At 60.2% G+C, this 52,477-nt stretch carries 50 protein-coding genes; 38 read left to right on the top strand and 12 right to left on the bottom strand.

The window, feature by feature from the left end; all coding sequences use genetic code 11:
• From ADK28_RS00555 to ADK28_RS00545, 3 genes are all read left to right on the top strand, one after another.
• The coding region (locus ADK28_RS00555) for an OprD family outer membrane porin (RefSeq protein ID WP_152929582.1) at window positions 1-372 on the top strand (372 nt) is incomplete at its 5' end.
• 46 nt (window positions 373-418) lie between these two features.
• Complete coding sequence (gene chiQ / locus ADK28_RS00550) at window positions 419-745, top strand: ChiQ/YbfN family lipoprotein (protein WP_016928754.1); 327 nt, start codon at window positions 419-421, stop codon at window positions 743-745.
• A 13-nt stretch (window positions 746-758) separates the two neighbouring features.
• Complete coding sequence (locus ADK28_RS00545) at window positions 759-3,416, top strand: beta-N-acetylhexosaminidase (RefSeq protein ID WP_048794603.1); 2,658 nt, start codon at window positions 759-761, stop codon at window positions 3,414-3,416.
• Between the two features lie 251 nt (window positions 3,417-3,667).
• Here ADK28_RS00545 and fur read toward each other — a convergent pair whose 3' ends face one another.
• The 4 genes from fur to ybfF form a co-directional block, all read right to left on the bottom strand.
• The gene (gene fur / locus ADK28_RS00540) at window positions 3,668-4,114 is read right to left on the bottom strand and encodes a ferric iron uptake transcriptional regulator (RefSeq protein WP_004939939.1); all 447 of its coding nucleotides are present in this window, start codon (window positions 4,112-4,114) and stop codon (window positions 3,668-3,670) included.
• A 329-nt stretch (window positions 4,115-4,443) separates the two neighbouring features.
• A complete protein-coding gene (gene fldA, locus ADK28_RS00535) occupies window positions 4,444-4,983 on the bottom strand; it encodes a flavodoxin FldA (protein ID WP_048794602.1) in 540 nt (179 codons plus the stop codon).
• Between the two features lie 255 nt (window positions 4,984-5,238).
• Window positions 5,239-5,526 carry a LexA regulated protein gene (gene ybfE, locus ADK28_RS00530; protein ID WP_004939936.1) on the bottom strand — a complete coding sequence of 96 codons (288 nt, stop codon included), beginning with the start codon at window positions 5,524-5,526 and terminating at the stop codon, window positions 5,239-5,241.
• Between the two features lie 256 nt (window positions 5,527-5,782).
• Window positions 5,783-6,556, bottom strand: coding sequence for an esterase (ybfF, locus tag ADK28_RS00525; RefSeq protein WP_082172225.1), 774 nt, complete (start codon window positions 6,554-6,556; stop codon window positions 5,783-5,785).
• A 224-nt stretch (window positions 6,557-6,780) separates the two neighbouring features.
• Between ybfF and seqA the strand changes: the two genes are divergently transcribed.
• The 4 genes from seqA to ADK28_RS00505 all read left to right on the top strand — a co-directional run bounded on the left by seqA (window position 6,781) and on the right by ADK28_RS00505 (window position 10,176).
• A complete protein-coding gene (seqA, locus tag ADK28_RS00520; RefSeq protein ID WP_033641080.1) occupies window positions 6,781-7,323 on the top strand; it encodes a replication initiation negative regulator SeqA in 543 nt (180 codons plus the stop codon).
• Window positions 7,324-7,400: 77 nt separating this feature from the next.
• A complete protein-coding gene (gene pgm, locus ADK28_RS00515; RefSeq protein ID WP_048794606.1) occupies window positions 7,401-9,044 on the top strand; it encodes a phosphoglucomutase (alpha-D-glucose-1,6-bisphosphate-dependent) in 1,644 nt (547 codons plus the stop codon).
• A gap of 191 nt (window positions 9,045-9,235) precedes the next feature.
• Entirely contained in the window at window positions 9,236-9,877 is a 642-nt protein-coding gene (locus ADK28_RS00510; protein WP_033641079.1) for a PadR family transcriptional regulator, read from the top strand.
• Window positions 9,877-10,176: a DUF3861 domain-containing protein gene (locus tag ADK28_RS00505; RefSeq protein ID WP_004939927.1), complete on the top strand. Its 300-nt coding sequence runs from the start codon at window positions 9,877-9,879 to the stop codon at window positions 10,174-10,176. Before ADK28_RS00510 ends, ADK28_RS00505 begins: the two co-directional genes overlap by 1 nt.
• 27 nt (window positions 10,177-10,203) lie before the next feature.
• On the opposite strand, the gene kdpE is transcribed toward ADK28_RS00505, so the two are convergent.
• The 6 genes from kdpE to ADK28_RS00475 form a co-directional block, all read right to left on the bottom strand.
• On the bottom strand, window positions 10,204-10,893 hold the full coding sequence (gene kdpE, locus ADK28_RS00500; protein WP_033637458.1) for a two-component system response regulator KdpE: 690 nt from the start codon (window positions 10,891-10,893) through the stop codon (window positions 10,204-10,206).
• Window positions 10,894-10,909: 16 nt separating this feature from the next.
• Window positions 10,910-13,606 (bottom strand): two-component system sensor histidine kinase KdpD, encoded by a 2,697-nt coding sequence (gene kdpD, locus ADK28_RS00495; protein ID WP_048794601.1) that lies wholly within the window; start codon window positions 13,604-13,606, stop codon window positions 10,910-10,912.
• A gap of 73 nt (window positions 13,607-13,679) precedes the next feature.
• A complete protein-coding gene (kdpC, locus tag ADK28_RS00490) occupies window positions 13,680-14,249 on the bottom strand; it encodes a potassium-transporting ATPase subunit KdpC (protein ID WP_048794605.1) in 570 nt (189 codons plus the stop codon).
• An 18-nt stretch (window positions 14,250-14,267) separates the two neighbouring features.
• Window positions 14,268-16,337 carry a potassium-transporting ATPase subunit KdpB gene (gene kdpB / locus ADK28_RS00485; protein WP_016928744.1) on the bottom strand — a complete coding sequence of 690 codons (2,070 nt, stop codon included), beginning with the start codon at window positions 16,335-16,337 and terminating at the stop codon, window positions 14,268-14,270.
• A 26-nt stretch (window positions 16,338-16,363) separates the two neighbouring features.
• On the bottom strand, window positions 16,364-18,052 hold the full coding sequence (gene kdpA, locus ADK28_RS00480; protein ID WP_048794600.1) for a potassium-transporting ATPase subunit KdpA: 1,689 nt from the start codon (window positions 18,050-18,052) through the stop codon (window positions 16,364-16,366).
• Window positions 18,052-18,141 (bottom strand): K(+)-transporting ATPase subunit F, encoded by a 90-nt coding sequence (locus ADK28_RS00475; protein ID WP_016928742.1) that lies wholly within the window; start codon window positions 18,139-18,141, stop codon window positions 18,052-18,054. The genes kdpA and ADK28_RS00475 overlap by 1 nt, the downstream gene beginning before the upstream one ends.
• Window positions 18,142-18,582: 441 nt before the next feature.
• Between ADK28_RS00475 and ADK28_RS00470 the strand changes: the two genes are divergently transcribed.
• The 12 genes from ADK28_RS00470 (at window position 18,583) to nei (ending at window position 28,875) form a co-directional block, all read left to right on the top strand.
• Window positions 18,583-18,792: a YbfA family protein gene (locus ADK28_RS00470; RefSeq protein WP_004939916.1), complete on the top strand. Its 210-nt coding sequence runs from the start codon at window positions 18,583-18,585 to the stop codon at window positions 18,790-18,792.
• A gap of 142 nt (window positions 18,793-18,934) precedes the next feature.
• Window positions 18,935-19,891, top strand: coding sequence for a YbgA family protein (locus tag ADK28_RS00465; protein ID WP_016928741.1), 957 nt, complete (start codon window positions 18,935-18,937; stop codon window positions 19,889-19,891).
• Between the two features lie 15 nt (window positions 19,892-19,906).
• On the top strand, window positions 19,907-21,337 hold the full coding sequence (phrB, locus tag ADK28_RS00460) for a deoxyribodipyrimidine photo-lyase (RefSeq protein ID WP_048794599.1): 1,431 nt from the start codon (window positions 19,907-19,909) through the stop codon (window positions 21,335-21,337).
• A 22-nt stretch (window positions 21,338-21,359) separates the two neighbouring features.
• Window positions 21,360-22,340, top strand: a complete 981-nt coding sequence (locus ADK28_RS00455) for an MBL fold metallo-hydrolase (protein WP_033641074.1) — start codon at window positions 21,360-21,362, stop codon at window positions 22,338-22,340.
• A gap of 18 nt (window positions 22,341-22,358) precedes the next feature.
• Window positions 22,359-23,102 carry a type 2 GTP cyclohydrolase I gene (locus ADK28_RS00450; RefSeq protein ID WP_016928738.1) on the top strand — a complete coding sequence of 248 codons (744 nt, stop codon included), beginning with the start codon at window positions 22,359-22,361 and terminating at the stop codon, window positions 23,100-23,102.
• A 159-nt stretch (window positions 23,103-23,261) separates the two neighbouring features.
• Window positions 23,262-23,918, top strand: coding sequence for a 5-oxoprolinase subunit PxpB (pxpB, locus tag ADK28_RS00445; RefSeq protein ID WP_016928737.1), 657 nt, complete (start codon window positions 23,262-23,264; stop codon window positions 23,916-23,918).
• Window positions 23,912-24,844: a 5-oxoprolinase subunit PxpC gene (gene pxpC, locus ADK28_RS00440; protein ID WP_048794598.1), complete on the top strand. Its 933-nt coding sequence runs from the start codon at window positions 23,912-23,914 to the stop codon at window positions 24,842-24,844. The genes pxpB and pxpC overlap by 7 nt, the downstream gene beginning before the upstream one ends.
• Window positions 24,834-25,574 (top strand): 5-oxoprolinase subunit PxpA, encoded by a 741-nt coding sequence (gene pxpA, locus ADK28_RS00435; protein WP_016928735.1) that lies wholly within the window; start codon window positions 24,834-24,836, stop codon window positions 25,572-25,574. Before pxpC ends, pxpA begins: the two co-directional genes overlap by 11 nt.
• A gap of 54 nt (window positions 25,575-25,628) precedes the next feature.
• Entirely contained in the window at window positions 25,629-26,360 is a 732-nt protein-coding gene (locus ADK28_RS00430; protein WP_016928734.1) for a DUF969 domain-containing protein, read from the top strand.
• Window positions 26,357-27,376: a DUF979 domain-containing protein gene (locus ADK28_RS00425; RefSeq protein ID WP_048794597.1), complete on the top strand. Its 1,020-nt coding sequence runs from the start codon at window positions 26,357-26,359 to the stop codon at window positions 27,374-27,376. The genes ADK28_RS00430 and ADK28_RS00425 overlap by 4 nt, the downstream gene beginning before the upstream one ends.
• A gap of 8 nt (window positions 27,377-27,384) precedes the next feature.
• The gene (gene pcp, locus ADK28_RS00420; RefSeq protein ID WP_016928732.1) at window positions 27,385-28,029 is read left to right on the top strand and encodes a pyroglutamyl-peptidase I; all 645 of its coding nucleotides are present in this window, start codon (window positions 27,385-27,387) and stop codon (window positions 28,027-28,029) included.
• Between the two features lie 54 nt (window positions 28,030-28,083).
• Complete coding sequence (gene nei / locus ADK28_RS00415; protein WP_048794596.1) at window positions 28,084-28,875, top strand: endonuclease VIII; 792 nt, start codon at window positions 28,084-28,086, stop codon at window positions 28,873-28,875.
• A 57-nt stretch (window positions 28,876-28,932) separates the two neighbouring features.
• On the opposite strand, the gene ADK28_RS00410 is transcribed toward nei, so the two are convergent.
• Window positions 28,933-30,225 carry a citrate synthase gene (locus ADK28_RS00410; protein WP_016928730.1) on the bottom strand — a complete coding sequence of 431 codons (1,293 nt, stop codon included), beginning with the start codon at window positions 30,223-30,225 and terminating at the stop codon, window positions 28,933-28,935.
• Window positions 30,226-30,953: 728 nt separating this feature from the next.
• Here ADK28_RS00410 and sdhC point away from each other — a divergent pair.
• The 8 genes from sdhC to sucD all read left to right on the top strand — a co-directional run bounded on the left by sdhC (window position 30,954) and on the right by sucD (window position 40,710).
• Window positions 30,954-31,343: a succinate dehydrogenase cytochrome b556 subunit gene (gene sdhC, locus ADK28_RS00405; protein WP_004939893.1), complete on the top strand. Its 390-nt coding sequence runs from the start codon at window positions 30,954-30,956 to the stop codon at window positions 31,341-31,343.
• Window positions 31,337-31,684: a succinate dehydrogenase membrane anchor subunit gene (sdhD, locus tag ADK28_RS00400; protein ID WP_004939891.1), complete on the top strand. Its 348-nt coding sequence runs from the start codon at window positions 31,337-31,339 to the stop codon at window positions 31,682-31,684. Before sdhC ends, sdhD begins: the two co-directional genes overlap by 7 nt.
• A complete protein-coding gene (gene sdhA / locus ADK28_RS00395; RefSeq protein ID WP_015376974.1) occupies window positions 31,685-33,451 on the top strand; it encodes a succinate dehydrogenase flavoprotein subunit in 1,767 nt (588 codons plus the stop codon).
• Window positions 33,452-33,467: 16 nt separating this feature from the next.
• Window positions 33,468-34,184, top strand: coding sequence for a succinate dehydrogenase iron-sulfur subunit (locus tag ADK28_RS00390; protein ID WP_004939885.1), 717 nt, complete (start codon window positions 33,468-33,470; stop codon window positions 34,182-34,184).
• Window positions 34,185-34,459: 275 nt separating this feature from the next.
• A complete protein-coding gene (gene sucA, locus ADK28_RS00385) occupies window positions 34,460-37,267 on the top strand; it encodes a 2-oxoglutarate dehydrogenase E1 component (protein ID WP_025301881.1) in 2,808 nt (935 codons plus the stop codon).
• A 64-nt stretch (window positions 37,268-37,331) separates the two neighbouring features.
• Window positions 37,332-38,549: a 2-oxoglutarate dehydrogenase complex dihydrolipoyllysine-residue succinyltransferase gene (gene odhB / locus ADK28_RS00380; protein WP_015376977.1), complete on the top strand. Its 1,218-nt coding sequence runs from the start codon at window positions 37,332-37,334 to the stop codon at window positions 38,547-38,549.
• A 122-nt stretch (window positions 38,550-38,671) separates the two neighbouring features.
• Complete coding sequence (gene sucC / locus ADK28_RS00375) at window positions 38,672-39,838, top strand: ADP-forming succinate--CoA ligase subunit beta (RefSeq protein WP_015376978.1); 1,167 nt, start codon at window positions 38,672-38,674, stop codon at window positions 39,836-39,838.
• Window positions 39,838-40,710, top strand: a complete 873-nt coding sequence (sucD, locus tag ADK28_RS00370) for a succinate--CoA ligase subunit alpha (RefSeq protein ID WP_004939878.1) — start codon at window positions 39,838-39,840, stop codon at window positions 40,708-40,710. Before sucC ends, sucD begins: the two co-directional genes overlap by 1 nt.
• 72 nt (window positions 40,711-40,782) lie before the next feature.
• Here the strand turns inward: sucD and ADK28_RS00365 are convergent, their stop codons facing one another.
• Entirely contained in the window at window positions 40,783-42,681 is a 1,899-nt protein-coding gene (locus ADK28_RS00365) for a bifunctional metallophosphatase/5'-nucleotidase (RefSeq protein WP_048794595.1), read from the bottom strand.
• Window positions 42,682-43,363: 682 nt separating this feature from the next.
• Between ADK28_RS00365 and cydA the strand changes: the two genes are divergently transcribed.
• The 11 genes from cydA to cpoB all read left to right on the top strand — a co-directional run bounded on the left by cydA (window position 43,364) and on the right by cpoB (window position 52,266).
• A complete protein-coding gene (gene cydA / locus ADK28_RS00360; RefSeq protein WP_033641068.1) occupies window positions 43,364-44,932 on the top strand; it encodes a cytochrome ubiquinol oxidase subunit I in 1,569 nt (522 codons plus the stop codon).
• Between the two features lie 14 nt (window positions 44,933-44,946).
• Window positions 44,947-46,086: a cytochrome d ubiquinol oxidase subunit II gene (gene cydB, locus ADK28_RS00355; protein WP_016928727.1), complete on the top strand. Its 1,140-nt coding sequence runs from the start codon at window positions 44,947-44,949 to the stop codon at window positions 46,084-46,086.
• Between the two features lie 17 nt (window positions 46,087-46,103).
• On the top strand, window positions 46,104-46,217 hold the full coding sequence (cydX, locus tag ADK28_RS29380) for a cytochrome bd-I oxidase subunit CydX (protein WP_004939868.1): 114 nt from the start codon (window positions 46,104-46,106) through the stop codon (window positions 46,215-46,217).
• The gene (gene ybgE, locus ADK28_RS00350; RefSeq protein ID WP_033641067.1) at window positions 46,217-46,513 is read left to right on the top strand and encodes a cyd operon protein YbgE; all 297 of its coding nucleotides are present in this window, start codon (window positions 46,217-46,219) and stop codon (window positions 46,511-46,513) included. Before cydX ends, ybgE begins: the two co-directional genes overlap by 1 nt.
• Before the next feature lie 130 nt (window positions 46,514-46,643).
• The gene (gene ybgC, locus ADK28_RS00345) at window positions 46,644-47,048 is read left to right on the top strand and encodes a tol-pal system-associated acyl-CoA thioesterase (protein ID WP_004939863.1); all 405 of its coding nucleotides are present in this window, start codon (window positions 46,644-46,646) and stop codon (window positions 47,046-47,048) included.
• Window positions 47,045-47,728, top strand: a complete 684-nt coding sequence (gene tolQ / locus ADK28_RS00340) for a Tol-Pal system protein TolQ (protein ID WP_004939862.1) — start codon at window positions 47,045-47,047, stop codon at window positions 47,726-47,728. The genes ybgC and tolQ overlap by 4 nt, the downstream gene beginning before the upstream one ends.
• Before the next feature lie 12 nt (window positions 47,729-47,740).
• Window positions 47,741-48,169 (top strand): colicin uptake protein TolR, encoded by a 429-nt coding sequence (tolR, locus tag ADK28_RS00335; RefSeq protein ID WP_004939859.1) that lies wholly within the window; start codon window positions 47,741-47,743, stop codon window positions 48,167-48,169.
• Between the two features lie 81 nt (window positions 48,170-48,250).
• On the top strand, window positions 48,251-49,477 hold the full coding sequence (gene tolA / locus ADK28_RS00330; RefSeq protein ID WP_033641066.1) for a cell envelope integrity protein TolA: 1,227 nt from the start codon (window positions 48,251-48,253) through the stop codon (window positions 49,475-49,477).
• Between the two features lie 132 nt (window positions 49,478-49,609).
• Window positions 49,610-50,902 carry a Tol-Pal system beta propeller repeat protein TolB gene (tolB, locus tag ADK28_RS00325; protein WP_004939856.1) on the top strand — a complete coding sequence of 431 codons (1,293 nt, stop codon included), beginning with the start codon at window positions 49,610-49,612 and terminating at the stop codon, window positions 50,900-50,902.
• 44 nt (window positions 50,903-50,946) lie between these two features.
• Window positions 50,947-51,462 carry a peptidoglycan-associated lipoprotein Pal gene (gene pal / locus ADK28_RS00320; protein ID WP_004939853.1) on the top strand — a complete coding sequence of 172 codons (516 nt, stop codon included), beginning with the start codon at window positions 50,947-50,949 and terminating at the stop codon, window positions 51,460-51,462.
• Window positions 51,463-51,471: 9 nt separating this feature from the next.
• The gene (gene cpoB / locus ADK28_RS00315; RefSeq protein WP_004939852.1) at window positions 51,472-52,266 is read left to right on the top strand and encodes a cell division protein CpoB; all 795 of its coding nucleotides are present in this window, start codon (window positions 51,472-51,474) and stop codon (window positions 52,264-52,266) included.
• The last annotated feature ends 211 nt before the right edge of the window (window positions 52,267-52,477 follow it).

The following is a 52,477-nucleotide window of genomic DNA, read 5'->3' as shown; positions in this document are numbered from 1 at the left end:
GTGTGGTGGGACAACCGCTCCGACTTTAACGCCAACGGCGAGAAAGCGGTGTACGCCGGCGTGATGTACGACCTCAGCAACTGGAACCTGCCGGGCATGGCGGTCGGCGGCTCCTACGTGTACGCCTGGGACGCCAAGCCGAGCACCAACCCGATCTACGATCAGAGCCAGCGCCTGAAAGAGAGCGCCTGGAGCCTGGACGCGATGTACACCATCCAGGAAGGGCGCGCCAAGGGCACCCTGATCAAGCTGCACTACACCCAGTATGACAACCACACCAACATCCCGAGCTGGGGCGGCGGTTACGGCAACATCTTCCAGGACGAGAAAGACGTCAAGTTCATGGTCATCGCGCCATTCACCATCTTCTGATGCGTTCCCCGGCCTCGCCGCCGGGGGCAGTTAAGGGAATTCAACGATGAAAAAAATCATGCTGATGCTGGCGGCCGCCGCGGCCTTGAGCGCCTGTGCGCAACCCGCCGCGCCGCCGGAAGACGCCAAATTGAAGCAGGCTTACAGCGCCTGCATCAACACCGCCGAAGGTTCGCCGGAGCGTCTGCAGCCCTGCAAGTCGGTGCTGAACGTGCTGAAACAAGAAAAACAGCACCAGCAGTTTGCTGAGCAGGAAACGGTGCGGGTGATGGATTATCAGAACTGCATTATGGCGGTTCACAGCGGTAACGGTCAGGCTTATGACGCCAAGTGCGGCAAGCTGTGGCAAGAAATTCGCGATAACAATAATTAAGAAGGATGAGAAGATGAACGCATTTAAACTGAGCGCGCTTGCCGCCTTGACGGCAACGATGGGATTCCTGGGCGGCATGGGAAACGCCATGGCCGATCAACAGCTGGTGGATCAGCTGAGCCAGCTGAAGCTGAACGTGAAAATGCTGGATAACCGCGCCGGCGAAAACGGCGTGGATTGCGCGGCGCTGGGCGCTGACTGGGCCTCTTGCAACCGGGTGTTGTTCACCCTCAGCAACGACGGCCAGGCGATCGACGGCAAAGACTGGGTCATCTATTTCCACAGCCCGCGGCAGACCTTGCGGGTGGACAACGACCAGTTCAAGATCGCGCATCTGACCGGCGATCTGTACAAGCTGGAGCCGACCGCCAAATTCAGCGGTTTCCCGGCCGGTAAGGCGGTGGAAATCCCGGTGGTCGCCGAATACTGGCAGCTGTTCAGAAACGACTTCCTGCCGCGTTGGTATGCCACCTCCGGCGACGCCAAGCCGAAAATGCTGGCGAATACCGACACCGAAAACCTGGATCAGTTTGTGGCGCCGTTCACCGGCGACCAGTGGAAGCGCACCAAGGACGACAAAAACATTCTGATGACGCCGGCTTCGCGCTTTGTCAGCAATGCCGATCTGCAGACGCTGCCCGCCGGCGCGCTGCGCGGCCAGATCGTGCCGACGCCGATGCAGGTGAAGGTCCACGCACAGGACGCCGACCTGCGCAAAGGGGTGGCGCTGGATCTGAGCACGCTGGTCAAGCCGGCGGCGGACGTCGTCAGCCAGCGTTTCGCGCTGCTGGGCGTGCCGGTTCAGACCAACGGTTACCCGATCAAGACCGATATCCAGCCGGGCAAGTTTAAAGGCGCGATGGCGGTATCGGGCGCCTATGAGCTGAAAATCGGCAAGAAAGAGGCGCGAGTGATCGGCTTCGATCAGGCCGGGGTGTTCTACGGGCTGCAGTCGATCCTGTCGTTAGTGCCGAGCGACGGCAGCGGCAAGATCGCCACGCTGGACGCCAGCGATGCGCCGCGCTTCCCGTATCGCGGCATTTTCCTCGACGTGGCGCGTAACTTCCATAAGAAGGACGCGGTGCTGCGCCTGCTGGATCAGATGGCGGCTTACAAGCTCAACAAATTCCACTTCCACCTGAGCGATGACGAAGGCTGGCGCATCGAGATCCCCGGTTTGCCGGAGTTGACGGAAGTCGGCGGCCAGCGCTGCCACGATCTGAGCGAAACCACCTGCCTGCTGCCGCAGTACGGCCAGGGGCCGGACGTCTACGGCGGCTTCTTCAGCCGTCAGGACTACATCGACATCATCAAATATGCCCAGGCGCGCCAGATTGAGGTGATCCCGGAGATCGACATGCCGGCGCACGCCCGCGCCGCGGTGGTTTCGATGGAAGCGCGCTACAAGAAACTGCATGCCGCCGGCAAAGAGCAGGAGGCCAACGAATTCCGTCTGGTGGATCCGACCGATACCTCCAACACCACCTCCGTGCAGTTCTTTAACCGCCAGAGCTACCTGAACCCGTGCCTGGATTCCTCCCAGCGCTTTGTCGACAAGGTGATTGGCGAGATTGCCCAGATGCATAAAGAAGCCGGGCAGCCGATCAAGACCTGGCACTTTGGCGGCGATGAGGCGAAAAACATCCGCCTGGGCGCCGGCTATACCGACAAGGCGAAACCGGAACCGGGTAAAGGCATCATTGACCAGAGTAATGAAGACAAGCCGTGGGCCAAGTCGCAGGTGTGCCAGACGATGATCAAAGAAGGCAAGGTGGCCGACATGGAGCACCTGCCGAGCTACTTCGGCCAGGAGGTCAGCAAGCTGGTGAAGGCGCACGGCATCGACAGAATGCAGGCCTGGCAGGACGGTCTGAAAGACGCCGAAAGTTCGAAGGCGTTCGCCACCTCGCGCGTGGGCGTCAACTTCTGGGACACCCTGTATTGGGGCGGTTTCGACAGCGTTAACGACTGGGCCAATAAAGGGTATGAAGTGGTGGTCTCCAACCCGGACTACGTCTACATGGACTTCCCTTACGAGGTGAATCCGGACGAGCGCGGTTACTACTGGGGCACCCGCTTCAGCGACGAGCGCAAGGTGTTCAGCTTCGCGCCGGACAACATGCCGCAGAACGCGGAAACCTCGGTCGACCGCGACGGCAACCACTTCAACGCCAAAAGCGACAAGCCGTGGCCGGGCGCCTACGGTCTGTCCGCTCAGCTGTGGAGCGAAACCCAGCGCACCGATCCGCAGATGGAATACATGATCTTCCCGCGCGCGCTGTCGGTGGCGGAACGCGCCTGGCACCGCGCCGGTTGGGAGCAGGACTATCGCGCCGGCCGCGAATACAAAGGCGGGGAAACCCACTTTGTCGATACCCAGGCGCTGGAGAAAGACTGGCTGCGCTTCGCCAATATCCTGGGCCAACGTGAACTGGCCAAGCTGGACAAAGGCGGCGTCGCTTATCGTCTGCCGGTGCCGGGCGCCCGCGTGGCGGGCGGCAAGCTGGAAGCGAATATCGCGTTGCCGGGATTGGGCATCGAGTATTCCACCGACGGCGGCAAGCAGTGGCAGCGCTATGACGCCAAGGCCAAGCCGGCGGTCTCCGGTGACGTGCAGGTGCGTTCGGTCAGCCCGGACGGTAAACGCTACAGCCGCGCCGAGAAGGTCTAGGTCTGGCTCCGGGGCCCGTGGTTCTGGCGGCGGGCCGCATCATAATGAAGGGGGAATGCGTTCGCCCCCGCGCGTGCCGGCGTGGGGCGGATGTTGAAGTGAGAGCAGTACGTGGAGTCGCAGTGCCGCTGCAATTGTGGTATTTCATGACATGATCTTCCCCCGGCTTGTCCGGGGATTTTTTTGCCCGTTGTACGGCAGGCATAAAAAAACCGCCCCAATGTGCGGCGGTTTTTCATAGCCGGTCAGGCTTATTTCTTGTCGTGCAGCGATTCGTCTTCGCGGCAGTCACCGGTTTCACAGTGGCCGTACAGGTACAGACTGTGGTTGGTGAGCTTGATGCCGTGCTGCTTGGCGATATCACGCTGGCGCACTTCGATGGATTCATCACTGAATTCGATCACTTTGCCGCAGTCCAGGCAAATCAGGTGATCGTGGTGATGCTGTTGGGTCAGCTCGAACACGGACTTGCCGCCTTCGAAATTGTGACGTGTCACAATGCCCGCATCGTCAAACTGGTTCAGTACGCGATAAACCGTCGCCAGGCCGATCTCTTCGCCCATATCAATCAGTTTTTTGTACAAATCTTCCGCACTGACGTGATGGCATTCCGGATTTTGCAGTACTTCCAGGATTTTGAGTCGCGGAAGCGTGACTTTTAAGCCGGCCTTCTTCAATGCGATGTTGTTGTCGGTCATGCGAATTCAGTCCTGTTACTATGCTAATCAAGTTGAGGCGTACTCGCCTGTGGCATCGGTCGGCACAAAGAGTTAATGCGTCTCATTATAGAACCGGTTGTACTAAATGGAAACCGCCGGTTGTTAACAAAGATATAATTGCACTATTGCATGTTTTGCATGCAACGCCTTGATGGATGGGATAAACCGATATCTCAGTCTACCGTGACGGGGTGGGAAGTTACAAATCTGTAGCTTCTATCGCAGCAATCCCTGTTGCCGATGACGGCCCTGTCGGCACACTATGCACTTTACAGGGCCTTTGTTCAACCTTTCGCCAGTACCGGCGTTTAGCCGACGATATCGGCCAGGCTCAGCTCTTCGACGATCTGTTTGACCCAGGCGTCCACGCGCTCATTGGTCAGCTCCGGCTGACGGTCTTCGTCGATCGCCAGACCGATGAAGTGGTTGTCGTCCGCCAGGCCTTTGGAAGCTTCGAAGTGGTAGCCTTTGGTCGGCCAGTGGCCCACGATGGCCGCGCCGCGTGGTTCGATGATGTCGCGGATGGTGCCCATCGCGTCACAGAAATATTCCGCGTAGTCTTCCTGGTCGCCGCAGCCGAACAGCGCCACCAGTTTGCCGTTGAAATCGACTTCTTCCAGCGTCGGGAAGAAATCATCCCGGTCACACTGCGCTTCACCGTAGTACCAGGTCGGGATACCCAGCAGCAGGATATCGAACCCTTCCAGGTCTTCTTTGCTGCTTTTGGCGATGTCATGCACTTCTGAGACATCGTCGCCAAACTGTTTCTGAAGAATTTTCTGGATCATTTTGGCAATGTTTTCGGTATTGCCAGTGTCGCTGCCAAAGAAAATGCCTACAGTAGCCATATCGCGTATAACCTTTAAATTCAATTAATTGCATTACTCGGCGCCGGCGCTGCCGCCGATTAAAATGATGCCATGACAAGAGCCTTTCGCCACGGTGGCGGGCGCCGACAGGCGCAGTCTCTTACCGGTAAATGCGTATCATGCCAGAAAGTGGCGCCGGGGTTTTATCGCATTTATGCGATGCCGAAGGATGAAGAAAAGCGTGGTCGATCCGGCGTTGTCCTTAACGCCGCGCCGCGCGTGCGGCCGAAGAGATCAATGTTCCGGCTGTTCTTCCGCCAGTTGCGCCAACAGCATCTGCTCGATGAGTTCGCTGCGGCTGATGTTGCGCTGTTCCGCCAGTTTGTTCAGGGCGTCCACCGCATCCGCGTTGATTTTCAGCTCTACGCGCCGCAATCCGCGCACTTTATCGCGCCGTAACTGATTGCGCTTATTGATTCTAAGCTGTTCATCGCGGGAAAGCGGGTTGGTTTTCGGGCGCCCCGGACGGCGTTCATCTGCGAACAGATCCAGCGTCGTGCGATCCGTTTGTTCTTTTGCCATAGGTAGCGGTACTGCAAGGGAGTTTGCATCAAAAAGCGCTCGCACGCTTCCGGAGGCATCGATTAACACACTTCGGGCCAATAAACCCTAACCCAAATTTACCCCCGAACCGGCGTTCGCGAACGCGCTGGCGCGGCGGCAAAATTATAGCGCGCCATATTACCCCAGCAGATGGAGCGGCGACAATGCCTAACTGCGGGCTAAACGCGCTAAGCCGTTATCTTTAGCGCGTTTTTTCGCCAGATTAACGTATTTTTCAGGCTTCGCCGAGGAAACGGTGGATGGCGCGCAGCACCGCTTCCGGTTTTTCGGCGTGCACCCAATGGCCGGTGCCGGCGACGACGTGCGCGCGGGCCTGCGGGAACTGGCGGGCGATGTCTGCACGGTAGCTGTCCTGTACGTACGGCGACAGGCCGCCGCGAATGAACAGGGTCGGGTGTGGCCAGGCCGGGACTTCCTGCCAGCCGGTGATGTCTTCGTAGCGTTCGATCAGCACCGGCAGGTTGAAGCGCCATTCACCGTTATGGAAGGACTTCAGCAGGAACTGGATCACGCCTTCTTCCTGCAGGTAGTCGCGCATCAACTGGGCGGCCGCCTGGCGCTGGGTGATGTCGGCGGCGCTGACGGCCTTCAGCGCGGCGAAGATCTCGTCATGACGTCGGGTCTGGTAATCCACCGGCGCGACGTCGATGACGATCAGCTTGGCGATGCGCTCGGGCGCGATGGCGGTCAGCGCCATCGCCGCTTTGCCGCCCATCGAGTGGCCGATGACGATCGCTTTCTCCAGCTGCAGTTCGTCGAGCAGCGCCAGCAGATCCTGCGCCATGGCGGGGTAGTTCATGTCGTCGGCGCGCGGGGAGAGGCCATGGTTGCGCAGATCGACCTTGATCACACTGTGCTGTTTATGGAGATCGCGCGCCAGCACGCCCAGGTTGTCGAGATTGCCGAACAGGCCGTGGATCAGCAGCACCGGCAGCGCGTCTGACTCGGCGGCCAGCAGTTGATAATGTAATTTCATGGCGAAGTTCATACTGAGAGAGATTCAGATTAGGGTATCATGATTGAATCGCACGATGAATCATGCGGAATTTTCGCGGCGCGGGCTTGGCAGTGCCGGCTATAGGTATTAGTCTGCATTTGCCGTCCGGAGGCACATTGTTGTGTTCGCCCCAGCGCTTTTAACCTTATAATCCCATGGCTTGAATGCAGGATCTGGCTTCAGGTTCTAAGTAGAAAAAACAGTATTGGATAAAGATGAAAACTATTGAAGTCGACGAAGAGCTTTACCGTTATATTGCCAGCCACACGCAACACATCGGTGAAAGCGCGTCCGATATTTTACGCCGCATGTTGAAATTCACCGCCGGTCAGCCGGTGCGCGCGTTGCCTGCCGCCAGTGCGTCGCCGTCCGTCGAACTGGAAAAAGCGGCGCCGGTTCAGCGCCCGCGCGATCGCGTACGCGCCGTGCGTGAACTGCTGCTGTCGGATGAATACGCCGAGCAGAACAAAGCGGTCAACCGTTTCATGCTGGTGCTGTCCACGCTATACACCCTCGATGCCGCCGGTTTCGCCGCCGCTACCGAGGCGTTGACCGGCCGCACCCGCACCTATTTCGCCGGCGATCAGCAGACCCTGCTGGCCAACGGCACGCACACCAAGCCGAAGCATGTACCGGGCACCCCTTACTGGGTGATCACCAATACCAATACCGGCCGCAAGCGCAGCATGATCGAACACATCATGCAGGCGATGCAGTTCCCGGCGGAACTGATCGAGAAAGTTTGCGGTACCGTCTAATTTAGCGAACAGCCCGTCATGATGGCCGTGCGCGACGTATTTGCCCGGTCACCGACAGGGATGAGGGAGATATGTCGATGGCGAATAATCCACGTGCCGGGCAGCCCGCCCGTCAAAGCGATCTGATCAACGTAGCCCAGCTGACGTCGCAGTACTATGTGCTGCAACCGGAAGCTGGCAATGCCGCACATGCGGTGAAGTTTGGCACTTCCGGCCACCGCGGCAGCGCGCAGCGCCACAGCTTCAACGAGGCGCACATCCTCGCCATCGCTCAGGCGATCGCCGAAGTTCGTCATCAGCAGGGCACCACCGGCCCGTGCTACGTGGGCAAAGACACCCATGCGCTGTCCGAGCCGGCCTTTATTTCCGTGCTGGAAGTGCTGACCGCCAACGGCGTCGATGTGATCGTGCAGGAAAACAACGGCTTCACGCCAACGCCGGCGGTATCGCACGCCATTCTGTGCCACAACCGCCGCGGCGGCGCGCAGGCTGACGGCATCGTCATTACGCCGTCCCACAACCCGCCGGAAGACGGCGGCATCAAATACAACCCGCCGAACGGCGGCCCGGCTGACACCAACCTGACGTCGGTGATCGAAAAGCGCGCCAACGAACTGCTGGCGCAGCAGATGAAAGGCGTTCAGCGCCAGTCGCTGGACAAGGCCTGGAACAGCGGCCACCTGCACGCCAAAGATTTGGTGCAGCCTTATGTCGAAGGGCTGGTTGACGTGGTCGACATGCCGGCCATTCAACGCGCCGGCCTGAAGCTGGGCGTGGATCCGCTCGGCGGCTCCGGCATCGCCTATTGGCAGCGGGTGGCGGAACACTACAAGCTGGATCTGACGCTGGTGAACGACTCCATCGATCAGACCTTCCGCTTCATGCACCTGGACCACGACGGCATCATCCGCATGGATTGCTCGTCCGAGTCGGCGATGGCCGGCCTGCTGGCGCTGCGCGACAAATTCGATCTGGCGTTCGCCAACGATCCGGATTACGACCGCCACGGCATCGTCACGCCGAAAGGCCTGATGAACCCGAACCACTATCTGGCGGTAGCCATCAACTACCTGTTCCAACATCGCCCGCAGTGGGGCGCCGATGTGGCGGTAGGTAAAACGCTGGTGTCCAGCGCGATGATCGACCGCGTGGTGGCTGACCTGGGCCGCAAGCTGGTGGAAGTGCCGGTCGGTTTCAAATGGTTCGTGGACGGCCTGTTCGACGGCAGCCTGGGCTTCGGCGGTGAAGAGAGCGCCGGGGCCTCGTTCCTGCGCTTCAACGGCCAGCCTTGGTCGACCGACAAAGACGGCATCATCATGTGCCTGCTGGCGGCTGAAATCACCGCGGTAACCGGTGAGAACCCGCAGCATCATTATGACGATCTGGCCAAGCGCTTCGGCGCGCCGAGCTACAACCGTATCCAGGCGCCGGCAACCCATGCGCAGAAAGCGGCGCTGTCCAAGCTGTCGCCGGAGATGGTCAAGGCCAGTACGCTGGGCGGGGATCCGATCACCGCACGTCTGACCGCGGCGCCGGGCAACGGCGCGTCGATCGGCGGCCTGAAAGTCATGACCGACAACGGCTGGTTCGCGGCCCGTCCTTCCGGCACCGAAGAGGCTTACAAGATCTACTGCGAGAGCTTCCTCGGGGCGGAACACCGCGAGAAGATTGAGCACGAAGCGGTCGAGATCGTCAGCGAAGTGCTGGCTTCCGCCAAGTAATCGCTTTTCTTGATGGATAAAAAGCGCTGTTTTTACAGCGCTTTTTTTATGTCTGCAATTTAGATATATCTTTTTCACGGCACGCGCTTGCGCATTTAGATATATCGATCTAGATTAGCGTTATCGACGCTGTTTAGATATATCTAAACAACCTCGTATTGATGTTCACTGTTAAAGCGAGGTATCACCCTATGTTTCATCGATTAGGTTTACACCGGCATCACCACCACCCTCATGCGTGCGAAGAGGGGCGCCGTCATCGCGGCGGGCGTCATCACTTCGGCGGCGAAGGCGAAGAGCACGGCCGAGGTGGGCGCGGCGGCCGGGGCGGGCGTCATCGTCTGTTCGAGCACGGCGATCTGCGCCTGGTGTTGCTGGCGCTGGTGGCGCGCAAGCCCAGCCACGGATACGAATTGATCAAGGCGATCGAGGAGGCCTCTTCCGGCCTGTATGTGCCGAGCCCGGGGGTGATTTACCCCACGCTGACGCTGCTGGAAGAACAGGATTTTCTCGAACCGCTCACCACCGGCAACGGCCGAAAAAGCTACCGCATCACCACGGCGGGCGAGGGCGAGCTGCAAAAGCATCAACAGGTGGTTGACGTCATTCTGGCGCGTCTGGCGGGCGCCGGCCGCGAGCATCATCGGCACGGCAACCTGGCGGAAGGTATCTACGACGCCATGAACCGTCTGCGCAGCCTGCTGCGCGGCAACGTGATGCGCGCCGATCTCACGCCGCAGCAGGTGGAGCGCATCAACGCCGCGTTGCTGACCGCCGTGGCGGCGATCGAAAGCGAAATGCACATTCAACCCACGCAGCAGGAGGAGAACTGATGCCCGGCCACCGTTTTAACATTACCGTTGAAGCCCTGAGCGACCGCCAGGGCAACCCCGTCGAGAAGGCACCGCTGAGTTTTGAGGTGACCAATCATGACGATATTCTCGAGATCGTCGAGCGCATTCGGGCGCGTGACGATCTGAACTTCGGCCCCGAGCAGAGCGCGGCCTTCGCCGTGGGGTTGAAACTGTTCTCCGAAGTGATGATCGAAAACCGCAAACACCCGGTGTTCGCTCCGCTGCGCGAGGCGTTTAAGGAATTTATGGTCGGATTGAAGAAGGGCCCGGCGGCGTAAAGGCGCGGCACACCGCGCTCGCCGGGGTTAAGGCATGAAACGGTAGCCGACGCCGGTTTCGGTCAGCAGGTGTTTGGGCCGGGCCGGATCGGCTTCGAGCTTCTGCCGCAGATGGCCCATGTAGATGCGCAGGTAGTGGCTGTGTTCCACGTAGTTCGGCCCCCAGACGTGGCTCAACAGCTGGCGTTGGGTAATCACCTTCCCGGCGTTGGCCAGCAGCTCCGCCAACAGGCGAAACTCGATCGGCGTCAGGTGCAGATCTTCGTCGTTGCGCAGCACCCGGCGATTCACCAGATCGACGGTGATCGCCGAAAAGCTCACCAGCGGGCTTTCCTGTTGGCTGGCGGAGTGGCGGCGCAGCGCGACCCGCACCCGCGCCAACAGTTCACCGATGCCGAACGGTTTGCTGAGATAGTCGTCGGCGCCGGCGTCCAGCGCGGCGATTTTGTCCTCTTCGGCGTTGCGCGCCGACAGTACGATCACCGGAATGGCGCTCCACTGCCGCAGATCGCGGATGTAGCTCAGCCCGTCGCCATCCGGCAACCCCAAATCCAGGATGATCAGATCCGGTTTGCGCGTGCCGGCCTCAATCAGCCCGCGCTGCAGCGTTTCACTTTCAAACACCCGCAGGCCTTCGCTCTCCAGCGCGGTGCGCACGAAGCGGCGGATCTCTTTTTCATCTTCAACAATCAGAATGTTGGTTGGCGTTATGCTCACGTTTCCCCTGCGTTGATTACAGATCGAAGGCGTCGCCGTCGATCTCGGGCGGTTTTTCCAGCGGCAGCACGAAGCGGAAGCTGGCGCCGCCGTTGGCGCCGTTTTCCGCCCAGATGCGGCCATCATGCACTTCAATAATGGCACGACAAATCGCTAACCCCAAGCCGACGCCGGGGATCGCCGACTCTTTATTGCCGCGTGAAAACTTGTCGAAAATCAGCTGCAGCTGATCGGCGGGGATACCGGGGCCGTTATCCCAGACCTCGACTTCCAGCCACTCGGGCAGCGTGCGGGCGCGAATGCCGATGGTGGCCTCGGCGCCGGCGTATTTATTGGCGTTTTCCAACAGGTTGGTGAACACCCGTTCCAGCAGGCTGCCGTCGCAGTTGACCAGGATCTGTTCCGACGGCAGCTCGACCTTGATCGGATGCTGGCTGAGCAGCGGCTCCAGCATGTGCAGCGAGGCGCCGACGATCTCTTCCAGCGACTGCCACTCTTTACGCAGGCTGAAACCGCCGGACTGGATGCGCGCCATATCCAGCAGGTTGTTCACCAGCCGGGTGGTGCTCAGCACCTGCTGGCGGATCTGGCTGGCCTGGGTGGCGTGATTGGAACCTTCGGCCGCCAGGTCCAGCGTGAGAATTTCCGCCTGGCCGAACAGTACCGTCAGCGGGGTGCGCAGATCGTGCGACAGCGCCGCCAGCAACGAGTTGCGCAGCTGTTCGCGTTCGGCGTCCAGCTTGGCTTCTTCGGCGCTGCGCGCCAGGTGCAGCCGCTCCAGCGCACTGGCGATCAGCACCGCGAAGGTTTGCAGCAGCCGCTGCTGTTCCGGCACCATCAGCTGGCGCAGGTTGTTGGGCTCGATCGCCAACAGGCCGAAGGTCTGTTTGGGGGTATTGAGCGGCAGCAGTTGGTAAGGCACGCCGGGCAGGGTGTCGGTGCCGGCGCCGGCCGGCAAGCCTTTGTCGAAACTCCAGCGCGCGATGGCTTCGTCTACCGACAGCAGTCCGCCTTCCTCGCCGATCATTTGCTGCAGCCGGCCGTCTTCCTGCGGCAGCAGCAGCACGGTTTTCGCCTGGAAGCTGCTGGAGAGGAAATGACGGCTGGTGTTGGCGATGTCGGCCACGGTCAGCGCGCGGCTCAGCCCGCGCGACATTTCGTACAGATGGCGCGCCCGCTGCTCGCGATAGCGCGCCACCCGGGCCTGATAACGCACCCCGGCGGTCAGGTTGCCGATGATGATGCCGACGGCGAGCATCACGCCGAAGGTCAACAGATACTGCATATCGCTGACGGCGAACGACCATTCGGGCTGGACGAAGAACAGATCGAAGCTGGCGACGTTGATCACCGCCGCCAGCACCGACGGCCAGCGGCCGAAGAACAGCGCGACGATCGCCACGCCGAGCAGATAGACCATCACCAGGTTGGCCTGATCGAAGCCCGGCAGCAGCCACTGCGAGAGCAGGGTAATCAGCGCGCACAGCGCTATCGCCACCGCGCAGCCGCGCAGCTGCATGCGCCATTTCTCATTGAAGCTGCGGCCGTCGTGCTCCTTGCCCGGCGGGGGCTGCGCGGCGTCGCTGTCCAGCGCCACGATCACCAGATCGAGATCCGGGCCCAGCCGGCCGAGGCGATCGGCGAAGCTGCCGCGCAGTTTCCAGCGCTGCTCGCTGCGGCGGCCGATGATGATTTTGCCGAGGTTATGCTCGCGGGCGTAGCGCAGCACCGCGCGCTCTTCGGACGGATCGGCCAGGGTGGCGGTTTCGGCGCCCAGTTCCTGCGCCAGCCTCAGCGCGCGCAGAATGGCGCGGCGCTGGTTTTCCGGCAGCCGGTGCAGCTTGGGGGTTTCCACGTAGACTGCATGCCAATGGCAGCCGAGCCGCGCCGCCAGCCGGGCGGCGATGCGCACCAGCTTTTCGTTGCCGCTGTTGTGGCCGACGCACAGCAGAATGCTGTCGCGGGTGTGCCACACTTTCTCGCGTCCCTGGGTGTCTCGAAACTCGCGCATCTGGTCATCGACCCGATCGGCGGTGCGGCGCAGCGCCAGCTCGCGCAGGGCGATCAGGTTGCCTTTGCGGAAGAAGTGCTCGATGGCGCGCTCGGCCTGGCCGGGAATATACACTTTGCCTTCGTGCAGCCGTCGGCGCAGATCGTCCGGCGGCAGATCGACCAGCACCACTTCGCTGGCCTCGTCAAACACGTGGTCGGGCACCGTTTCGCGCACCCGCACGCCGGTCACGCCGCCCACCACGTCGTTCAGACTTTCCAGATGTTGCACGTTGACGGTCGTCAGCACGTCGATGCCGGCGTCCAGCAGCTCTTCCACATCCTGCCAGCGTTTGGGGTGGCGCGAACCGTGGGCGTTGCTGTGCGCCAGTTCGTCCATCAGGATCAGCGCCGGGTGGCGCGCCAGCGCGGCGTCGAGATCGAATTCATGCACCAGTCGCCCGCGATGCTGGATGCGTTTTTGCGGCAGCAGCGCCAGGCCGTCGAGCAGGGCGGCGGTCTCGCTGCGGCCGTGGGTTTCCACCACGCCGACCAGCACATCCAGTCCCTGAGCGCGCAAGCGCTGGGCCTCCTGCAGCATGGCGTAGGTTTTGCCCACGCCGGCGCAGGCGCCGAAGAATACCTTCAACCGGCCGCGCGGTTTTTCATTGGCCAGCGCCAGCAGGCTGTCGGGATCGGGACGCTGCTGTTCTTCTTCGACCATGGCAATTCCTTGTGTTACCAAGCAAAAAGGGGTTCGGCACGCCGAACCCTATCACTATGCTGAATACGGCGCGTTACTTCAACGCATCCAGCGCCAGGTTCAGCTTCAACACGTTCACCACCGATTCGCCCATGAAGTTGGGCGTGGCCCGATCGGTGTTGTCTTCGATCAGTTTGGCGATCTGTTCCGGCGGCAGATGACGCGCCGCCGCGACCCGCGCCAGCTGATACCGCGCCGCGGCGATCGAAATCTGCGGATCCAGCCCGCTGCCGGAGGCGGTCAGCAGATCCACCGGGATCGGGCCGCTCATCGCAGGATTGGCCTGGCGCAGCTGCGCTGCGCGCTCGGCGATAGCCTTATCCAGCGCCGGGTTGGTGGCCGCCAGGTTGCTGCCGGCGGAGGCCAGTGGATTATAGGCCGAATCGCCGGTGGCCGACGGGCGGCCCCAGAAATAGTCGGCGCGCGTGAAGTTTTGGCCGATCAGCGCGGAGCCGACCGCCTTGTCGCCCTGGTACAGCAGCGAACCGTTAGCCGAGCCCGAAAACAGCAGCTGCGCCAGCCCGGTGGTCAGCAGCGGATAGGCGATGCCGGTGATCAGCGTCAGCAGGATCACCATCACCAGCGCAGGTCGTAAATACGTCATGTTCATTTCCCTCAATGGTTAACCGGCGACGTGCAGCGCGACCAGGATCAGGTCGATCAGTTTGATGCCGACGAACGGCACCAGCAGGCCGCCGACTCCGTACAGCCACAGGTTGCGGCGCAGCAGGGCCGCGGCGCTCATCGGTTTGTAGCTCACCCCTTTCAGCGCCAGCGGGATCAGGAACACGATCACCAGGGCGTTGAAGATCACCGCCGACATGATGGCGGAGGCCGGGGAGTGCAGGTGCATCACGTTCAGCGCGTTCAGCTGCGGATAGGTGGCCGCGAACGCCGCCGGAATGATGGCGAAGTATTTGGCCACGTCGTTGGCGATGCTGAAGGTGGTCAGCGAGCCGCGCGTCATCAGCATCTGTTTGCCGATATGCACCACTTCGATCAGCTTGGTCGGGTTGGAGTCCAGATCGACCATGTTGCCCGCCTCTTTGGCGGCCTGGGTGCCGGAGTTCATCGCCACCGCCACATCGGCCTGCGCCAGCGCCGGGGCGTCGTTGGTGCCGTCGCCGGTCATCGCCACCAGACGGCCTTCCGCCTGATACTGGCGGATCAGCGCCAGCTTGGCTTCCGGCGTGGCTTCCGACAGGAAATCGTCCACCCCGGCTTCGGCGGCGATCGCCGCCGCGGTCAGTGGGTTATCGCCGGTGATCATCACCGTTTTGATGCCCATCTTGCGCAGCTCATTGAAGCGCTCTTTGATGCCGCCTTTGACGATATCCTTCAGCGCCACCACGCCCAGCACCCGGGCGCCTTCCGCCACCACCAGCGGCGTGCCGCCGGTGCGCGCCACGCTTTCCACCAGATCGTCCACCGCCCGCGGGAAGTGCCCCTGATTGGATTCGACGTGACGGCGAATGGCGTCCACCGCGCCTTTGCGGATCATGCGCTCCTGCACGTTGACGCCGCTCATGCGGGTCTGTGCGGAGAAGGGCACGAAGGTGGCGTTCAGCGCCTGCAGATCGCGCTCGCGCAGGTTAAAGCGCTGTTTGGCCAGCACCACGATGCTGCGGCCTTCCGGCGTTTCGTCCGCCAGCGAGGCCAGCTGCGCGGCGTCCGCCAGCTCTTGCTCTTTCACGCCCGGCGCCGGCAGGAACTCCGACGCCTGGCGGTTGCCCAGCGTGATGGTGCCGGTTTTATCCAGCAGCAGCACGTCCACGTCGCCGGCGGCTTCCACCGCGCGGCCGCTGGTGGCGATCACGTTGGCACCGAGCATGCGGCTCATCCCGGCCACGCCGATGGCGGACAGCAGGCCGCCGATGGTGGTGGGGATCAGGCAAACCAGCAATGCGACCAGCACGGTGATGGTGACCACGCTGCCGCTGCCGGCCGCTTCCACGCTGTATTGCGAGAACGGGAACAGGGTGGCGGTGGCCAACACGAACACGATGGTCAGCGCCACCAGCAGGATGGTCAGCGCGATCTCGTTCGGCGTTTTGCGGCGTTTGGCGCCTTCCACCATGGCGATCATGCGATCGAGGAAGGTTTCCCCCGGGTTGACGCTGCACTGCACCACCAGCCAGTCAGACAGCACGCGGGTGCCGCCGGTGACCGAGGAGAAGTCGCCGCCGGATTCGCGGATCACCGGGGCGGATTCGCCGGTGATGGCGCTTTCATCCACCGAAGCGCCGCCTTCCAGCACCTCGCCGTCGCACGGGATGGTGTCGCCGGCTTCCACCAGCACGATATCGCCTTTGCGCAGGCTTTCGGCGGCCACTTTCTCCGTGGCGCCGTCGCGGCGCGGGCCGGCCAGCTTTTTCGCCCAGCTGGTTTTCTTGGTGCCTTTCAGGCTTTCCGCCTGGGCCTTGCTGCGCCCTTCGGCCAGCGCTTCCGCGAAGTTTGCGAACAGCACGGTGAACCACAGCCACAGGGCGACGCTGCCGGTAAAGGCGGCGGCGCCGTCGGTTTGGCCGGCGAGGATCGCCAGCCAGATGGCGGTGGTCAGCAGGCTGCCGATATACACCACGAACATCACCGGGTTGCGCCATTGAACGCGAGGGTCCAGTTTTTTCACCGCATCGATCAGCGCGGTGCGCACCAGAGCCGGTTCAAACAGCGCGCGTTGTTTGCGAGTCATCTCTTATTCTCTCTCTGTGACGTCGGTTAGTTTGCCAACCAAAGCTGCAAATGCTCGGCCACCGGGCCCAGCGCCAGCGCCGGCACGAAGGTCAGCGCACCCACCAGCAGCACGGTGCCGATCAGCAGGCCGATAAACAGCGGCCCATAGGTCGGCAGGGTGCCGTTGCCCGCCGGCTGACGCTGCTTGGCGCTCAGCGAACCGGCGATCGCCAGCACCGGCAGGATCACCCCGAAGCGGCCGACGAACATGGCGAAGGCCAGCAGCAGGTTGTAGAACGGCGTATTGACGCTCAACCCGGCGAAGGCGCTGCCGTTGTTGTTGGCGGCGGAAGACAGGGCGTACAGCACTTCGCTGAAGCCGTGGGCGCCCGGGTTGAGGATGCCGGCGCGGCCCGCGTCGGTGCCGATGGCCAGCGCACTGCCCAGCAACACCAGCGTCGGCGTGACCAGGATCGCCAGCGCGGTCATCTTCATGTCGTAAACGTCGATCTTCTTGCCCAGGTATTCCGGGGTGCGGCCGATCATCAGACCGGCGATAAACACCGTCAGCAGCACGAACAGCAGCATGCCGTACAGGCCGGAGCCTACGCCGCCGAACACCACTTCACCGATCTGCATCAGCCACATCGGCACCATGCCACCCAGCGCGGTGAAAGAGTCGTGCATGGCGTTAACCGCCCCGCAGGACGCGGCGGTGGTCACCACCGAGAACAGGCTGGTGGCGAGAATGCCAAAGCGCGACTCTTTGCCTTCCATATTGATGTTGCTGTCGGCGCCCAACGCGCTCAGGTGCGGGTTGCCCGCCAGTTCGGCGACCATCACCACTACCACCGCCACCACGAAGATCAGCGCCATCGCCCAGATCAGCGCATGGCCCTGACGGTTTTCACCGGCCAACTGGCCGAAGGAGAAGCACAGCGCGCAGGGGATCAGGAAGATGGCCAGCATTTGTACGAAGTTGGTCAGCACGGTTGGGTTCTCGAACGGGTGCGCCGAGTTGGCGCCGAAGAAGCCGCCGCCGTTGGTGCCGAGCATTTTGATCGCTTCCTGCGAGGCCACCGGCCCCATCGGCAGCGTCTGCTGCGCGCCTTCGAGCGTGGTGACGTGCAGGTAAGGCAGGAAGTTTTGCAGCGTGCCCTGGCTGACGAAGAACAGGGCGATCGGCAGCGCGATCGGCAGCAGCACATACAGCGTGATGCGGAACAGATCGGCCCAGGCGTTGCCGACGGTCTTGCCGGCGCGGCGGGTGAAGGCGCGGATCAGCGCAAAGGCCACGGCGATGCCGGTGGAGGCGGAGACGAAGTTCTGCACCGCCAGCCCGGCCATCTGGCTGAAATAGCTGAGGGCGCTTTCGCCGCTGTAGGCCTGCCAGTTGGTGTTGGTGACGAAGCTGACGGCGGTGTTGAGCGCCAGATCCCAGGAGAGACCCGGGAAGCCTTGCGGGTTGAGCGGCAGCGAGCCTTGCGCCATCAGCAGGGCGAACAGCAGCGCCAGGCCGAGCAGGTTAAACGCCAGGATCGCCAGCGCGTACTGCCACCAATTCATCTCGGTGGGGCGGATGCCGCAGGCGCGCCAGACGCCGGCTTCCACTGCGCGCAGCGCAGGCAGCGGCTCACCTTCGATCAGGCGCGCCATAAAGCCGCCCAGCGGCCGGGCCAGCAGCAGAAGCACCAGCAGGAAACTGGCGATCAGTAAAAAGGCTGAAGCCGCCATCAGAAATCCTCCGCGTTAAACAGGGCGTAGACCAGATAGGCCAACAGCAGCAGAACCAACAGCGCACCACCAATAACGCTGAAACTCACGGGACACCTCCAGAGGTGTTGTTTTTGATAGAGGCAGTGTAGGGAGAGGGGTAGAAAGAAGATGAAAAAATCGCGCGGGCGGGTGTAAAAAAAGTATAAAAATGACTGAAATTTCAGCGGAAATTGGCCATTTCAGGCAGCCTGCTTGCGGCGAGATTGCGCCTGATGTGTGAATAAGCAGGGGCTGAGGCGTGGGATGAAGAACCGAATAATAACCACAATGTAACCCATGTTTAGTTAAAAATTAACTTGATTGTAACAAAATTACGAATCAGCATGGTGATTAGCGATTTTTTGTGCGATTTAGTGGTCGGATGAGTAGTAAACTTTCATCAAGTGCGCTAAAATTTTGTCCAGTTACCAAATTACCGATTGTTCATTTGATACGCCCACGCCGTTTTCCCTGACAAATCAACGGCAGGCGTTTTTAAGGAGGTTCGCATGTCTACGACCTATCACGCTTATTCATTGCATCGGATTCTCCTGCGCCGCAGCGCAGTGGTTATCGCGGGCATTTTGGCCCTGCCGGTGATGCTGTTCCGCAGCGATCGCGGGCGTTTTTACAGCTACCTGCACCGCGTCTGGTCAAAAACCAGCGATAAGCCGGTCTGGCTGCAGCAGGCGGAACTGGCGTCCTGCGATTTCTACTGAGCCACTACTGATTCACGAAAAACCCTCGCCCTGCGGCGGGGGTTTTTTTATGCCTATAGCCGCCCCTATCAAGCGCAAGGTCGTATTCGGCAAGCCATTCTTCTACACTTTCCTCAATCGGCTAACAACGCGGGAGAGCGGTATGAGTGACAAGATCCCTATCGGCATCAGCGCCTGTTTACTGGGCGATGCGGTGCGTTTCGACGGTGGCCACAAGCGGCTGGCCTTTGCGGTGGAACAGTTGGCGCCCTATGTGCGCTTTGAGCCCGTTTGCCCGGAAATGGCGATTGGTCTGCCCACGCCGCGCCCGGCGCTGCGCCTGGTGAAACAGGCGCAGCCGTGGCCGGCGATGCGTTACAGCAACGACGCCGGCGTGGATCTGACTGAGGAGATGCGCAGTTTCTCCTCGCAGCGCGTGGCCGCGTTGCAGCACCTGTGCGGTTATATCGTCTGCGCCAAGTCGCCGAGCTGCGGACTGGAGCGGGTGCGGGTCTACAGCGAGAACGGCAAAGACTCGCGTAAAAACGGCGTCGGGCTGTTTACCGCTGAACTGCTGCGTCAGATGCCGTGGCTGCCGGTGGAAGAAGACGGGCGATTGCAGGATGCGGCATTGCGGGAAAACTTCATTGAACGGGTGTATGCGCTGTATGAGCTGAATATGCTGTGGCGCCAGGGGCTGACCCGCGGCGGGCTGATCGCGTTTCACAGCCGCTACAAGCTTTCACTGTTGGCGCATTCGCAGCCGGCTTATCGCGAGCTGGGGCGCTTCGTCGCCGATATTCACCGCTGGGACTCGCTGGAGGCCTTCGCCGTGGAATACCGCAGCCGCCTGATGGCGCTGTTGGCGCACAAAGCAACGCGGCGCAACCACACCAACGTGCTGATGCACGTGCAGGGCTATTTCCGCCGTCAGCTCAGCGCGGCGCAGCGTCAGGAACTGGCGCACCTGATCGACCGTTATCGGCAGGGCATGCAGCCGCTGCTGGCGCCGATCGCGCTGCTTAAGCATTACATGGCGGAATACCCCGACCGCTATCTGGCGGAACAACGTTATTTCGAACCTTACCCGGAGGCGCTGCGTTTGCGTTACGGCCATTGATTGACAAGGAGTTTTATGACCACGCATCTGGTCTGGTTGCGTAACGATCTGCGTATCACCGACAACAAAGCGCTGCACGCCGCCTGCAGCGATCCCGAAGCCCGGGTGCTGGCGGTGTTTATCGCCACCCCGCAGCAGTGGCGGCAACATGAGATGGCGCCGCGGCAGGCGGCGCTGATCCACGCCAGCCTGCGGGCGGTGCAGCAGGCGTTGGCGCAAAAAGGCATTGCGCTGCATTGCCATGCTGGCACGGACTTTGCCGCGTCGATCGACTGGCTGGCGGACTATTGCGAGCGAGAGCAGGTAGATGCGCTGTTTTACAATCGCCAGTACGAACTGAATGAACGGCGCCGCGATGCGCGGTTGGAACAGCGATTGAGCGACCGGGTGGCGTGCCGCGGTTTCGATGACAGCCTGCTGTTGCCGCCGGGCAGCGTGCAAACCGGCGGCGGCGAGATGTACAAGGTCTATACGCCGTTTCGCAACGCTTTCATTCAGCGCCTGACCGAGTCCGATCTCAGCTGCCTGCCGGCGCCTAAAACCCGTGCCGGTGGCGCGTTGCCTGCGCCTGAGCCGCCGGCGGCGTTCGATTACCCCGCGGCGGAGGTTGGGGATGGCTATCCCGCCGGCGAGGAGGCCGCGCTGCAACGTCTGCGCGCCTTTTGCCGTGAGCAAGTGCAGGATTACCTTCGCCAGCGCGATCTGCCCGCCATCGCCGGCACCAGCAGCCTGTCGCCCTATCTGGCGATTGGCGCGCTGTCGCCGCGCCAGTGCTTCAATCGCCTGCGCGCCGAATGCCCACGGTTGCTGGAAGATCGCGAGAGCGGCGCTTTCGCCTGGCTGAACGAGCTGATTTGGCGCGAGTTCTACCGCCATCTGCTGGTGGCCTATCCCGAGCTGTGCCGCCATCGGCCGTTTATCGCCTGGACGGACAAAGTGCGCTGGTGCGATGACGCGGCGAAGCTGCAGGCCTGGCAGCGGGGCGAGACCGGCTACCCGATCGTCGATGCCGCCATGCGCCAACTGAACGCCACCGGCTGGATGCATAACCGGCTGCGCATGATCAGCGCCAGTTTCCTGGTGAAGGATCTGCTGATCGACTGGCGGGCCGGGGAGCGCTACTTCATGTCGCAACTGCTGGACGGCGATCTGGCGGCCAACAACGGCGGCTGGCAGTGGGCGGCGTCCACCGGCACCGACGCCGCGCCGTATTTCCGCATCTTCAACCCGACGACGCAGGGTGAACGTTTTGATCCACAAGGCACTTTTATCCGTAAATGGTTGCCGGAACTGGCGGATGTGCCCGACAATGACATCCATCATCCTCACCGTTGGGCGGAAAAGCAGCCATGCGTGCTGAATTACCCGCTGCCGATCGTCGATCATAAGCAAGCCCGCCTGGAGACGCTGGCGGCGTTCGAGGCGGCGAAACGGGGAGAGTCTTGAGGCAACTGCAAGGAGCGACGCAATGATGAAAAAGGTGTTGGCCCTGTGCCTGAGCGGCTATTCCGCGCTGGCGATCGCCGGCTTTGACGTGGTGGCGCTGGGCGTCGACGGCGGCGTCAGCGACGGCAACCTGACTTCCTACCTGATCCGCAGCGACAATCAGCCGCAGTATGTGGCGCTGGACGCCGGTTCGCTGCTGCCGGGCATCGCCAAAGGGCTGGAGAAGGGCAGCTTCCCGCAGGTGACCGCCGAGTTGGCCGCGCCTTACACGCCGCAGGGCCATGTGTTCCGGCAGTTGATCGGCAGTTACTTTATCAGCCACGGCCATCTGGACCACGTGGCGGGGCTGATCGTCGGCTCGCCCGAGGACAATAAAAAAACCGTTTACGCCCAGGCGGACACCGTGCTGACCCTGCGTAATCACTACTTTAACTGGAAGGCCTGGCCGAACTTTACCGATGCCGGCAACGGTGCGCGGCTGGGCACCTACCGGCTGCAAACGGTGCGGCCGCAGCAGCGGTTTACCCTCGGGCTGACCGGGTTGACCGGCGTGATGTACCCGCTCAGCCACGATCGCTACCCGTCGTCGATGCTGCTGATTTCCAACGGCAACGAGTTCTTCGCCTACTTCGGCGATACCGGGCCGGATAAGGTGGAGCAGTCGCGCGATCTCGATACCGTCTGGCGCGCGCTGGGGCCGCTTGTCGAGCAGAAAAAGCTCAAAGGCATGATTATCGAAACCTCTTACCCCAACGGAGTGGAGGACAAACATCTGTACGGTCATTTGACGCCGGCCTGGCTGCTGAAGGAGCTGAAGAACCTGACGCAGTACAGCGGCGGCGAAGGCTCGCTGAAGGGGCTGCCGGTGGTCATCAGCCACATCAAGCCCAGCCTGAAGCAGGGCGAAGACGCGCGCGCCGCCATTGCGCAGCAGCTGACGCAGGGCAACGATCTGGGGGTGAAATTCATCCTGATGGCGCAGGGCGACCGGCAGACATTTTGACTATGAAGAGAGAAGAGAATGCGTAACCTCGATCTGGAACAACTGATCAACACGGAACTGAACGCCGCGGCGTTTCAGGACTACGCCCCCAACGGTTTGCAGGTAGAAGGCCGCCCGCACGTGCAGCGCATCGTGACCGGCGTCACCGCCTGTCAGGCGCTGCTGGACGCCGCGGTGGCGCATCAGGCCGACGCGATTATCGTGCACCACGGCTATTTCTGGAAAAACGAGGCGCCGGCGGTGCGCGGCATGAAACGCAATCGCCTGAAAACGCTGCTGACCCACGATATCAATCTGTACGGCTACCACCTGCCGCTGGACGCGCATCCGGTGCTGGGCAACAACGCGCAGCTGGCGCAGGCGCTGGGCATCCGGGTGATTGGCGACGTCGAGCCGCTGGTGCCGCACGGCGAATTTGAGCAGCCGCTGACCGGTGAAGCGCTGCAGCAGCGTATCGAAAGCCGACTGGGGCGCGCGGTGCTGCACTGCGGCGATAACGCGCCTGAACATATTCGCCGGGTGGCCTGGTGCACCGGCGGCGGCCAGGGCTTTATCGACAGCGCGGCGCGCTTTGGCGTCGATGCGTTCATCAGCGGTGAAGTGTCTGAGCAGACCATTCACAGCGCGCGCGAAATGGGCGTACATTTCTTCGCCGCCGGTCACCACGCCACCGAGCGCGGCGGCGTGAAAGCGTTGGGTGAGTGGCTGGCCCAACACCACGGCTTTGATGTGACCTTTATCGATATCCCGAATCCCGCCTGATTTTTCTCTTCCCCGGATCCAGCCCGGCCTGTGCGCCGGCTGAATCCTTTTATCGCGCTATTTCCTTATTTTCCTTATGGTTGCGCTCTATTGACAGCCGGGGCCGCGTCACGCATAACTGGTGTGTTTTTCAGCGCGATAATAATAAGGAGAATAAGGGTGCAACAAGCGCGTTATTACCTGTTGGGTGAAAGAGCGGTAGTGCTTGAACTGTCGCCGCCGGTGACGTTGCCGAGCCAGCAGCGCATCTGGGCGCTGGCGGAAAAGCTGAATCACCATCCCGACGTGCGGGAAGTGGTGCCGGGGATGAACAACCTGACGCTGTTGCTGCATACGCCGCAGGCCGACGCCGAAGCGATGCTGGCGTTGCTGCAGCAGGGCTGGGAAAGCAAAGAGCGCCTGACGCCGGAGTCGCGCCAGGTGGATATTCCGGTGGTCTACGGCGGGGAACAGGGCCCCGACCTGGATGAAGTGGCGCGCCATACCGGCATGACGCCGCAACAGGTGGTGGAATGCCACGCGGCGGCGGCCTATGTGGTCTATTTTCTCGGCTTTCAGCCGGGCTTCTCCTATTTGGGCGGCATGCCGGAACAACTGGCGACGCCGCGCCGCGCTGAACCGCGTCTGGCGGTGGCGGCCGGCTCCGTCGGCATCGGCGGTGGCCAGACCGGCATCTATCCGCTGGTGACGCCCGGCGGCTGGCAGCTGATCGGCCGCACGCCGTTGGCGTTGTTCAATCCGCATGAAATGCCGCCGACGCTGCTGCGTCCGGGCGATAACGTACGCTTTGTGCCGCAGAAGGAGGGCGTATGCTGATTATTCTGCGCGCCGGCATCTATACCACGGTGCAGGATTTGGGCCGCGAGGGATTCCGCCGTCTGGGCATCAGCACCGGCGGAGCGCTGGATCAACCGGCGCTGAAGATCGCCAACCTGCTGGTGGGCAATGCGCCGGAGGCCGCCGGGCTGGAGATCACCCTCGGCCAGTTCAGCGCCGAGTTTACCCGCGCAGGCTGGATCGCCCTGACCGGCGCCGGCTGCGACGCGCAGCTGGACGGCAAGCCGCTGTGGACCGGCTGGCGCTATCCGGTGAAAAAGGGGCAGCGGCTGGCGCTGGGCACGCCGAAACGCGGCATGCGCAGCTACCTGGCGATCTCGGGCGGTATCGCCGTGCCGGAAATGCTGGGCTCGTGCAGCACCGACATGAAAGCCGCCTTTGGCGGCCACGAAGGCCGTAATCTGAAGGACGGCGATCGGCTGCCGCTGGGCAACTCTGCCGCTCAACCGCAACATTCCTGCGGCGTGAAACAGCTGCTGTTCACCAACCGCATCCGCGCGCTGCCGGGGCCGGAGTACGCCGAGTTCAGCGAAGAGGCACAGGACACGTTCTGGCGCACCGCCTGGCAGCTCAGCCCGCAGAGCAACCGCATGGGCTACCGCCTGCACGGCGGCACGCCGCTGGAGCGCGCCACCGACCGCGAGATGCTGTCGCACGGCCTGCTGCCCGGCGTGGTGCAGGTGCCGCACAACGGCCAGCCGATCGTGCTGATGGCCGATGCGCAAACCACCGGCGGTTACCCGCGTATCGCCTGCGTGATCGAAGCCGATCTCTACCACTTGGCGCAGATCCGTCTCGGCGAACCGATCCACTTCGTTCTCTGCTCACTGGCCGAGGCGCAGCGCGCCAAGGCCGAGCAGGATCTCTTCCTTCGACAGATTGCCTGGGGGTTACATGATCGTTGATTTGAACGCCGATCTCGGCGAAGGCTGCGCCAACGACCAGGCGCTGCTGCAATTGGTGAGTTCGGCCAACATCGCCTGCGGCTTCCACGCCGGCGATGCGCAGACCATGCGCCAGTCGGTGCGCTGGGCATTGCAGTACGGCGTGGCGATCGGCGCCCACCCGAGTTTTCCCGATCGAGAGAATTTCGGCCGGACCCGCATGCAGCTGCCGCCGGAAACGGTGTACGCGCAGGTGGTGTATCAGCTCGGGGCGCTGGCGGCCATCGCCCGCGCCGAGGGCGGAGTGATGGTGCACGTTAAGCCGCACGGCATGCTGTACAACCAGGCGGCGGTTGAGCCGGCGCTGGCGGAAGCGATCGCTCGGGCGGTGCAGGCGGTCGATCCGGCGCTGCGGCTGGTGGGGCTGGCCGGCAGCGCGCTGATCCGCGCCGGGGAACAACTTGGCCTGACCACCCGGCAAGAGGTGTTCGCCGATCGCGGCTATCAGGCCGACGGCACGCTGGTGCCGCGCGGTTTGCCGGGGGCGCTGATCGAGGACGACGAACAGGCGCTGGCGCAAACGCTGGAGATGGTGCGCCATCACCGGGTTCGCAGCGTGGATGGCGTCTGGGCCGCCGTTCAGGCGGAAACCGTCTGCCTGCACGGGGACGGCGAGCATGCGCTGGCGTATGCGCGCAAGCTGCGGGACAGTTTTGTTCAGCAGGGCATCCGCGTCAGCGCGGAGCAATAAAGCAAGACACAACATCACAAGCAAAAAACTATTAGAAAATATCGAGGGAAGACTATGGAACAGGCCGTGAATCTCTGGCCACTGATCGGCATCGCCGCCATCGTGGTCGGATTTGTATTGCGTTTCAACCCGGTGCTGGTGGTGATCGCCGCCGGCATCATCACCGGTCTGGCGGCGCTGATGCCGCTGGACGTCATTCTGGAAAAGCTCGGCGAGGGCTTTCTCAACACCCGCAACCTGCCGCTGATCCTGCTGTTGCCGCTGGCGGTGATCGGCCTGCTGGAGCGCCACGGGCTGAAAGAGCGGGCGCAGGCGTGGATCGCCAAGATCAAAAGTGCCACCGCCGGCCGTCTGCTGATCGTGTACCTGTTCGTGCGCGAGATCACCGCGGCGATGGGCCTGACCAGCCTGGGCGGGCATCCGCAGATGGTGCGGCCGCTGCTAGCGCCGATGGCGGAAGGGGCGACGGAAAACCGCTATGGCGAGCTGCCGGAGCGCACCCGCCACCGCCTGCGCGCCATGTCGGCCGCGACCGACAACGTCGGGCTGTTCTTCGGTGAGGATATTTTCGTGGCCTTCGGCGCGATCATCTTCATGCATAACTTTATGCTGGAGTCCGGCGGCATTCAGACCGAGCCGCTGCATATCGCGCTGTGGGGCATTCCGACCGCCATTTTCGCTTTCCTGATCCACGCGTTCCGGCTGTATCGGATGGATAAACAGCTGAGCGCCGAGCTGGCGCAGCTGAATCAGGCGGCGCTGCAGGCGAAGGGGGAGGCGCGATGAACTTCCAGCAACAATATCTCTACTGGCTGGCCGGCGCGGTGCTGCTGATTGTGGCGGTGATGTCCTTCCGCGATCGCGCCAACCCGCGCCGCATCACCACCGGGCTGTTTTGGGGGCTGTACGGCCTGGTATTCCTGGTCGGCGACTGGACTTACCGCCTGCTGGGCGACGTGCTCGGCGAAGGCAGCAACGAGAAACGCATGCTGCATATCATCGTTGGCGGGGTGGTGGTGGTGATGGCTCTGATCGCCGGCTTCGGCGGCGTGCGCCTCGGCAGCTATCATCAGCGAACGCCGCAGGAGCGCGAGGCCAGCGCCAAGCGTTTGGGCAACAAGCTGTTTATCCCCGCACTGGCGATCCCGGTGGTGACGGTGATCGGCGTGCTGCTGTTCAACAACATTCCGGCGTTGCAAAGCGCGGTGTTCGGCAGCGGTAACCACGCGACGCTGATCACCCTGTTCTCGATGACCGTCGGCTGCCTGATTGGCCTGGCGATCGCGGTGAAAATGACCCATGAGAAGGCGTTGCAGCCGGTGCAGGAAGCGCGGCGCCTGCTGGATTCGATCGGCTGGGCGTTCATTCTGCCGCAGATCCTCGCCACGCTGGGGTTGCTGTTTACCGTCGCCGGCGTCGGCACCGCAATCTCGCATTTGACCCAGGAGTATCTGGCGGTCGATAACCGCTTTATCGCCGTGGCGGTCTACGCTATCGGTATGGCGGTGCTGACCATGGTGATGGGCAACGCCTTCGCCGCGTTCCCGATCGTTACCGCCGGCATCGGCATTCCGATCCTGGTGTTGCAGCACGGCGGCAACCCGGCGGTGATGGCGGCGATCGGCATGTTCTCCGGCTATTGCGGCACCCTGATGACGCCGATGGCGGCGAACTTCAACATTGTGCCGGCGGCGCTGCTGGAGTTGCCGGACAAGAATGCGGTGATCAAGGCGCAGGTGCCGACCGGCGTGCTGCTGCTGTTGGTTAACGTGTTCCTGCTGTATTTCCTGATGTTCCTGTAGGAGTAAGGATGCAAAAAGTATTGATCACCGGCTTCGAGCCGTTTGGTGGTGAGCGCCTCAATCCCTCCTGGGAAGTGGTGAAGCAGCTCAACGATATGGAACTGGTCGGCACGCGCATTGTGGCGCGCCAGCTGCCGTGCGTGTTCGGCGCGGCGCTGGAGGCGCTCAACGCGGCGATCGACGAGGTGCAGCCGGTGATGGTGTTGGCTATCGGCCAGGCCGGCGGCCGCACCGATATCACGATTGAACGGGTGGCGATCAACGTCGACGACGCGCGTATCCCCGACAATCAGGGGCAGCAGCCGGTGGACGAACCGATCGTCGCCGGCGGTCCGGCGGCCTATTTCAGCACTTTGCCGATCAAAGCGATGGTGAGTTCGATGCGCGAGGCCGGCATTCCGGCCGCCGTTTCGCAGACTGCCGGCACTTACGTGTGCAACCATGTGATGTATGGGCTGCTGCACCGTTTGAGCGGCCAACGCGAGGTGAAGGGCGGTTTTATCCATATCCCGTATCTGCCTGAGCAGGCGGCGGCGCACCCCGGTGCGCCGAGCATGGCGGCTTCGACGGTGCTGTTTGCGCTGGAGCTGGCCGTTTCCATCGCTTTGCAGGTGGAACACGATCTGAAAGTGGTGGGCGGCGCGACGCATTAATCAAGAACACTCCCGGCGCACCGGGTTGCGCCGGGTCTACGCAAGGAGTGGCCTATGCCGGAAGGACCGGAGATCCGTCGGGCGGCGGACAAACTGGCGGCGGCGGTGATCGATCAGCCGCTGACCGCCGTCGATTTCGCTTTTCCCCAGTTGAAGCACTACAGCCAGCGTTTGCTCGGCGAGCGCATCGTCGCCATCGAGCCGCGCGGCAAGGCGCTGCTGACCCATTTCTCCAACGGGCTGACGATGTACAGCCATAACCAGCTGTATGGCGTGTGGAAAGTGGCGGCGGCGGGGGAGACGCCGGAGACCAAACGCGATCTGCGGGTGCGGCTGGAAACCGCTCGCAGCGCGATATTGCTCTACAGCGCTTCCGACATTACCCTCGGGCCGCGCGAGGAAATAGAACAACACCCGTTTTTGCAACGCATCGGCCCTGACGTGTTGGACATGTCGCTGACAGTGGATGAGGTGCAGGAGCGGTTGCTGACGCCGCGTTTTCGCCGCAGGCAGCTGGGCGGCATGCTGCTCGACCAGGCGTTTCTTGCCGGATTGGGCAACTATCTGCGCGCCGAAATCCTGTGGCAGGCCGAACTGGCGCCGCAGCACAAACCGCAGGATCTGGCGCCAGAGGCGCTGTGGCGCCTGGCGGAGGCATTGCTGGCGGTGCCGCGCCTCTCCTACCAGACGCGCGGGCAGGCGGATGACAACCGTCATCACGGCGCGCTGTTTCGCTTCAAGGTATTTCATAGCAGCGGCGAGCCCTGCGAACGCTGCGGTGGGATGATCGTGCGCACCGATCTGTCGTCGCGGCCGTTTTATTGGTGCCCGGGTTGCCAGAAATAACCAAAAAAAACGCCGCCCGAAGGGGCGGCGCTGTGCGGTTTCAGCCGGGTAAGTGGCTTACTTGTTTTTCAGCTGGGATTTGAAATCGCGTTCGGCATAGCCGGTGTACAGCTGACGCGGACGGGCAATTTTGATGCCTTCGTCGTGCATTTCGTTCCAGTGGGCGATCCAGCCGATGGTGCGCGCGATGGCGAAGATCACGGTGAACATGGAAGAAGGAATGCCCATCGCCTTCAGGATGATGCCGGAGTAGAAGTCGACGTTCGGGTACAGTTTCTTCTCGATGAAGTACGGGTCGTTCAGCGCGATGTGTTCCAGCTCCATCGCCACTTGCAGCAGGTTGTCGTCCTTCTTGTTCAGCTCTTTCAGCACTTCGTGACAGGTTTCGCGCATCACGGTGGCGCGCGGATCGTAGTTCTTGTACACGCGGTGGCCGAAGCCCATCAGGCGGAAGGAATCATTTTTGTCCTTGGCGCGCTTGATGAATTCCGGAATGTGCTCGACGGTCTTGATCTCTTCCAGCATTTTCAGCGCCGCTTCGTTGGCGCCGCCGTGCGCCGGCCCCCACAGGGAGGCGATACCGGCCGCGATGCAGGCGAACGGGTTAGCGCCGGAAGAGCCGGCGGTGCGCACGGTTGAGGTAGAGGCGTTCTGCTCATGGTCGGCGTGCAGGATCAGGATGCGGTCCATGGCGCGTTCCAGCACCGGGTTCACCACGTATTCTTCGCACGGAGTGGCGAACATCATGTGCAGGAAGTTGCCGGCGTAGGACAGATCGTTGCGCGGATAAACGAACGGCTGGCCCAGGGAGTATTTGTAGCACATCGCGGCCACGGTCGGCATTTTGGACAGCAGGCGGAACGCGGTGATTTCACGGTGACGCTCGTTGTTGACGTCCAGCGCATCGTGGTAGAACGCCGCCAGCGCGCCGGTCACGCCGCACAGCACCGCCATCGGGTGCGAGTCGCGGCGGAAGCCACGGAACAGATGGGTGATCTGGTCGTGGATCATGGTGTGACGGGTTACGGTGGTCTTGAAGGTTTCGAACTCTTCCGGCGTTGGGGTCTCGCCGTACAGCAGGATGTAGCACACTTCCAGGTAGGAAGACTCTTTCGCCAGCTGCTCGATAGGGAAGCCGCGGTGCAGCAGCACGCCTTTGTCGCCGTCGATGAAGGTAATCTTGGATTCGCAAGAAGCGGTGGAGGTAAAGCCGGGATCAAATGTGAAATAACCTTTGGAACCCAGGGCGCGGACATCGAGGACATCAGGGCCCAGTGTCGGTGTCAATACGCCCAGTTCGATCGGAGCTTCGCTGTCGTTAATGGTTAGCGTCGCTTTCTTATCAGTCATTTACTGTCTCCTTAGCGCCTTATTTTAAAAACCACTAACAACTGAAATACCTTAAATCTCTGCAGGTTGCCCGCAAAAAATGGTGCGGACGCTAACTCTGTGAGCGACTGCGCAACTGTGCGCGGGTAGGGTACAGAGTGCTGACCAGGCGAACGAGACGGGTGACCAGTTGTTAACGATTCATAGTAATTCGTTATAGTCTGTTAATCTTACCTATGAGCTGTTCGAAGAGATGTGAACCTATCCCAATAATCTGTTTTTATGTGCTTTATTTGCTTTTGACGCCGGCAAACTCGAGCGGGAAACAACGGCTATTGGGATAGGTTCGCCAAATACACTGTTGCATAACTCGAACCCGGGAGGAAGTGTATCTGCTGACCCATAGCGCATCATAGGACCGTTTGTGCCCCTATATGTAATGGAAATGTTGATCTCTTGTCAAATCAGATAATTAATTTTGCACTAATTGTGAAATCCGTGATCTGAATCACTGTTCGGGGGAAATGTTATCAAAGCGGTTGTATGAGAATTGTAATCAGAATGTGATCCTCCTATACTGCCGCCAGGTCTCCGGATTACCCTGAAGTAGGAGCACCCAGCGTTATAAATGCGCGCCGTTTGAGCACAGAGGATGTTGATGTTTGAGCGCGTGACGTGTAAGGGTTTTAGGCTCTTAACGCTGTCTGATCCCCGCCCAGGCCCGGAGGAAGGAAAATAATAAGAGCTGTGTGGGCAAATACGTGAAAAAACAACGACCTGTCAACTTGGATCTGCAAACGATCCGGTTCCCCGTAACTGCGATAGCGTCTATCTTACACCGAGTCTCTGGCGTAATTACCTTCGTTGCCGTGGGTATCCTCCTCTGGCTGCTGGGCCTGTCACTCTCTTCCCAAGAGGGGTTCCTGCAGGCGGCCGCCATCATGAATAGCTTCATCGTCAAATTCATATTCTGGGGCATCCTCACGGCGCTGGCCTATCACATTTGCGGTGGCATCCGTCACTTGTTAATGGATTTTGGCTACATCGAAGAGAGTTTGGCCGCCGGCACCCGTTCCGCCCAGGTGGCGATCGGTCTGACCGTCGTGCTGTCAGTTCTGGCTGGAGTCCTCGTATGGTAAACAACGTTTCTGCATTAGGGCGCAACGGCGTGCACGATTGGCTGCTGCTGCGTGCTTCCGCGATCATCATCACCCTGTACGTCCTGTATATCCTGGGCTTTTTCGTCACGGCTCCGGAACTCACTTATGACATCTGGCGCGGTTTCTTCGCCACTTCCATTACGAAAGTGTTCACTCTGCTGACCTTGCTGTCGATTCTGGTGCACGCCTGGATCGGGCTGTGGCAGGTGCTGACGGACTACGTCAAGCCGCTGGCGGTTCGCCTGGTGTTGCAGCTGGCTGTCGTGGTCGCGTTGCTGGTCTATTTACTGTACGGAACAATCGTAGTGTGGGGTGCTTAAATGAAACTGCCAGTCAGAGAGTTTGATGCCGTCGTAATCGGCGCCGGCGGTGCGGGCATGCGTGCCGCGCTGCAAATTTCCCAAGCGGGCTCGACCTGTGCCCTGCTGTCCAAAGTTTTCCCGACCCGTTCCCATACCGTGTCCGCACAGGGCGGCATTACCGTCGCGCTTGGCAACAGCCACGAGGACAACTGGGAATGGCATATGTACGACACGGTGAAAGGTTCCGACTATATCGGTGACCAGGACGCCATCGAATATATGTGTAAAACCGGCCCGGAAGCGATTCTGGAACTGGAACACATGGGCCTGCCGTTCTCTCGTCTGGACGACGGCCGCATTTATCAGCGCCCGTTCGGCGGCCAGTCGCTGAACTTCGGCGGCGAGCAGGCGGCGCGTACCGCAGCCGCAGCCGACCGTACCGGCCATGCGCTGCTGCACACCCTGTACCAACAGAACCTGAAAAACCACACCACCATCTTCTCCGAGTGGTATGCGCTTGATCTGGTGAAAAACCAGGACGGCGCGGTGGTCGGCACCACGGCTATCTGCATCGAAACCGGTGAAGTGGTTTACTTCAAAGCCAAGGCCACCGTGCTGGCGACCGGCGGCGCAGGTCGCATTTACCAGTCCACCACCAACGCCCACATTAACACCGGCGACGGTGTCGGCATGGCGCTGCGCGCCGGCGTGCCGGTGCAGGACATGGAAATGTGGCAGTTCCACCCGACCGGCATCGCCGGCGCGGGCGTGCTGGTGACCGAAGGCTGCCGCGGCGAAGGCGGTTACCTGCTGAACAAGCACGGCGAGCGCTTCATGGAGCGTTATGCGCCGAACGCCAAAGATCTGGCGGGCCGCGACGTGGTTGCCCGTTCGATCATGATCGAAATCCGCGAAGGCCGCGGCTGCGACGGTCCTTGGGGCCCGCACGCCAAGCTGAAGCTGGATCACCTGGGCAAAGAGGTGCTGGAATCCCGTCTGCCGGGCATTCTGGAACTGTCCCGCACCTTCGCGCACGTCGATCCGGTGAAAGAGCCGATCCCGGTTATCCCAACCTGTCACTATATGATGGGCGGCATTCCGACCAAGGTGACCGGCCAGGCGCTGACCGTGAACGAGAAGGGCGAAGACGTGGTGATCCCGGGGCTGTTCGCCGTGGGCGAAATCGCCTGCGTATCGGTGCACGGCGCCAACCGCCTGGGCGGCAACTCGCTGCTCGACCTGGTGGTGTTCGGCCGTTCCGCCGGCATGCACCTGCAGGAATCGCTGGAAGAGCAGGGCGTGAGCCGTGACGCCAGCGACTCCGACGTGGAAGCCTCGCTGGACCGTCTGAACCGTTGGAACAACACCCGTTCCGGCGAAGACCCGGTCGAAATTCGCAAAGCGCTGCAGTCTTGCATGCAGCACAACTTCTCGGTATTCCGCGAAGGCGATGCGATGGCCAAGGGCCTGGAAGAACTGAAAGTGATCCGTGAACGTCTGAAGAACGCACGCCTGGACGATACCTCCAGCGAGTTCAACACCCAGCGCATCGAATGTCTGGAGTTGGATAACCTGATGGAGACCGCGTATTCCACCGCCGTGTCGGCCAACTTCCGTACCGAGAGCCGTGGCGCGCACAGCCGCTTCGACTATCCGGAACGCGATGACGCCAACTGGCTGTGCCATTCGCTGTATCTGCCGCAATCGGAAAGCATGACGCGTCGTGAAGTGAACATGCAACCGAAGCTGCGCCCGGCATTCCCGCCGAAAGTGCGTTCTTACTAATTGCGGAGATCGACAGATGAAACTCGAATTTTCCATTTATCGCTACAATCCGGATGTCGACGACGCGCCGCACATGCAGGATTACACCCTGGAAGCGGAAGAAGGTCGCGACATGATGCTGCTGGATGCGTTGATCCAGCTGAAAGAAAAAGACCCGACCCTGTCGTTCCGTCGCTCATGCCGCGAAGGCGTGTGCGGTTCCGACGGCCTGAACATGAACGGTAAAAACGGCCTCGCGTGCATCACTCCGATTTCGTCGCTGCGCAAAGGCAACGGCAAGATCGTGATCCGTCCGCTGCCGGGCCTGCCGGTAGTGCGCGATCTGGTGGTGGATATGGGCCAGTTCTATACCCAATATGAAAAGATCAAGCCATACCTGCTGAACGACGGCAAGAACCCGCCGGCGCGCGAGCACCTGCAATCGCCGGAGCAGCGCGCCAAGCTGGACGGTCTGTACGAGTGCATCCTGTGCGCCTGCTGTTCAACCTCTTGCCCATCGTTCTGGTGGAACCCGGACAAGTTCATCGGCCCAGCCGGTCTGTTGGCGGCGTATCGCTTCCTGATCGACAGCCGTGACACGGAAACGCAAGAACGTTTAGATGATCTGGACGACGCTTTTAGTGTTTTCCGCTGCCATAGCATTATGAATTGTGTCAGTGTATGTCCTAAAGGCTTGAACCCGACGCGTGCGATCGGGCATATCAAGTCCATGCTGCTGCAACGCGGCGCATAAACGGAATGAGATGCTGCGCCGGGCTCTTTTCCGGCGCACATCCCATAGGGGAGGGAACCTCTAAAAACTGACCCGCGGCTGCGGCGCTATGCAGCCTGGTTCTTCCGCCGGTTTTTAGAGGTTCCTTGTAAGGGACCGCAAGGTCCATAACAGAACGTATCGGGCCGTCATGGCCGCAAGTACGTCGAGTGAACCGTTTTACGGCAAACCGTATTCATCACGGTAATTATGTTAACCACGGCGAAAACTAAAGCTTCAAAGCTTAAGGGATCATGATGCAGAACGGCGCAATGAAGGCCTGGCTGGATTCCTCCTATCTGGCGGGCGCGAACCAGTCTTACATAGAGCAGCTCTATGAAGACTTCTTAACCGATCCGGGTTCCGTTGAAGATAGCTGGCGTTCCATTTTTCAACAGCTACCAACCGCGGGTGTCAAACCCGATCAGCTTCACTCTCAAACGCGCGATTACTTCCGCCGCCTGGCGAAAGACTCCGCGCGCTACAACACCACCATCACCGATCCGGAAACCGACGCCAAACAGGTCAAGGTACTGCAGCTGATCAACGCCTTCCGCTTCCGCGGGCATCAGCATGCCAACCTCGATCCGCTTGGCCTGTGGCAGCGCGAGCAAGTTCCTGACCTTGATCCCGCTTACCACAACCTGACCGAAGCCGATTTCCAGGAAACCTTCAACGTGGGCTCTTTCGCCATCGGCAAAGAAACCATGAAGCTGGGCGATCTGTACGCCGCGCTGAAGCAGACCTATTGCGGGTCGATCGGCGCTGAGTACATGCACATCACCAACACCGAAGAGAAACGCTGGATCCAGCAGCGTATCGAGTCGGTGGTGGGGCGCGCCAGCTTTACCGCCGACGAAAAACGCCGTTTCCTGAACGAGCTGACCGCGGCGGAAGGCCTGGAACGTTACCTGGGCGCCAAATTCCCGGGCGCCAAACGCTTCTCGCTGGAAGGCGGCGACGCGCTGGTGCCGATGCTGAAAGAGATGGTGCGCCACGCTGGCAAGAACGGCACGCGCGAAGTGGTGTTGGGCATGGCCCACCGCGGCCGTCTGAACGTGCTGATCAACGTGCTGGGCAAAAAGCCGGCCGATCTGTTCGACGAATTCGCCGGCAAGCATAAAGAACACCTCGGCACCGGTGACGTGAAATATCACCAGGGCTTCTCTTCCGACGTGGAAACCGAAGGCGGCATGGTTCACCTGGCGCTGGCGTTCAACCCGTCGCACCTGGAGATCGTCAGCCCGGTGGTCATGGGGTCGGTTCGCGCCCGTCGCGATCGTCTGGACGAAGCGCGCAGCAACATGGTGCTGCCGATCACCATCCACGGCGACGCCGCCATCACCGGCCAGGGCGTGGTTCAGGAAACCCTGAACATGTCTCAGGCCCGCGGCTACGAAGTGGGCGGCACCGTGCGTATCGTCATCAACAACCAGGTTGGCTTCACCACCTCCAACCCGCTGGATGCGCGCTCTACCGAATACTGCACCGACATCGCCAAAATGGTTCAGTCGCCGATCTTCCACGTTAATGCGGACGATCCGGAGGCCGTGGCCTTCGTCACCCGCCTGGCGTTGGATTTCCGTAACACCTTTAAGCGTGACGTGATGATCGATCTGGTCTGCTACCGTCGCCATGGGCACAACGAGGCCGACGAGCCGAGCGCCACCCAGCCGGTGATGTATCAGAAGATCAAGAAACACCCTACGCCGCGCAAAATCTATGCTGACGTGCTGACCGAGCAGAAAGTGGCCAGCCTGGAAGATGCCACGGAAATGGTCAACCTGTACCGCGACGCGCTCGACCGCGGCGATTGCGTGGTTGAAGAGTGGCGTCCGATGAACCTGCACTCCTTCACCTGGTCACCGTACCTGAACCACGAGTGGGACGAAGAGTACCCGAGCAAGGTTGAGATGAAGCGCCTGCAGGAGCTGGCACGCCGCATCAGCACCGTGCCGGAAGCGATCGAAATGCAGTCGCGCGTGGCGAAAATCTACGCTGACCGCGCCGAGATGGCCGCAGGCAACAAGCCGTTCGACTGGGGCGCCGCCGAAACGCTGGCCTACGCCACCATGGCGGATGAAGGCATTCCAATCCGCATCTCCGGCGAAGACGCCGGCCGCGGCACCTTCTTCCACCGTCACGCGGTGGTGCACAACCAGAAAAACGGTTCGGTCTACGTTCCGCTGGCGAATATCCACAGCGGCCAGGGCGAATTCAAGGTCTGGGACTCCGTGCTGTCTGAAGAAGCGGTGCTGGCGTTCGAATACGGCTACGCTACGGCGGAACCGCGTACGCTGACCATCTGGGAAGCGCAGTTCGGCGACTTCGCCAACGGCGCGCAGGTCGTTATCGACCAGTTCATCAGCTCCGGCGAGCAAAAATGGGGCCGTATGTGCGGCCTGGTGATGCTGCTGCCGCACGGCTATGAAGGCCAGGGCCCTGAGCACTCTTCCGCGCGTCTGGAACGCTATCTGCAGCTGTGCGCAGAGCAGAACATGCAGGTGTGCGTCCCGTCTACGCCGGCGCAGGTTTACCATATGCTGCGTCGTCAGGCGCTGCGCGGTATGCGCCGTCCGTTGGTGGTGATGTCGCCGAAGTCGCTGCTGCGTCATCCGCTGGCGATTTCTTCGCTGGACGAGCTGGCCAACGGCACCTTCCTGCCGGCGATCGGCGAGATCGACGACTTGGATCCGAAAGCGGTCAAGCGCGTCGTGCTGTGCTCCGGCAAGGTCTACTACGACCTGCTGGAACAGCGTCGCAAGAACGAGCAGAAAGACGTGGCCATCGTGCGCATCGAGCAGCTGTATCCGTTCCCGCATCAGGCCGTGCAGGCCGTGCTGGAGCAATACTCGCACGTGCATGATTTCGTCTGGTGTCAGGAAGAACCGCTGAACCAGGGCGCCTGGTACTGCAGCCAGCACAACTTCCGTGAAGTGGTGCCGTTCGGGGCTTCTTTACGTTACGCAGGACGTCCGGCCTCCGCTTCTCCGGCGGTGGGCTATATGTCCGTACACCAGAAGCAGCAGCAGGCTCTGGTGAACGACGCGCTGAATATTGACTAATGTTCGCTCGCTTGCCGGCCGTGGGGCCGGCAAGCAGATGATAAAAAACTTAAGGGAAAGCTAAATGAGTAGCGTAGATATTCTGGTTCCTGACCTTCCTGAATCGGTTGCCGATGCGACCGTAGCCACCTGGCACAAAAAGCCGGGCGACAGCGTGCAGCGTGATGAAGTCCTGGTTGAAATCGAAACCGACAAAGTGGTGTTGGAAGTGCCGGCCAGTGAAGCGGGCATTCTCGATGCTATCGTGGAAGAAGAGGGCGCGACCGTACTGTCTCGCCAGCTGCTCGGCCGCATCCGCCCAGGCGACAGCTCCGGCAAACCGACCGCCGAGAAGAGCCAGGAGAAAGAGTCCACGCCTGCACAGCGCGCGACCGCGAGCCTGGAAGAAGAAAGCAATGACGCGCTCAGCCCGGCGATTCGCCGCCTGATCGCCGAACACGACCTCGATGCCGGCGCCATCAAAGGCACCGGCGTGGGTGGCCGCATCACGCGTGAAGACGTGGAAGCGCACCTGGCCAAAGGCGGCGCCGCCGCCAAACCGGCCGCCGCCGCTGAAGCCGCACCGCAGCCTGCTCTGGCCGGCCGTAGCGAAAAACGCGTGCCGATGACTCGCCTGCGCAAACGCGTCGCTGAGCGTCTGCTGGAAGCGAAGAACAGCACCGCGATGCTGACCACCTTCAACGAAATCAACATGCAGCCGATCATGGATCTGCGCAAGCAGTACGGCGAAGCCTTCGAGAAGCGCCACGGCGTGCGTCTGGGCTTCATGTCCTTCTACATCAAGGCGGTGGTTGAAGCGCTGAAGCGCTTCCCGGAAGTGAACGCGTCGATCGACGGTTCCGACGTGGTTTACCACAACTACTTCGACATCAGCATCGCGGTTTCTACCCCGCGCGGCCTGGTGACGCCGGTACTGCGCGATGTGGACGCCATGAGCATGGCTGACATCGAGAAGAAAATCAAAGAGCTGGCCGTTAAGGGCCGCGACGGCAAACTGACCGTGGAAGAGCTGACCGGCGGTAACTTCACCATTACCAACGGCGGCGTATTCGGCTCCCTGATGTCTACCCCGATCATCAACCCGCCGCAGAGCGCCATCCTGGGCATGCACGCCATCAAAGATCGCCCAATGGCGGTCAATGGTCAGGTGGTGATCCAGCCGATGATGTATCTGGCGCTGTCTTATGACCACCGCCTGATCGACGGTAAAGAATCCGTCGGTTATCTGGTGACGGTCAAAGAGATGCTGGAAGATCCGGCTCGTCTGCTGCTGGACGTCTAGTAACCCTTGCCGGGCGCGGCGTGCCGCGCCCGCACTCTGTGCTATGTGGCCGGAAAACCATGCGGTTTACCGCGTAATAATGGTCCGGCTAAAAACCTTCAGAACTGAATGGATAGAACATCATGAATTTACACGAATATCAGGCAAAACAGCTGTTTGCTCGGTATGGCATGCCGGCACCAACCGGTTACGCCTGTACCACTCCGCGTGAAGCAGAAGAAGCCGCATCCAAAATCGGCTCCGGCCCGTGGGTGGTGAAATGTCAGGTTCATGCTGGCGGCCGCGGTAAAGCGGGCGGCGTTAAAGTCGTCAACAGCAAAGAAGATATCCGTGCTTTCGCGGAAGCCTGGTTGGGCAAACGTCTGGTGACTTACCAGACTGACGCGCTGGGCCAGCCGGTTAACCAGATCCTGGTTGAAGCGGCGACCGACATCGATAAAGAACTGTACCTGGGCGCCGTCGTAGACCGCGCGACCCGTCGCATCGTATTCATGGCGTCTACCGAAGGCGGCGTGGAAATCGAGAAAGTGGCGGAAGAAACCCCTGAACTGATCCACAAAATGACCATCGATCCGCTGGCGGGTCCACAGCCTTATCAGGGCCGTGAGCTGGCCTTCAAACTGGGCCTGACCGGCAAGCAAGTCAGCCAGTTCGCCAAGATCTTCATGGGCCTGGCGACGCTGTTCCTGGAGCGCGACCTGGCGATGGTTGAGATCAACCCGCTGGTGATCACCAAGCAGGGCGATCTGGTGTGCCTGGACGGCAAACTGGGCGCCGACGGCAACGCCCTGTTCCGTCAGCCTGAACTGCGTGAAATGCGTGACCCTTCTCAGGAAGATGAGCGTGAATCCCGTGCGGCCCAGTGGGAGCTGAACTACGTTGCCCTCGACGGCAACATCGGCTGCATGGTGAACGGCGCAGGTCTGGCGATGGGCACCATGGACATCGTTAAACTGCACGGCGGCGAGCCGGCCAACTTCCTGGACGTAGGCGGCGGCGCGACCAAAGAGCGCGTGACCGAAGCGTTCAAAATCATCCTGTCCGACGACAAGGTGAAAGCGGTTCTGGTTAACATCTTCGGTGGTATCGTTCGTTGCGATCTGATCGCCGACGGCATCATCGGCGCAGTGGCTGAAGTGGGCGTTAACGTCCCGGTCGTGGTGCGCCTGGAAGGGAACAACGCCGAACTGGGCGCCAAGAAACTGGCGGACAGCGGCCTGAATATCATTGCTGCGACCAGCCTGACTGATGCGGCTCAGCAAGTTGTTGCAGCAGTGGAGGGTAAATAATGTCCATCTTAATCGATAAAAACACCAAAGTAATTTGCCAGGGCTTCACCGGTAGCCAGGGGACTTTCCACTCCGAACAAGCTATCGCTTACGGCACCAAAATGGTTGGCGGCGTCACCCCAGGCAAAGGCGGCACTCAGCACCTGGGTCTGCCGGTGTTCAACACCGTGCGCGAAGCGGTTGAAGCGACCGGCGCGACGGCCTCCGTCATTTACGTTCCAGCGCCGTTCTGCAAAGACTCCATTCTGGAAGCGATCGATGCCGGCATCAAATTGATCATCACCATCACCGAAGGCATCCCGACCCTGGACATGCTGACCGTGAAAGTGAAGCTGGACGAAGCCGGCGTGCGCATGATTGGGCCGAACTGCCCTGGCGTGATCACCCCGGGCGAGTGCAAAATCGGCATCATGCCTGGCCACATCCACCTGCCGGGCAAAGTGGGCATCGTTTCCCGCTCCGGCACCCTGACCTATGAAGCGGTGAAACAAACCACCGATGCCGGTCTGGGCCAGTCCACCTGTGTGGGCATCGGCGGCGACCCGATCCCGGGCTCCAACTTCATCGATATCCTGAAGATGTTCCAACAGGATCCGCAGACCGAAGCGATCGTGATGATCGGTGAGATCGGCGGCAGCGCTGAAGAAGAAGCGGCGGCTTACATCAAAGAACACGTCACCAAACCGGTCGTGGGTTACATCGCCGGCGTGACCGCGCCGAAAGGCAAACGCATGGGCCACGCGGGCGCCATCATCGCCGGCGGCAAAGGCACGGCGGACGAGAAGTTTGCTGCGCTGGAAGCGGCGGGCGTGAAAACCGTTCGCAGCCTGGCGGACATCGGCGACGCGGTAAAAGCGGTGCTGAAGCGCTAAGAACCTAGTACGAAATAACAATATCTCGACATGTTTGGCCACCCATTGGGTGGCCTTTTTTATGGGTAAAGATCAGAAATCGTTGAGCGCCTTGATCAGCGCGATCCGATCCTGCAGGCGGCGCTGCTGCACCGGATCCGCGGCGGCTTGCCGCTGCTGCTCCAGCGAGGTGAGGGCGGCGCGGTAATCGTCGGCGTTGCTGAACAGCCCGTCTTTGACGTTGATCGAGGCGACGTTGGTGTAGCGCCCGTCGTCGGTGGTCGGTACCTGGATAACGCCTTCATTAAGCAGCCGTTTGACGATCGCCCGCTGCGGTTCGTATCCTTCCATGCCAACCAGTTTCCAGCGCTGCGGCGGCACGCCCTGGTATTGGCCGTGTTTCACTTCCGTCAGGTAGCGCAGGGCCAGGTGGCGAATGGTGCCTTCTTCTTCACCGTATTGCGCTTTGCTGTCGAACAGCACCGGGAAGGATTGCCCTTCCAGCGCGCCGCCCTTTTGCGTCAGGTGGCCCATGCGGTAACTGTTCATGCCCAGACGGATCGGCATGTCGTCGGTGACCGGCGTGCCGTCCGCCAGGCGCAGATCGACGATGCGCGAACCGGAGGGTTGGTGCAGATCAATGGTATAGGTGACGCCATCGAAGAAATCGTTGGTGGAATATTTGGACGAACGCCGCGCCGGGTTAAAGCTGTAGGTGACGTCGCCCGGCTGCAGCTGATTGAAGTAGCCGGCGGACCACTCCATATAGCGTTTAAGCGCTTTACCGTTAAGTTGATAAACGGTGATCTCGCCGCCGGCGTATTGGTAGTTAAAGGCGATATCCTTGGCCTTGATGTCGCCGACGTCCAGTTTGGCGCGATCGTTGTCGATCTGCAGAGCGATCACCTGCGCCTGCGGTGCGTAGTGACGGGCGGCCTGCTGGAACAGCGCGCTGATGCCGGTATCCTGCACGTGCACCTGAGGAATGCCGCGGAACTCGTCGGCAGGCACCAGATCGCTGCCGCTCAGCTTCGCCACCACCCGGTTGGCGTTGGCGCGCAAAATGTCATGATACGGCTGGTAGAGAGCCTGCATGGCGCTGTCCGGCGTCAGCCCTTTGATCGGATAGGTGTAGCTGTTTTTGTCGATCAGCGTGAATTTGCCGTCGCGGCGTTCAAATTGCAGATCGATGCGTGACAGCGCGCGGCCGTATTTGTCCGGTTCGGTGATGATGACGCCGTTGATCACCGCCTTGTCGATCTTCACATGCATGTGGCCGGCGACGATCGCCGCCAGTTCCGGGTTGGCGTTGGCAATGTCGGCCACGCCGGTGCCCGGGCGCTGGTTCTCGTTGTCGATGCCCATATGCGCCACCAGTACGATGGCATCAACCTGGCCGTCGATTTGTTTGATGACCTGTTTCACCGCCTGCACCGGATCGGTGAAGTTCAGTCCTTTGATACGATCGGTGCCCTTGGCGAATTCAGCGGTCATCGGCGTGTCCATGCCGATAATGCCGATCTTCACGCCCTGGCGTTCGAGGATGGTGTAGGCCGGCAGATAAGGCTTGCCGTTGTCCCAGACGATGTTGCCCGCCAGCGCCGCGCCCTTGAACTGCTTGAGCGGGGTGGCCAGCGCCGGCAGGCCGAAGTCGAACTCGTGATTGCCCATCACCCAGACGTCGTAGTTGAGCGCGTTGAGGCCCAGCATCATCGGGCTGACGGCCTCATGCTTGAAGGTTTCAACGAAGTTGCCCTGAATAGTGTCGCCGGCGTCCACCAGGATCAGGTTAGGCTGCTCGGCGCGTACCTTTTTGACCTGAGTGGCTATCTGGCTCAGGCTGCCCGCCAGGTTTTCCGTGTCGCTGGCGTAGTCCCAAGGCACGAAGGTACCGTGCAGATCGGAGGTGCCCAGCAGGGTGATGTTTACCGTTTCGGCGGCCATGGCGTTTCCCGAGAGTCCCAAGACAGAGGCAAAGATGATTTTTTTCATAACTTATTGTCACTCAATGCAATTTTAACATAAGCGGTCATTTTGCTACAAAATCGCAACCTTTACGATCCCATCGCGAGAAATAGACTAATATTGGAGAGAGATTTGTTGTTTTGTGACTGCAATCACTGTCACGGCTTAATGGAAATAAAAGGTTAATTATGTCGCAGAATAAGCGCGTAATAATACAATGGCGGCTCTTTTAAATTACATTTATTTAACACAAAAATATCATTAAAAAACAATTAAACCATTGCGCAACATGCCCTCAAGAAAAATAGGCGAAATGTGCTGATGAATATGGAAATAATATGCGGATAGGCTTAAATTGTCTCAGATCAAATTAGCCCGAAGTACCTCTTTCGGCTAAGATTTGACCTGTAACCAAAAGTCCAACCCACGTCACGTAAAAACCTATTTATTGTGTGGGATTGGGCGAGTATCATCCATGTTGTGATTATGGATGGTTGATCTTGTTGCATTTGTTACCCGTTGTCGGTTTTCAGTGGCGTGCTTGTCGACGGCCCGAGAGGCTATTGGCGAGTGTGCGGTTGAAAGCGGAGAAGCTGGATCAAATTTGTTGTGTTTAAGGGCATTCACTGCGGGGCGTTACTGGCGGCTTTGAAAGAAGCATGCCGATAACCGCGTGTCGGAGTCTTCCTGCGAGGAGCAAGGAGTCAAGATGTTTGATATTGTCGAACTGTCGCGCTTACAGTTTGCTTTAACGGCGATGTACCATTTCTTATTTGTCCCATTAACGCTCGGTATGGCGTTCTTGCTGGCAATTATGGAAACGGTATATGTCCTGTCTGGCAAACAAATCTATAAAGACATGACCAAATTCTGGGGAAAGTTATTTGCGATTAACTTTGCTCTGGGTGTGGCCACCGGTTTGACCATGGAGTTCCAGTTCGGGACCAACTGGTCGTATTTCTCTCATTACGTCGGCGATATCTTCGGGGCCCCACTGGCTATCGAAGGTCTGATGGCGTTCTTCCTTGAATCGACGCTGGTCGGCCTGTTCTTCTTCGGCTGGGATCGTCTGAGCAAGGTGCAGCACATGGCGGTAACCTGGTTCGTGGCCCTCGGCTCCAACCTGTCCGCGCTGTGGATCCTGGTCGCCAACGGCTGGATGCAGAACCCGATCGCGTCGGATTTCAACTTCGAAACCATGCGCATGGAGATGGTCAGCTTCTCCGAGCTGGTGCTTAACCCGGTTGCGCAGGTGAAATTCGTTCACACCGTGGCTGCAGGTTACACCACCGGCGCCATGTTCGTGCTGGGCATCAGCTCCTACTATCTGCTGAAGGGCCGCGACATCGCTTTCGCCAAGCGCTCCTTCGCCATCGCCGCCAGCTTCGGCATGGCTGCGGTGCTGTCGGTGATCGTGCTGGGTGACGAATCCGGTTACGAAATGGGCGACGTACAGAAAACCAAACTGGCCGCCATCGAAGCGGAGTGGGATACCCAGCCGGCGCCGGCGTCCTTCACCCTGTTCGGCATTCCCGATCAGGACAAGATGGAAAACTCCTTCTCTATTCAGATCCCGTATGCGCTTGGCTTGATCGCCACGCGTTCCACCGACACGCAGGTCACCGGCCTGAAAGATCTGCTGGCGCAACATGAAGTGCGCATCCGCAACGGCATGAAAGCCTACCAGCTGCTGGAAGAGCTGCGCGGCGGCAATACCGATCCTGCGGTGCGTGCGGAATTCAACAAAACCAAGCAAGACCTGGGCTACGGCATGCTGCTGAAGCGTTATACCCCGAACGTCAGCGACGCGACGGAAGCGCAGATCCAGCTGGCGACCAAGGACTCCATTCCACGCGTGGCGCCGCTGTACTTCGCCTTCCGCATCATGGTGGCCTGTGGCGTGCTGATGCTGCTGATTATCGGCCTGTCCTTCCTGAGCGTGGTGCGCGGCCGCATCGGCCAGAAAAAATGGCTGTTGCGTGCGGCGCTGTATGGCCTGCCGCTGCCGTGGATCGCGGTGGAAGCCGGCTGGTTCGTGGCGGAATACGGCCGTCAACCGTGGGCGATTGGTGAGGTGCTGCCGACCGCAGTCGCCAACTCTTCGCTGACCGCGGGCGACATTCTGTTCTCGATGGGGCTGATTTGCGGCTTGTACACCCTGTTCCTGGTGGCTGAAATGTACCTGATGTTCAAGTTTGCGCGTCTGGGTCCAAGCAGCCTGAAAACCGGCCGCTACCACTTTGAACAACCGACTGCCGCCGTGCAGGAAGCGCGCTAAACAGGAGTCCACGTATGTTTGACTATGAAGTACTGCGATTTATCTGGTGGGTGCTGGTTGGCGTACTGCTGATCGGCTTCGCCGTCACCGACGGTTTCGACATGGGCGTCGGCATCCTGGTGCGCATCATCGGTAAAACCGATACCGAGCGCCGGGTGATGATCAACTCCATCGCCCCGCACTGGGACGGTAACCAGGTGTGGCTGATCACCGCCGGCGGCGCGCTGTTCGCCGCCTGGCCGATGGTCTACGCAGCGGCCTTCTCGGGCTTCTACGTCGCCATGATCCTGGTGCTGGCGGCCTTGTTCTTCCGCCCGGTCGGTTTTGACTACCGTTCCAAGCTGGAGAGCACCCGCTGGCGCAACATGTGGGACTGGGGCATCTTCATCGGTTCCTTCGTGCCTGCATTGGTGTTCGGCGTGGCGTTCGGCAACCTGCTGCAGGGCGTGCCGTTCCATGTGGACGAGTACCTGCGTCTGTTCTACACCGGCAACTTCTTCCAACTGCTGAATCCGTTCGGTCTGTTGGCAGGCGTGGTCAGTCTGACCATGCTGGTCACTCAGGGCGCGACTTACCTGCAGATGCGCACCACCGGCGAGATCCACCTGCGGTCACGCGCCGCAGCGCAGATCGCGACGCTGATCATGGCGGTATGCTTCCTGCTGGCGGGCGTGTGGCTGGTGAAAGGCATCGACGGCTACGTGATCACTTCGGCGCTGGACACCATGGCGGAATCCAACCCGCTGCGTAAAGAAGTGGCGCATCAGGCTGGCGCATGGCTGATCAACTTCAACAAGTATCCGCTGCTGTGGGCGTTGCCTGCGCTGGGCGTGGTGCTGCCGTTGTTCACCATCCTGTTCTCGCGTCTGGAGAAAGGCGCGCTGGCGTTCGTCACCTCGTCGCTGACCATCGCCTGCGTCATCCTCACCGCCGGGGTCACCATGTTCCCGTTCGTGATGCCGTCCAGCACTGTGCCTAACGTCAGCCTGACCATGTGGGACGCGACCTCGAGCCTGTTGACGCTGAAAGTGATGACCGTCGTGGCGGCGATCTTCGTGCCTATCGTTTTGGCGTACACCAGCTGGTCGTACTACAAAATGTTCGGTCGCCTCGACAAGAATTACATCGAAAACAACAAGCATTCGCTGTACTAAGGATAAGGAGCTAAACCATGTGGTATTTTGCCTGGATTCTCGGAACGCTTCTTGCCTGCGCCTTTGGCATCATCACGGCGCTGGCGCTTGAGCAGAGCGAAGCGACCAAAGCTCAGCAAGACGGTAAGTGATGAGCTCGTCCGTGATTGACAAGCTGTACGCTGTCACCGACAAGGGCCCGGTTCGGGCCCTTTCCCTGGCGCTGGCGTTGATTTTGGCGGGGTGCGTGTTCTGGGATCCGACGCGTTTCGCCGCCAAAACCAGCTCGCTGGAGATTTGGGAAGGGCTGTTGCTGATTTGGGCCGTATGCGCCGGGGTGATCCACGGTTTCGGATTCCGCCCGCAGCGCAGCGTCTGGCGCGCTTTTTTCGCGCCGCTTCCCGCAATTGTGATCTTGTGCGCAGGATTACTTTACGTTTCTTTATAATCTCCCCGATGTCCCCACGTTATGGGCCCTCACGGCCCATAATTATTTTCATTCCCATCTTGTAACCCATTCCCAACCCGATCCGTCTTGCGTATAGTAGCAGCGTTAAATTGCATTGCTGGGAAGTAGAGTGAGTAATACGTTGTTTCGATGGCCGGTTCGCGTTTACTACGAGGATACCGATGCCAGTGGTGTGGTCTATCACGCCCGCTACGTCGCCTTTTTTGAAAGAGCGCGCACAGAGATGCTGCGTCAGCACAACTTTCATCAACAGCAGCTGCTCAGTGAACAAGTCGCTTTTGTCGTCCGGCGCATGACGGTGGATTATCTGGCTCCGGCTCGTCTCGACGAGCAACTGGAGGTCCAGAGTGAAATCACCTCTCTGCGCGGGGCTTCTCTCACGTTTGCTCAACGCATTGTCAATTCTGACGGGGCCCTACTGAGCCAGGCAGATGTCCTGATTGCCTGTATTGATCCACACCAAATGAAGCCAAGAGCGCTTCCTAAGTCTATTGTCGCGGAGTTTAAGCAGTGACTGACATGAACATCCTAGATTTATTCTTGAAGGCGAGCCTGCTGGTTAAGCTTATCATGTTGATTTTGATATGCTTCTCGGTAGCCTCCTGGGCGATCATCATTCAGCGCACCCGCATCCTCAATGCGGCGACGCGCGACGCCGAAGCCTTTGAAGACAAATTCTGGTCCGGTATCGAGCTTTCCCGTCTGTACCAGGAAAGTCAGGCGCGTCGCGATAGCCTGACCGGTTCCGAGCAGATCTTCCATTCCGGTTTCAAAGAGTTCGCCCGCCTGCACCGCGCCAACAACCATGCGCCGGAGTCGGTGATCGAAGGAGCGTCGCGCGCGATGCGCATTTCGATGAACCGCGAGCTGGAAACGCTGGAAACCCATATTCCGTTCCTCGGCACCGTCGGTTCGATCAGCCCGTATATCGGCCTGTTCGGCACCGTGTGGGGGATCATGCACGCCTTTATCGCGCTGGGCGCGGTGAAGCAAGCCACGCTGCAGATGGTGGCGCCGGGTATCGCCGAAGCGCTGATCGCCACCGCGATCGGTCTATTCGCCGCCATCCCGGCGGTAATGGCCTACAACCGTCTCAACCAGCGCGTCAACAAGCTTGAGCAGAATTACGACAACTTTATGGAAGAGTTCACCGCTATTCTGCATCGTCAGGCCTTCTCCAGCGACAGCAAATAAGTAGGAGGTAGCATGGCGAGAGTACGTGGTCGTAGTCGGCGCGAGCTGAAGTCCGAAATTAACATCGTTCCGCTGCTCGACGTGTTGCTGGTGCTGCTGCTGATCTTTATGGCAACCGCGCCAATCATCACGCAGAGCGTGGAGGTTGACCTGCCGGACGCCACCGATTCCAAGACGGTGTCCAGCGATGACAATCCGCCGGTGATCCTCGAGGTTTCCGGCGTAGGTCAATACACCCTGGTGGTGGATCACAACCGTATGGAGCTGCTGCCGCCTGAGCAAGTCGCGGCCGAAGCCAAGTCGCGTTTGGCGGCTAACCCGAAAACGGTCTTTTTGATCGGCGGTGCGAAGGAAGTCCCTTACGATGAGATTATCAAGGCATTGAATATTCTCCATCAGGCGGGCGTGGCTTCCGTGGGGCTGATGACCCAGCCGATCTGACCGTAAGGCCAACGGCAACCCGGTTCCTGCGCTGCGGCTCAGGAACCCCGTATAAGCAACACCAGTTTTTGGGAATCTATTTTGGTAAAGGCAACTGAGCAAAACGATAAGCTGAACCGCGCCGTTATTGTTTCGGTCGTTCTGCACTTCATACTGATTGCCCTGCTGATTTGGGGATCGCTGCAGGAAAAGGTCGACATGGGCGCCGGCGGCGGCGGCGATGGCACCGTGGTGGGCGCGGTGATGGTCGATCCCGGTGCCGTGGTGGAACAGTACAACCGCCAGCAGCAGCAGAGCAACGATGCGCAGCGTGCCGAGAAGCAGCGCCAGAAAAAAGCGGAGCAACAGGCCGAAGAGCTTCAGCAGAAGCAGGCGGAGCAACAGCAGCGCCTGAAAGAGCTGGAGAAAGAGCGTTTGGCGGCGCAGGAGAAAGCCGCGCAGGACGCCAAAGCGCAGGCTGAGCAACAGCAGAAGGCGGCGGAGCAGCAGAAACAGGCCGCCGAGCAGCAAAAAGCGGCGGAAGCCGCCGCAGCCAAGGCCAAAGAGCAACAGAAGGTCGCCGAAGCCGCCGCCGCCAAGGCGAAGGCCGAAGCGGACAAGGTCGCCAAGGCGCAGGCGGAAGCCCAGAAAAAAGCCGAAGCGGAAGCCAAGAAAGAAGCGGCAGCTGCCGCCGCCGCCAAGAAACAGGCGGAAGAGGCGAAGAAAGCCGCTGCCGCTGCGGCAGAAAAGAAAGCCGCAGAGGCCGCGGAGAAGAAAGCGGCCGCTGAAGCCGAGAAAAAAGCTGCAGCGGAAGCCGAGAAGAAGGCTGCCGCCGAGGCAGAGAAGAAAGCGGCGGCCGAGAAAGCCGCTGCCGCCAAAAAAGCCGCTGCGGACGCCAAGAAGAAGGCCGCCGCCGAGGCTGCGAAACAATCGGAGGAAGTTAGCGATCTGTTTGGCGGCCTGGCGGATGGCAAGAACGCGCCGAAAGGCGGCGGTGCCAAATCGAAGGGCGACGGTAAACCGGCCGGGCAGGGCAATGCCAAAACGGCGGGCGCCAGCGGGGCGGATATCAGCGGTTATATGGGGCAGATCCAAGGGGCGATTCAGAGCAAGTTCTATGACGCCAGCTCGTTCGCCGGCAAAACCTGCGACCTGCGTATCAAGCTGGCGCCGGACGGCCTGCTGATAAGCGTACAAGCGGCGGGCGGCGATCCTGCTTTGTGTCAGGCCGCGGTCTCTGCCGCCAAGTTGGCGCACATACCTAAGCCGCCGAGCGATGCCGTTTATCAGCACTTTAAGAATTCTATCCTTGAATTCAAACCGCAATAACGGTTGATTGACTGAGTAAGATCACAGGGATGTACTAAGGTAACCAACAGGGATTATGTAGTTTTACGTAAGTTGGTTTGTTAAAATTCTGCTAATTTATCGCAGGCATCCCGCCTGGATAAGGGAGATGAGATGAAGCAGGCATTTCGAGTAGCGCTAGGTTTTTTAATTCTGTGGGCGTCCGTGTTGCACGCGGAAGTTCGCATTGAAATCACCCAAGGGGTCGACTCCGCTCGTCCGATTGGCGTGGTGCCGTTTAAATGGGCGGGCCCAGGCACGCCGCCGGAAGATATCGGCAAGATTGTCGGCGCGGATCTGCGCAACAGCGGCAAATTCAACCCGATCGACGTGGCTCGCATGCCGCAGCAACCGACCTCCGCGTCTGAAGTGACGCCGGCGGCCTGGACTGCATTGGGCATCGACGCCGTGGTTGTCGGCCAGGTTCAGCCTGGCGCCGACGGCAGCTACCTGATCTCCTACCAGTTGGTGGACACCTCGGGTTCGCCGGGCACCGTATTGGCGCAGAACCAGTATAAAGTGACCAAACAGTGGTTGCGTTATTCTGCCCATACCGCCAGCGACGAAGTGTTCGAGAAGCTGACCGGCATCAAGGGCGCGTTCCGCACCCGTATCGCCTACGTGGTGCAGACCAACGGCGGGAAATTCCCGTACGAGCTGCGCGTAGCGGATTACGACGGTTACAACCAGTTCACGGTGCACCGTTCGCCTGAGCCGCTGATGTCGCCGGCCTGGTCGCCGGACGGCAGCAAACTGGCTTATGTGACCTTCGAGAGCGGCCGCTCTGCGCTGGTGGTGCAGACCCTGGCTAACGGCGCTATCCGCCAGATCGCCTCTTTCCCGCGCCACAACGGTGCGCCGGCGTTCTCGCCGGACGGCAGCAAGCTGGCCTTCGCGCTGTCCAAGAGCGGCAGCCTGAACCTGTACGTGATGAACCTCGGCTCCGGCCAGATCACGCAGCTGACCGATGGCCGCAACAACAACACCGAACCGACCTGGTTCCCGGATGGCCAGTCTCTGGCGTTTACCTCCGACCAGGGCGGGCGTCCGCAGATTTATAAAATCAGCGCCAGCGGCGGTGCCGCACAGCGTCTGACATGGGAAGGCTCTCAGAACCAGGATTCTGAAGTCAGCTCCGACGGTAAATTCCTGGTGATGGTGAGCACCAACAGTGGTGCACAACACATCGCCAAACAAGATCTTGGATCGGGCGCCGTTCAGGTTTTGACCGGCACCTTCCTGGATGAAACGCCTAGTATTGCGCCAAACGGCACCATGGTGATCTATAGCTCCACGCAAGGTATGGGCTCCGTGCTGCAGTTGGTGTCAACTGATGGGCGTTTCAAAGCGCGTCTTCCGGCAACTGATGGACAGGTCAAATTCCCTGCCTGGTCGCCGTATCTGTGATGCATGTGTAAATATGTATGGCAAACTATAAAAGGATCAAAGAAATGCAACTGAACAAAGTGCTGAAAGGGCTTCTGCTGGCACTGCCAGTTCTGGCTGTAGCAGCTTGTAGTTCTAACAAAAGCGCGAACAACGACCAATCTGGTATGGGCGCTGGCGCCGGCACTGGTATGGAAAACGGCAGCAGCAACCTGTCTTCCGAAGAACAAGCTCGTCTGCAGATGCAAGAACTGCAGAAGAACAACATCGTTTACTTCGGCCTGGACAAGTATGACGTAAGCTCCGAATTCGCTCAGATGCTGGACGCGCACGCTGCATTCCTGCGTAACAACCCGTCTTACAAAGTGACCGTTGAAGGCCACGCTGACGAACGCGGCACGCCGGAATACAACATCGCTCTGGGTGAGCGTCGTGCTAACGCCGTTAAAATGTACCTGCAGGGTAAAGGCGTTTCCGCTGACCAGATCTCTATCGTTTCTTACGGTAAAGAAAAACCAGCAGTACTGGGCCACGACGAAGCGGCTTATGCTAAAAACCGTCGTGCCGTTCTGGTTTACTAAGAGAATCGCATGAACAGTAACTTCAGACGTCATCTGTTGAGTCTGTCGTTACTGGTTGGCGTAGCGGCCCCTTGGGCCGCTACTGCCCAAGCGCCAATCAGTAATGTCGGCTCCGGCTCGGTCGAAGACCGTGTCACCTCGCTTGAGCGCATCAGCAATGCTCAAGGCCAGCTTTTAAACCAACTCCAGCAGCAACTCTCTGACAATCAACGCGACATTGATTCTCTCCGTGGACAAATCCAGGAAAGCCAGTATCAGTTGAATCAGGTCGTTGAACGCCAGAAGCAAATCTATCAACAGATGGATAGCCTCAGCCAGGGCGGCGCTCAGAGCGCCTCTGCGGCAGCGGGCGCTGCCGGCGGGGCAGCCGCAGGCGCATCTTCCGATGCGGGCAGCAGCGCGCCTGCAGCCGCTTCTGCAACGCCGAGCGGCGGTGATGAGAACAGTGACTACAACGCCGCTGTTTCTCTGGCGCTGGAAAAAAAACAGTATGACCAGGCGATTTCCGCCTTTCAGTCCTTCGTAAAACAGTACCCGAAGTCCACTTACCAGCCCAATGCCAACTATTGGCTGGGCCAGTTGTTCTACAACAAGGGTAAAAAAGACGATGCGGCCTACTATTTTGCGGTGGTGGTGAAGAATTACGCTAAATCACCGAAGGCGCCGGACGCCATGTACAAGGTGGGTATCATCATGCAGGAAAAAGGGCAGGCTGATAAAGCCAAGGCCGTGTTCCAGCAGGTGATTAAACAATACCCAACCAGTGCGGCGGCCAAGCAGGCGAAAAGTCGCGTAGGCGGTTAACGGCTAGAAAAATGAGCCCAGAAGTTAGTCGATTTGACCGATTTCTGGGCTCATTCGCGTGAAGAACAAGCAGTTGAACGCATCGGTAAAAAATTTAGGTTGCGCTGCCAAGATAAATTAGTAATATATGCCGCCGTTGCCAAGACATCTTGCAAGATGTTAAAGCGGCAGGGAAATTGGGTCGTTAGCTCAGTTGGTAGAGCAGTTGACT

The sequence above is a fragment of the Serratia sp. 506_PEND genome, from assembly GCF_001076875.1.
GTDB classification, from domain to species: Bacteria; Pseudomonadota; Gammaproteobacteria; order Enterobacterales; family Enterobacteriaceae; genus Serratia; species Serratia marcescens.
This window is presented reverse-complemented; position numbering and strand designations above follow the sequence as displayed.

What these genes read in the sequence shown, in the direction of transcription:
- chiQ (WP_016928754.1), top strand. Translation starts at nt 419, where the DNA reads ATGAAAAAAATCATGCTGATGCTGGCGGCCGCCGCGGCCTTGAGCGCC.
- ADK28_RS00545 (WP_048794603.1), top strand. Translation starts at nt 759, where the DNA reads ATGAACGCATTTAAACTGAGCGCGCTTGCCGCCTTGACGGCAACGATG.
- fur (WP_004939939.1), bottom strand. Translation starts at nt 4,114, where the DNA reads ATGACCGACAACAACATCGCATTGAAGAAGGCCGGCTTAAAAGTCACG.
- fldA (WP_048794602.1), bottom strand. Translation starts at nt 4,983, where the DNA reads ATGGCTACTGTAGGCATTTTCTTTGGCAGCGACACTGGCAATACCGAA.
- ybfE (WP_004939936.1), bottom strand. Translation starts at nt 5,526, where the DNA reads ATGGCAAAAGAACAAACGGATCGCACGACGCTGGATCTGTTCGCAGAT.
- ybfF (WP_082172225.1), bottom strand. Translation starts at nt 6,556, where the DNA reads ATGAACTTCGCCATGAAATTACATTATCAACTGCTGGCCGCCGAGTCA.
- seqA (WP_033641080.1), top strand. Translation starts at nt 6,781, where the DNA reads ATGAAAACTATTGAAGTCGACGAAGAGCTTTACCGTTATATTGCCAGC.
- pgm (WP_048794606.1), top strand. Translation starts at nt 7,401, where the DNA reads ATGGCGAATAATCCACGTGCCGGGCAGCCCGCCCGTCAAAGCGATCTG.
- ADK28_RS00510 (WP_033641079.1), top strand. Translation starts at nt 9,236, where the DNA reads ATGTTTCATCGATTAGGTTTACACCGGCATCACCACCACCCTCATGCG.
- ADK28_RS00505 (WP_004939927.1), top strand. Translation starts at nt 9,877, where the DNA reads ATGCCCGGCCACCGTTTTAACATTACCGTTGAAGCCCTGAGCGACCGC.
- kdpD (WP_048794601.1), bottom strand. Translation starts at nt 13,606, where the DNA reads ATGGTCGAAGAAGAACAGCAGCGTCCCGATCCCGACAGCCTGCTGGCG.
- kdpC (WP_048794605.1), bottom strand. Translation starts at nt 14,249, where the DNA reads ATGACGTATTTACGACCTGCGCTGGTGATGGTGATCCTGCTGACGCTG.
- kdpB (WP_016928744.1), bottom strand. Translation starts at nt 16,337, where the DNA reads ATGACTCGCAAACAACGCGCGCTGTTTGAACCGGCTCTGGTGCGCACC.
- kdpA (WP_048794600.1), bottom strand. Translation starts at nt 18,052, where the DNA reads ATGGCGGCTTCAGCCTTTTTACTGATCGCCAGTTTCCTGCTGGTGCTT.
- ADK28_RS00470 (WP_004939916.1), top strand. Translation starts at nt 18,583, where the DNA reads ATGTCTACGACCTATCACGCTTATTCATTGCATCGGATTCTCCTGCGC.
- ADK28_RS00465 (WP_016928741.1), top strand. Translation starts at nt 18,935, where the DNA reads ATGAGTGACAAGATCCCTATCGGCATCAGCGCCTGTTTACTGGGCGAT.
- phrB (WP_048794599.1), top strand. Translation starts at nt 19,907, where the DNA reads ATGACCACGCATCTGGTCTGGTTGCGTAACGATCTGCGTATCACCGAC.
- ADK28_RS00455 (WP_033641074.1), top strand. Translation starts at nt 21,360, where the DNA reads ATGATGAAAAAGGTGTTGGCCCTGTGCCTGAGCGGCTATTCCGCGCTG.
- ADK28_RS00450 (WP_016928738.1), top strand. Translation starts at nt 22,359, where the DNA reads ATGCGTAACCTCGATCTGGAACAACTGATCAACACGGAACTGAACGCC.
- pxpC (WP_048794598.1), top strand. Translation starts at nt 23,912, where the DNA reads ATGCTGATTATTCTGCGCGCCGGCATCTATACCACGGTGCAGGATTTG.
- pxpA (WP_016928735.1), top strand. Translation starts at nt 24,834, where the DNA reads ATGATCGTTGATTTGAACGCCGATCTCGGCGAAGGCTGCGCCAACGAC.
- ADK28_RS00430 (WP_016928734.1), top strand. Translation starts at nt 25,629, where the DNA reads ATGGAACAGGCCGTGAATCTCTGGCCACTGATCGGCATCGCCGCCATC.
- ADK28_RS00425 (WP_048794597.1), top strand. Translation starts at nt 26,357, where the DNA reads ATGAACTTCCAGCAACAATATCTCTACTGGCTGGCCGGCGCGGTGCTG.
- pcp (WP_016928732.1), top strand. Translation starts at nt 27,385, where the DNA reads ATGCAAAAAGTATTGATCACCGGCTTCGAGCCGTTTGGTGGTGAGCGC.
- nei (WP_048794596.1), top strand. Translation starts at nt 28,084, where the DNA reads ATGCCGGAAGGACCGGAGATCCGTCGGGCGGCGGACAAACTGGCGGCG.
- ADK28_RS00410 (WP_016928730.1), bottom strand. Translation starts at nt 30,225, where the DNA reads ATGACTGATAAGAAAGCGACGCTAACCATTAACGACAGCGAAGCTCCG.
- sdhD (WP_004939891.1), top strand. Translation starts at nt 31,337, where the DNA reads ATGGTAAACAACGTTTCTGCATTAGGGCGCAACGGCGTGCACGATTGG.
- sdhA (WP_015376974.1), top strand. Translation starts at nt 31,685, where the DNA reads ATGAAACTGCCAGTCAGAGAGTTTGATGCCGTCGTAATCGGCGCCGGC.
- ADK28_RS00390 (WP_004939885.1), top strand. Translation starts at nt 33,468, where the DNA reads ATGAAACTCGAATTTTCCATTTATCGCTACAATCCGGATGTCGACGAC.
- sucA (WP_025301881.1), top strand. Translation starts at nt 34,460, where the DNA reads ATGCAGAACGGCGCAATGAAGGCCTGGCTGGATTCCTCCTATCTGGCG.
- odhB (WP_015376977.1), top strand. Translation starts at nt 37,332, where the DNA reads ATGAGTAGCGTAGATATTCTGGTTCCTGACCTTCCTGAATCGGTTGCC.
- sucC (WP_015376978.1), top strand. Translation starts at nt 38,672, where the DNA reads ATGAATTTACACGAATATCAGGCAAAACAGCTGTTTGCTCGGTATGGC.
- sucD (WP_004939878.1), top strand. Translation starts at nt 39,838, where the DNA reads ATGTCCATCTTAATCGATAAAAACACCAAAGTAATTTGCCAGGGCTTC.
- ADK28_RS00365 (WP_048794595.1), bottom strand. Translation starts at nt 42,681, where the DNA reads ATGAAAAAAATCATCTTTGCCTCTGTCTTGGGACTCTCGGGAAACGCC.
- cydA (WP_033641068.1), top strand. Translation starts at nt 43,364, where the DNA reads ATGTTTGATATTGTCGAACTGTCGCGCTTACAGTTTGCTTTAACGGCG.
- cydB (WP_016928727.1), top strand. Translation starts at nt 44,947, where the DNA reads ATGTTTGACTATGAAGTACTGCGATTTATCTGGTGGGTGCTGGTTGGC.
- cydX (WP_004939868.1), top strand. Translation starts at nt 46,104, where the DNA reads ATGTGGTATTTTGCCTGGATTCTCGGAACGCTTCTTGCCTGCGCCTTT.
- ybgE (WP_033641067.1), top strand. Translation starts at nt 46,217, where the DNA reads ATGAGCTCGTCCGTGATTGACAAGCTGTACGCTGTCACCGACAAGGGC.
- tolR (WP_004939859.1), top strand. Translation starts at nt 47,741, where the DNA reads ATGGCGAGAGTACGTGGTCGTAGTCGGCGCGAGCTGAAGTCCGAAATT.
- tolB (WP_004939856.1), top strand. Translation starts at nt 49,610, where the DNA reads ATGAAGCAGGCATTTCGAGTAGCGCTAGGTTTTTTAATTCTGTGGGCG.
- pal (WP_004939853.1), top strand. Translation starts at nt 50,947, where the DNA reads ATGCAACTGAACAAAGTGCTGAAAGGGCTTCTGCTGGCACTGCCAGTT.
- cpoB (WP_004939852.1), top strand. Translation starts at nt 51,472, where the DNA reads ATGAACAGTAACTTCAGACGTCATCTGTTGAGTCTGTCGTTACTGGTT.